The 57,671-nt window shown below is 36.6% G+C and carries 44 protein-coding genes and 1 riboswitch (2 of these 45 cut by a window edge); of the genes, 30 read left to right on the top strand and 14 right to left on the bottom strand.

The window, feature by feature from the left end; translation table 11 throughout:
- From IV87_RS02850 to IV87_RS02820, 7 genes are all read right to left on the bottom strand, one after another.
- On the bottom strand, window positions 1-246 hold the beginning of the coding sequence (locus IV87_RS02850; protein ID WP_057805395.1) for an aldo/keto reductase family protein. Its footprint begins 594 nt before the window's first position; only the first 246 of its 840 coding nucleotides appear in the window; its start codon is at window positions 244-246; its stop codon lies off the left edge, out of view.
- Between the two features lie 137 nt (window positions 247-383).
- The gene (locus IV87_RS02845) at window positions 384-3,113 is read right to left on the bottom strand and encodes a cation-translocating P-type ATPase (RefSeq protein WP_057805404.1); all 2,730 of its coding nucleotides are present in this window, start codon (window positions 3,111-3,113) and stop codon (window positions 384-386) included.
- A 237-nt stretch (window positions 3,114-3,350) separates the two neighbouring features.
- Entirely contained in the window at window positions 3,351-4,199 is an 849-nt protein-coding gene (locus IV87_RS02840; protein WP_082623500.1) for an alpha/beta hydrolase, read from the bottom strand.
- The gene (locus IV87_RS02835; protein ID WP_057805393.1) at window positions 4,192-5,460 is read right to left on the bottom strand and encodes a PTS transporter subunit EIIC; all 1,269 of its coding nucleotides are present in this window, start codon (window positions 5,458-5,460) and stop codon (window positions 4,192-4,194) included. Before IV87_RS02835 ends, IV87_RS02840 begins: the two co-directional genes overlap by 8 nt.
- A 307-nt stretch (window positions 5,461-5,767) precedes the next feature.
- Window positions 5,768-7,348, bottom strand: coding sequence for a BCCT family transporter (locus tag IV87_RS02830; RefSeq protein ID WP_057805403.1), 1,581 nt, complete (start codon window positions 7,346-7,348; stop codon window positions 5,768-5,770).
- An 871-nt stretch (window positions 7,349-8,219) separates the two neighbouring features.
- Complete coding sequence (locus IV87_RS02825; RefSeq protein WP_057805392.1) at window positions 8,220-8,798, bottom strand: sugar O-acetyltransferase; 579 nt, start codon at window positions 8,796-8,798, stop codon at window positions 8,220-8,222.
- Window positions 8,799-8,826: 28 nt separating this feature from the next.
- Window positions 8,827-9,897, bottom strand: coding sequence for an Mbeg1-like protein (locus IV87_RS02820; RefSeq protein WP_057805391.1), 1,071 nt, complete (start codon window positions 9,895-9,897; stop codon window positions 8,827-8,829).
- A gap of 150 nt (window positions 9,898-10,047) precedes the next feature.
- On the opposite strand from IV87_RS02820, the gene IV87_RS02815 reads away from it, so the two are divergent.
- The 10 genes from IV87_RS02815 to IV87_RS02770 all read left to right on the top strand — a co-directional run bounded on the left by IV87_RS02815 (window position 10,048) and on the right by IV87_RS02770 (window position 22,238).
- Window positions 10,048-10,746 (top strand): VIT1/CCC1 transporter family protein, encoded by a 699-nt coding sequence (locus IV87_RS02815; RefSeq protein ID WP_057805390.1) that lies wholly within the window; start codon window positions 10,048-10,050, stop codon window positions 10,744-10,746.
- Between the two features lie 45 nt (window positions 10,747-10,791).
- A complete protein-coding gene (locus IV87_RS02810) occupies window positions 10,792-11,454 on the top strand; it encodes a VIT1/CCC1 transporter family protein (RefSeq protein WP_057805402.1) in 663 nt (220 codons plus the stop codon).
- A 151-nt stretch (window positions 11,455-11,605) separates the two neighbouring features.
- Window positions 11,606-12,973 carry an Nramp family divalent metal transporter gene (locus tag IV87_RS02805; RefSeq protein WP_057805389.1) on the top strand — a complete coding sequence of 456 codons (1,368 nt, stop codon included), beginning with the start codon at window positions 11,606-11,608 and terminating at the stop codon, window positions 12,971-12,973.
- A 12-nt stretch (window positions 12,974-12,985) separates the two neighbouring features.
- On the top strand, window positions 12,986-13,420 hold the full coding sequence (locus IV87_RS02800; RefSeq protein WP_057805388.1) for a universal stress protein: 435 nt from the start codon (window positions 12,986-12,988) through the stop codon (window positions 13,418-13,420).
- A 188-nt stretch (window positions 13,421-13,608) separates the two neighbouring features.
- On the top strand, window positions 13,609-15,351 hold the full coding sequence (locus IV87_RS02795) for a thiamine pyrophosphate-dependent enzyme (protein WP_057805387.1): 1,743 nt from the start codon (window positions 13,609-13,611) through the stop codon (window positions 15,349-15,351).
- A gap of 151 nt (window positions 15,352-15,502) precedes the next feature.
- Window positions 15,503-16,261 carry an exodeoxyribonuclease III gene (locus IV87_RS02790; protein WP_057805386.1) on the top strand — a complete coding sequence of 253 codons (759 nt, stop codon included), beginning with the start codon at window positions 15,503-15,505 and terminating at the stop codon, window positions 16,259-16,261.
- 21 nt (window positions 16,262-16,282) lie between these two features.
- Window positions 16,283-18,304 (top strand): NAD-dependent DNA ligase LigA, encoded by a 2,022-nt coding sequence (ligA, locus tag IV87_RS02785; protein ID WP_057805385.1) that lies wholly within the window; start codon window positions 16,283-16,285, stop codon window positions 18,302-18,304.
- Between the two features lie 137 nt (window positions 18,305-18,441).
- Window positions 18,442-19,257, top strand: a complete 816-nt coding sequence (locus IV87_RS02780; protein ID WP_057805384.1) for an ABC transporter permease — start codon at window positions 18,442-18,444, stop codon at window positions 19,255-19,257.
- A 20-nt stretch (window positions 19,258-19,277) separates the two neighbouring features.
- A complete protein-coding gene (locus tag IV87_RS02775) occupies window positions 19,278-20,366 on the top strand; it encodes an ABC transporter ATP-binding protein (RefSeq protein ID WP_057805383.1) in 1,089 nt (362 codons plus the stop codon).
- Window positions 20,367-20,597: 231 nt separating this feature from the next.
- Window positions 20,598-22,238, top strand: a complete 1,641-nt coding sequence (locus IV87_RS02770; protein WP_057805382.1) for a hypothetical protein — start codon at window positions 20,598-20,600, stop codon at window positions 22,236-22,238.
- Between the two features lie 367 nt (window positions 22,239-22,605).
- Here the strand turns inward: IV87_RS02770 and IV87_RS02765 are convergent, their stop codons facing one another.
- On the bottom strand, window positions 22,606-24,126 hold the full coding sequence (locus IV87_RS02765) for a DUF6056 family protein (RefSeq protein WP_057805381.1): 1,521 nt from the start codon (window positions 24,124-24,126) through the stop codon (window positions 22,606-22,608).
- Window positions 24,127-24,305: 179 nt separating this feature from the next.
- Here IV87_RS02765 and IV87_RS02760 point away from each other — a divergent pair, with 179 nt between their 5' ends.
- The 3 genes from IV87_RS02760 (at window position 24,306) to IV87_RS02750 (ending at window position 31,898) form a co-directional block, all read left to right on the top strand.
- The gene (locus IV87_RS02760; protein WP_236698959.1) at window positions 24,306-25,532 is read left to right on the top strand and encodes a CDP-glycerol glycerophosphotransferase family protein; all 1,227 of its coding nucleotides are present in this window, start codon (window positions 24,306-24,308) and stop codon (window positions 25,530-25,532) included.
- 139 nt (window positions 25,533-25,671) lie between these two features.
- Window positions 25,672-28,932 carry a CDP-glycerol glycerophosphotransferase family protein gene (locus IV87_RS02755; RefSeq protein WP_057805380.1) on the top strand — a complete coding sequence of 1,087 codons (3,261 nt, stop codon included), beginning with the start codon at window positions 25,672-25,674 and terminating at the stop codon, window positions 28,930-28,932.
- A gap of 119 nt (window positions 28,933-29,051) precedes the next feature.
- Window positions 29,052-31,898: a sulfatase-like hydrolase/transferase gene (locus tag IV87_RS02750; RefSeq protein WP_057805379.1), complete on the top strand. Its 2,847-nt coding sequence runs from the start codon at window positions 29,052-29,054 to the stop codon at window positions 31,896-31,898.
- Window positions 31,899-32,160: 262 nt separating this feature from the next.
- Here the strand turns inward: IV87_RS02750 and IV87_RS02745 are convergent, their stop codons facing one another.
- Complete coding sequence (locus IV87_RS02745; protein WP_057805378.1) at window positions 32,161-32,904, bottom strand: DUF4811 domain-containing protein; 744 nt, start codon at window positions 32,902-32,904, stop codon at window positions 32,161-32,163.
- Entirely contained in the window at window positions 32,904-34,382 is a 1,479-nt protein-coding gene (locus IV87_RS02740) for an MDR family MFS transporter (protein ID WP_057805377.1), read from the bottom strand. The genes IV87_RS02745 and IV87_RS02740 overlap by 1 nt, the downstream gene beginning before the upstream one ends.
- A 187-nt stretch (window positions 34,383-34,569) precedes the next feature.
- Between IV87_RS02740 and IV87_RS02735 the strand changes: the two genes are divergently transcribed.
- From IV87_RS02735 to IV87_RS02725, 3 genes are all read left to right on the top strand, one after another.
- Window positions 34,570-35,025 carry a MerR family transcriptional regulator gene (locus IV87_RS02735; protein ID WP_236698958.1) on the top strand — a complete coding sequence of 152 codons (456 nt, stop codon included), beginning with the start codon at window positions 34,570-34,572 and terminating at the stop codon, window positions 35,023-35,025.
- Between the two features lie 86 nt (window positions 35,026-35,111).
- Window positions 35,112-36,281 (top strand): hypothetical protein, encoded by a 1,170-nt coding sequence (locus IV87_RS02730; protein ID WP_057805375.1) that lies wholly within the window; start codon window positions 35,112-35,114, stop codon window positions 36,279-36,281.
- Window positions 36,282-36,341: 60 nt separating this feature from the next.
- Window positions 36,342-36,466: riboswitch (FMN riboswitch) on the top strand.
- Between the two features lie 115 nt (window positions 36,467-36,581).
- On the top strand, window positions 36,582-37,178 hold the full coding sequence (locus IV87_RS02725; RefSeq protein WP_057805374.1) for an ECF transporter S component: 597 nt from the start codon (window positions 36,582-36,584) through the stop codon (window positions 37,176-37,178).
- A 74-nt stretch (window positions 37,179-37,252) separates the two neighbouring features.
- Here IV87_RS02725 and IV87_RS02720 read toward each other — a convergent pair whose 3' ends face one another.
- A complete protein-coding gene (locus IV87_RS02720) occupies window positions 37,253-38,329 on the bottom strand; it encodes a M24 family metallopeptidase (RefSeq protein WP_057805373.1) in 1,077 nt (358 codons plus the stop codon).
- A 153-nt stretch (window positions 38,330-38,482) separates the two neighbouring features.
- Here IV87_RS02720 and IV87_RS02715 point away from each other — a divergent pair, with 153 nt between their 5' ends.
- Window positions 38,483-39,037 (top strand): GNAT family N-acetyltransferase, encoded by a 555-nt coding sequence (locus IV87_RS02715; RefSeq protein WP_057805372.1) that lies wholly within the window; start codon window positions 38,483-38,485, stop codon window positions 39,035-39,037.
- 723 nt (window positions 39,038-39,760) lie between these two features.
- Here the strand turns inward: IV87_RS02715 and IV87_RS02710 are convergent.
- On the bottom strand, window positions 39,761-40,123 hold the full coding sequence (locus tag IV87_RS02710) for a DUF1304 domain-containing protein (protein ID WP_057805371.1): 363 nt from the start codon (window positions 40,121-40,123) through the stop codon (window positions 39,761-39,763).
- 225 nt (window positions 40,124-40,348) lie between these two features.
- Here IV87_RS02710 and IV87_RS02705 point away from each other — a divergent pair, with 225 nt between their 5' ends.
- Complete coding sequence (locus tag IV87_RS02705) at window positions 40,349-41,599, top strand: CPBP family intramembrane glutamic endopeptidase (RefSeq protein ID WP_057805370.1); 1,251 nt, start codon at window positions 40,349-40,351, stop codon at window positions 41,597-41,599.
- 63 nt (window positions 41,600-41,662) lie between these two features.
- On the opposite strand, the gene IV87_RS02700 is transcribed toward IV87_RS02705, so the two are convergent.
- Window positions 41,663-42,265, bottom strand: a complete 603-nt coding sequence (locus IV87_RS02700) for a nitroreductase family protein (RefSeq protein WP_057805369.1) — start codon at window positions 42,263-42,265, stop codon at window positions 41,663-41,665.
- Between the two features lie 171 nt (window positions 42,266-42,436).
- On the opposite strand from IV87_RS02700, the gene IV87_RS02695 reads away from it, so the two are divergent.
- From IV87_RS02695 to IV87_RS02670, 6 genes are all read left to right on the top strand, one after another.
- On the top strand, window positions 42,437-44,149 hold the full coding sequence (locus IV87_RS02695; protein ID WP_057805368.1) for an SH3-like domain-containing protein: 1,713 nt from the start codon (window positions 42,437-42,439) through the stop codon (window positions 44,147-44,149).
- Window positions 44,150-44,187: 38 nt separating this feature from the next.
- Window positions 44,188-44,655 carry a VOC family protein gene (locus IV87_RS02690; RefSeq protein WP_057805367.1) on the top strand — a complete coding sequence of 156 codons (468 nt, stop codon included), beginning with the start codon at window positions 44,188-44,190 and terminating at the stop codon, window positions 44,653-44,655.
- A gap of 74 nt (window positions 44,656-44,729) precedes the next feature.
- Window positions 44,730-45,053: a hypothetical protein gene (locus IV87_RS02685; RefSeq protein ID WP_057805366.1), complete on the top strand. Its 324-nt coding sequence runs from the start codon at window positions 44,730-44,732 to the stop codon at window positions 45,051-45,053.
- A 151-nt stretch (window positions 45,054-45,204) separates the two neighbouring features.
- Window positions 45,205-46,038 (top strand): YitT family protein, encoded by an 834-nt coding sequence (locus IV87_RS02680; protein ID WP_057805365.1) that lies wholly within the window; start codon window positions 45,205-45,207, stop codon window positions 46,036-46,038.
- Between the two features lie 70 nt (window positions 46,039-46,108).
- Window positions 46,109-46,723, top strand: coding sequence for a histidine phosphatase family protein (locus IV87_RS02675; protein WP_057805364.1), 615 nt, complete (start codon window positions 46,109-46,111; stop codon window positions 46,721-46,723).
- Between the two features lie 99 nt (window positions 46,724-46,822).
- On the top strand, window positions 46,823-47,338 hold the full coding sequence (locus tag IV87_RS02670; RefSeq protein ID WP_057805363.1) for a hypothetical protein: 516 nt from the start codon (window positions 46,823-46,825) through the stop codon (window positions 47,336-47,338).
- A 480-nt stretch (window positions 47,339-47,818) separates the two neighbouring features.
- On the opposite strand, the gene IV87_RS02665 is transcribed toward IV87_RS02670, so the two are convergent.
- Window positions 47,819-49,675, bottom strand: coding sequence for an FAD/NAD(P)-binding protein (locus IV87_RS02665; RefSeq protein WP_057805362.1), 1,857 nt, complete (start codon window positions 49,673-49,675; stop codon window positions 47,819-47,821).
- A gap of 162 nt (window positions 49,676-49,837) precedes the next feature.
- On the opposite strand from IV87_RS02665, the gene IV87_RS02660 reads away from it, so the two are divergent.
- The 6 genes from IV87_RS02660 to IV87_RS02635 form a co-directional block, all read left to right on the top strand.
- Window positions 49,838-51,289: a glycoside hydrolase family 1 protein gene (locus IV87_RS02660; protein WP_057805361.1), complete on the top strand. Its 1,452-nt coding sequence runs from the start codon at window positions 49,838-49,840 to the stop codon at window positions 51,287-51,289.
- A 275-nt stretch (window positions 51,290-51,564) separates the two neighbouring features.
- The gene (locus IV87_RS02655; protein ID WP_057805360.1) at window positions 51,565-51,852 is read left to right on the top strand and encodes an AbrB/MazE/SpoVT family DNA-binding domain-containing protein; all 288 of its coding nucleotides are present in this window, start codon (window positions 51,565-51,567) and stop codon (window positions 51,850-51,852) included.
- On the top strand, window positions 51,836-52,201 hold the full coding sequence (locus IV87_RS02650; protein WP_236698957.1) for a type II toxin-antitoxin system PemK/MazF family toxin: 366 nt from the start codon (window positions 51,836-51,838) through the stop codon (window positions 52,199-52,201). Before IV87_RS02655 ends, IV87_RS02650 begins: the two co-directional genes overlap by 17 nt.
- A 505-nt stretch (window positions 52,202-52,706) precedes the next feature.
- Window positions 52,707-54,359, top strand: coding sequence for a peptide ABC transporter substrate-binding protein (locus tag IV87_RS02645; protein WP_057805359.1), 1,653 nt, complete (start codon window positions 52,707-52,709; stop codon window positions 54,357-54,359).
- A 592-nt stretch (window positions 54,360-54,951) separates the two neighbouring features.
- Window positions 54,952-55,671 carry a gamma-glutamyl-gamma-aminobutyrate hydrolase family protein gene (locus tag IV87_RS02640; RefSeq protein ID WP_057805358.1) on the top strand — a complete coding sequence of 240 codons (720 nt, stop codon included), beginning with the start codon at window positions 54,952-54,954 and terminating at the stop codon, window positions 55,669-55,671.
- 283 nt (window positions 55,672-55,954) lie between these two features.
- Window positions 55,955-57,671 carry the 5' portion of a YhgE/Pip family protein gene (locus tag IV87_RS02635; protein WP_057805357.1) on the top strand. Its footprint extends 1,496 nt past the window's final position, so the window shows 1,717 of its 3,213 coding nt (coding positions 1-1,717); it begins with the start codon at window positions 55,955-55,957; the stop codon falls past the right edge of the window.

Raw genomic sequence — 57,671 nt, 5'->3', positions numbered from 1 at the left:
TTTAGCTGGTAATTTAGTGGTCACAAAAATTTGATCACGAGGAATTTTTGAATCACGAATAGCTTTACCCACACTTGCTTCATTTCCATACTGCCAAGCGGTATCAATGTGACGATACCCAGCAGCCAATGCGTTTTTGACAGAACTGTAAGTAACTTCACCATCAGGAATTTGCCAGGTTCCAAAGCCAACTTTAGGAATCTTAACACCATTACGGAGCTCAAAAGTTTCAGTTAAAGCGCTCATCAAACATCTCTCCATTTCAATTAACAATTTTTGATACCTTATGATACCACGGTTTTTGATTTCAAAAATTAATTTTGTGTATAAAAATAAAGTCAGAAATTTTCCTGACTTTATTTTTGAATTTAAAAGTTTGTTAGTTATGCTCGAATCCGTTTTCGCATAAAGAGTTTACGTCCTTCTTCAATTAAAACAAGTGGAATTGGAATACAGAAAAGTAAGAGCCAATCATGCCAGTCGATTGGAGCTGTATTAAACAGCCCTTGTAGAAATGGCACGTAAATCAAAAGGGTTAGCAAGATAACTTCAAAGATAATACCACCCCAAATACGACGGTTACTAAATAACCCAATGCTGAAAACGGACGAGTCTTTCGTTCGACAGTTAATAGCTGCCGCAATTTGACAAAAGACGATAGCTGCCAATGTCATGGTTGTGGCTTCTTGATAAACAGAACCAGATGCTGCTAGAGCCACATTTGGCCAGCCATGTTGACTGTTGACAAAGAAGTAACCAATGGTTGAAATGACTGAAGCCACCATACCATACCAAGCAAAGGCTTTAAGAATAATGCCACGATTAAGCAGATGAGCAGTTCGTAAGCGTGGTGGTTGTTTCATAATTCCGGGTTCGCTTTGTTCAGCACCAAGGCCAAGCGCTGGGAGCATATCAGTACCTAAATCAACTGTTAAGATCTGCATAACGGTCAATGGTAACGGAATTAAACCACGTGAAAACAGGAATAAAATCGAAGGAGCAGCTTCTGGCATATTACTATTTAAAATATATAGAAGGAACTTCTGCAGGTTACTATAAACAGTGCGGCCTTCTTCGATTGCGGCTACAATTGAAGCAAAGTTATCATCGGTTAAAATCATGTCCGCAGCATCCTTGGCAACATCGGTTCCCGTAACACCCATGGCAACCCCAATGTCAGCTTTTTTGAGGGCAGGTGCATCATTGACACCATCGCCAGTGGAAGCCACAATTTCGCCGTTACTTTGGAGAGTAGTGACGATACGATACTTTTGTTCAGGTGCAACACGGGCAAAAATAACTTCGCCTTTTAAGGCTTCTTTAAGGTCCGCAGTGTGCATTTCTGCTAGTTCATCACCGGTAATCACTCGTGCTTTATCAGTATTAATTCCGATTTTTACGGCAATACTTTTAGCTGTTAAAGAACTATCACCGGTTACCATGATAATTCGAATGCTTGCTTCGTGGCACTTATGAACGGCCTCAAAAATTTCTGGACGAGGAGGATCCGCCATAATCGTTAAACCAACGAAAGTTAGATGTTGTTCAGTTTCTTCAATTGTCCAATCTTTAGGATCATCTGGCAAATTAGCATCGGAAGCATCTCGATAAGCAATTGCCAAGGAACGTAACCCTTGAGCTGCGTATTTTTTATCTGCTTGATTGATTTGTTCCTTATCAGCATCTGTAATTGGCCGAATTTTGCCGTTGTCTAGGATGGTTTTACTGATTGGCAAAATACCATCTAATGACCCTTTGACACAAATAGTAGTTTTATCAGCCACTTTATGGAAAGTGGACATGCGTTTTCGATCTGAATCAAAAGGTAAGGCACCAATTCGAGGGAACTTTTTGGTTTCTTCTTCCAAATTGATTCCGGCTTTTTCCGACAAAATGATTAGTGCAGCTTCAGTAGGGGTTCCAATAATCTTAGGGTTATCACCGTCAGTTTTTGGAGCTTCTACCTTAGTGTCGTTGTTAAGGGTGGCAACTCTTAACAAAATTTGTAAATCTGGTTGTTTGCAGATATCAATATCTTTTCCATCTAGTTGAATATGACCGTTGTTGACATAGCCTTCACCGTTGACGGTATATTCATGACTAGCCAACCAAAGATGATTAATGGTCATTTGATTTTGCGTTAAGGTTCCAGTTTTATCTGAACAGATAACCGTTGTCTCACCAAGGGTTTCAACGCTGTTTAAATCTTTAACCAAGGCGTGTTTTTTTGCCATGCGAGTGACCCCTTGTGCTAATGAAAGGGTTACAGTTGGTAATAAGCCTTCTGGAATAAAGGCCACGATCATTCCCAAAGCAAAAATAAACGATTTGGCAATTGGATAATGAACAAAAAAGATTGCGGCAACGAAGAAAATCGCACCGATTAAAATAGCAATTAACGATAATTGACGGGTTAAGTGATTCAATTCAACTTCTAGTGGACTTGCGTGGTGTTTTTGACTCTGAGTTAGTTTGGCGATTTTACCAAATTCTGAGTGCATACCAGTGGCGACCGCCACAGCAGTTGCAGTTCCGCTACCAGCAACAGTTCCCGCAAATACTAAGTTTGATTCGGCAAAACGCCCGACACCATGTGAGTACTTGACTTGTTTGCTGACCAAAACAGATTCACCAGTAAGTGCCGATTCGTCAACCTGAAGTGAGGTGGACTGAATGATGCGGGCATCCGCTGAAATACTATTACCAGCCTGAATGATGAAAACATCACCAGGAACCAAATCTTCTGAGTTAATTTGTTTTGGTTTACCATCCCGCAGAACCTGGGCATAGGTCGGCAACATTTTTAAGAGCGAATTTGTCGCTTTTTGAGCCTGATGCTCCTGCCAATAACTGAAAATACCATTGATTACATTGACGGCCCAAATGGCAATTCCTAATTCAACCATTTGTGCGAAAATCGCAATGAAACCACTAATCCAAAGTAAAATGGCCATTAAACTTGTGAAGTTTTTTAAAAAGGCTTTAACCTGGGATTGTTTTTTGTTCCGCTGGATCGTGTTCGGTCCAAATTTTTTTAGTAATCCAGCTGCTTGTTCTGAAGATAAACCTGATTCTTTAGTATCAAAGTACTTATAGACATCTTTTATATCCATAGACGCATAACGCGTTGTACTTTTTTGGTTTACTTTATCCAAAATACTGGCCTCTTTCTATCCAATTTTAAGTGCAATTCCTTGCACCGTATTAGTATAACGCCATTTGATGAAAAGCAGTTATTTTTTTAGTTATTACACTATGATTCTATCAAAATAGTACATATAACTCATTTTTAAAGTCCAACTTTTTTAGGGCAGAATTAAGTTAAAGCTGTAATCTAATATTCAACTTTGCTAATGACGAACATTAACATCTGGTCGCTGTTTAGTATCAGAAATATGCAGGACATACTGTTGAATTAAACTAACGATTTCGCCATTTTGTGGTAAGTCATGGTGAGTAGTATCTTCGCCAGTAACTGTGATTTGAGTATAGTTTTTGGCTTGTTTTTGAAAAATGTACTTGCCAGCTTCAACACTCGCAAACGGTACTGTTCCATCGTTGTTGTAATTTTCGGTGCCGGCAACAGAATACATAACCAAATTACTAGGAATCTTTTTGTTATCATGAATCAAATCAGTCAACATTTGAGTCCGTTTATCAATGTTGGTTTCCGAGAAATTATACGGTGAAGCAATTGTCATCAAAGTATTAATACGCATTTTTTGCTGATTAAAATATTTTTCCAGATAACGTGTTAAAACTAACCCACCATTGGAATGACCAATAGCTGAAAAATGATTAAAGTGATATCTTGTACTCAAGATAGTCATGGCATGATTGAACCAAGCCGCTTGTTTTTTGATGTTTGAATAGCCGTCGTCATTATTTTCAAAAGCAATCACAATGTACGGGTGACTACGCCCGGGTTCGAAGGTACCACTATAGGAAAGATGGTTATCGGTGTGCACGGTTACTTTGAGAAGACTGCTGGTTGTTTTAGTTTTGTTGTTTAACTCATTTACCATAGCGTCAAAGCGCTCTTGGGTGGCGCTACTGCCGGGTACCAAAATAATGGGTGATACCCGTGAGTTTGCGGAAGGGATTGCATTACGCATATTTTGTTGGGTCCAGCGAAGACCAAAAATGCCAAGCAGACCAATTAATAAAAGTAGTACTAAGGGGCGTAACCATTTAAGCATGGGGGTCATCCTCCTTTTTAGCTGTCAGTTGATCAATTAATGAGACGAATGGATAGTAAATTAATCCGGAAATCACCAGGCTGAGCAAACTGATAAAAAGGGCGCCAAAGTTCCCGTTAGTGCCTAAAAATGCACGTAAAATACTAGGTGTTGCATAAGGAATTACGTATGCCGAAGCCGGGACCAGATGGACAACAATGGCTAAATAGCCAATGCTCATACTGACAATAGGTGCTACGAGAAAGGGGATGAGAAACAAAGGGTTAAACAAAATTGGAATGCCAATCATGAGTGCTTCCCCCTGATCAAATAAAGTTTGGGTAAAGGATAATCCGGCCACTAAGCGAGCACGCTGGTTTTTGACACGCATAAGAATGGTTCCCGCCAAAGCTAGCAACATGCCGTTGCCGCCGAGTGCACCATATGAATCATATAAAGAATGTAATGTAATTGGGTACGGGATTTTCCAAAGATTATGATGATCAGCTAGATAGGCTAAATTAACTGTTCCAGAGGAAAAATGATTGCCAATCGTTGTAGTAAAGTCGTTAATCACGCCAAAAAAGTGACCAATATTACTCAGAAAAGTTGCTAAAATAATTTTCCAAAATGAAGGACGATTACCAACTTGAATTAAGTTTTGAAGTTGTTGAGAAAGATAATTAGGGAATAGTTGCGTTTGATAAACGATGAAACTAATTGCGCCAATCAAAACAATCAAGAGGCTAAAAATGATAATTAGGCGATTGGTTGCCCAATAACTGACTGTTAGTTTGATATGTGAATTCTTTGCTAAAAGACTATAACCGTAACCGGTCAGCAAACCAATGACAATCGGGATGAGAAGATTGCCAGCGACCTCTGTAATTTGAGGGAAATCAAGACTAGGAGCAGTTTCAACGATGAGGAGAAAGTAGATAAAAAGACTGGTAATACCAGCTAAGTGTTCATGGGATAGTTTTGAACGCAATTCAAATAGATTTTCAGCCGTAAAAAAGGCTAATAACAGTGAAATTGTGATAAAGGTTAAGTCATTTGTTGATTTTAGAAGGTAGGAAATAACGTAAAAACCAGGTAGGTTAGTATGAAGATTCAAGATAACCTCTAAAATGCCATTTCGATGAAAACAAATTTCATAAATAATATGAAAAGTGACGGCAACAAATTCTAGCGGAAAAATTAACCATAATGCCGAAAGAATTGCCTGATAGAAGTTCTGCTTATACAGTTTTTTTGTGATTTTTATTAATTGACTTGTCATTGAACATACTCCCCCATGAACTTTCCTTGATTATACAACATCCATGTCTATTCTGGTCAATTACGAAGATAAATAGTGATTTTTGGGGTTTAAAAAAGATCGAGGTTGGTTTGCCTCGATCTTGATATTTATTTTGGCTTTTGTTTTTGTTTAATAATTGGGATCGCTACATATCATTTATATCCGAAACGTGCAAAAAAGAGCAGCTTCCTCCGCCTAACTACGAAACTCCAACGATTCCTAAACCGAAGCATTGGAGCTTCTAGGCTATGCTCGGAAGCTAAACGCCTCCCCTTAGCACTCTTTTTTAATCGCTCAAATAACTCTCCAACGTCACCTGCACGTGCTTTCGCTTTCGAATAATTTCCGGTGAAACATGCGGCAAGAACAACACTGTTTCCTTCTTTGCCTGCGTCACCCTTTGATCCTTATGAATCATCTGCCAAATTGACAACAACAGCAGCGCACAAACCGCAATCAATGGGAACCCAGCAATCGAACTGATCGCCTGCACCGTTTTAAATCCGCCAACAAACACAATACCAAACGAAAAAATAATGAACACAATCACCCAAATCAATCGGTTAAACTGACTCGGCTGTTCACCTGGTTCCAAGTGCTTACTAGTAAACGACGAAACAATGAAAGCCGACGACGAAATTGTCGTTGCCAAGAAAATAAAACAAGAAATACTATAAATAACTAACATTAACATTTTTAACGGCAACGTACTTATGACCGCAGCAATTGCAGCCGCCTGTCCTTGAGTATTTAAAATGTGAACTAAATTAATCACACCAGTTTGTTGTAAGTAAAGTGAATAGCCACCCAAAATAGCATAGAAACTCATGCAGCCAAGTGCCCCATAAGTTAACATACCCACAACAACCTGACGAATAGTTCGTCCACGCGAAATCCGCGCAATAAACAATCCCATAACAGGCATATATGACAACCACCATCCCCAATAGAAGATGGTTTCTTGTTGGGCCACGCCGGGCTTACCATTAGTTGTAGTGCTGGCACTCATGGTAATGAATTTCTCTACCATTAAACGTAAACTGTTACCTTCGTCACGGAAAATAGTCAGAGTTGGACCGACAAACAAAACAATCAGTAAGAACCCAATGGCTGTCCAAATATGCGCAGCACTAAGTTTGTCGATACCGCCTTTAATACCGTGAAAAACGGTCACAGCAAAAATTAAAAAGAGAATTAAAAACATAAACAGTTTTAAAAATAAGTTATCAGGAATTCCAGTTAATTGATTAATAATTTTTGAAAGCACAGGGATTTCCATACCAACTGATGAACCGATGCCACCCATAATGCCGAAAACAACTAGAAAGTCGATAATTTGGCGCACGACTTTTTTATAATGTTCGGGACCTTTTAGAAATGAAATGGCGGAACTAATTCGCATAACATGAACGTTACGTACATACATTACGTAGGCAATGGCAATGGTTGCAGAGGCAAACATCATCCAAGCCATGGGTCCCCAATTGAATTGCCCCAACATGTGGGCGTCACCATAAGCGGCGGCAGAATAGGGTTTATCACCAAAAACGGGACTTTGGACATAACGTAAGGGATCAACCATGCTGAGCATGAGAATGCTGGCGTCAATGGCGGTTGCAAAGACCATGCTGCCCCATTGAAAGCTGCTGTATTCGGGTTTGTCATTGGCGTGACCAAGTTTGATTTTGCCAAAATGACTGAAGGCAAGGTAGATAAAGAATATGAAATTAATGATGTAGATGCCAAGGTAAGCCCAAGACATGTGGGCGGTGATGCCGTTCATGACGTTGCTGAGAACGACACGAAGGTTGGAACCTCCAAGAATGAGCCCAAGTGAGACAAGGGCGAAGAGACTAACGGTAGGTATGAAGACGGTGCGGTCGATATTTCTATGGTGTAAAATAATGATCCTCCTAATAGTATAAGTGAGTGTAGGGGAGCGACTATGTGTTGAGAAATAGGGGCGCTGTAGGCGGAATTGTATTCCGCAGTAGGCGCGCCTATTTCTCAACACATGCTCCCAGGAACTGTCCTAAAAAAAGTGAGTGTAGGGAGGTGTCTAGTTTTGAGTACCTAAACGCACCGTCAGCGGGATGGAATCCTGCGTTAGGTGTGTTTAGGTACTCAAAACTGCCTCCAGAAACTGTCCTAAAAAAGTGAGTGTAGGGAGGCGTCTAGTTTTGAGTACCTAAGCGCACCGTCAGCGGGATGAAGTCCCGCGCTAGGTGTGTTTAGGTACTCAAAACTGCCTCCAGAAGCTGTCCTAAAAAGTGAGTGCAGAGAAGCGATAAGTTCATATTACCTAAGCGCACCGTCAGCGGGATGAAGTCCCGCGCTAGGTGTGTTTAGGTGTTCAAAGCTGCCTCCAGAAACTGTCCTAAAAAAGTGAGTGCAGAGAAGCGATAAGTTCATATTGGCTAAGCGCACCGTCAGCGGAATGAAATCCTGTGCTAGGTGTGTTTAGCTAATGTGAACTGCTTCTAGAAACTGTCTTAAAACAAAAAAATGGAAAAAATACAAAGAACTGAACAAAAAGACATTGAAAGAATAGCGAACTAAAATCAAACGGACGGAAAAGCGAGGAAAATAAAATCTGAAAATTCATGAAAATATAAGGCGGATCTTTCATGAATACAAACAAAAAAACGCTAAATACAATTATCCCATCAGGATATCTGCACAGCGTTTTAGACTTATACAAATACTAATGAATTCGCTCGCTTTTTCGTTGATTGAATTTAGTTTTTGATCACATTACCATCTTGATCTAAATGATGAATAATGCGGGCTGGATTACCAACAATAACCACATCATCTGGAAACGATTTGGTTACCACGGAACCAGCACCTACGACGACGCGATTACCAATGGTAACACCTGGTAAAACGGTCACGCGACCGCCCATCCAAACGCTATCGCCGATGGTAATTGGCGCTCCCATCTCGACATCGGCATTTCGGCTTTTGGCATCAAGTGGATGCACGGGCGTGTATAAACCAACATTGGGACCGAAGTAGCAGTGTTCACCAATGGTAATAGGACAAGTATCTAACATGGTAATGTCATAGTTGCCATAAAAGTGATCACCAATGTGAATATTAAACCCGTAATCGAATTTAAATTCACTTTCAACAAAGAAATTGGCGCCTGTTTTAGCAAGCAAACTTTGAAAACGGTGGTTACGATTATCATTATCAGTAATCTGGTTAATCTCTTGAAGTTGTTGCCGAATAAACTTGCGTCTTGCAATTAGTTCGGTATCAAATTCTTGGTAAGATTCGCCAGCGGTCATTTTTTCTCTTTCAGTTTTCATAATACAAGCGTACCACGTTTACCGAGATTTGTTAAAAGTGCGCAAAAGTCACAATGATTTGAAATGCCGATTGCAAGGCTTTTTGTCCCATTTGACGTGCCATTGGATCCCAAGAGTTGCTCTGGATGCGGAAGGCTTTTGTCACTTGTTGCCAATGTTTTAATAAATCGTTTATTGAAACAGCTTCACTTTTATCTAGAATTGTCCAAAAAGTGTCAATAAATAATTGCGCACGGTCATGTTTTTGCTGACGTAACCATGGTCGTAATTCATGTGTCAAAAAGTTATCCGTGGTACTAGCCCTTCCTAATTCAACGGGGATGGCATCATGTAGTTGCCAACTGTATAAATCATGTTGCCAAATACCAGTAGCTGTACTGTTTACGATGATGGGTGGATTAGTGAATTCAGATCCAATCCCAAAAAAAGGCAGTTGCGGTAGATAAGTTTGAAAACGACTTTTGACTGGTTCAGTTTGCGTTGGTTTAGAAGCCACTTGTGGTCCATCGAAATTGACCACTTGCTTAACACGTTTTTGAATGTCTGAACTAGCATGACTGGCCGCGTAAATGGCCATACTGCCACCCTTAGAAAATCCGATTACTTGTAAAGTATCGAAAGGTAAGATGCCCACTTGTTTTAAATAGTCGACTGCAAAATCCTGCCAGGTAGTAGAATCCGCATCGTAGATAATTCGTAAATCTGATTTCCATCCTAAAGTAGTGCCATCCGCACCACGAAAGACAATAATTTTTGTGTGTGAATCAATACTTACAGTAATTGCAGCGCATTGTTTATCTAAATTTTCTGGAGCTTGGATTTTAAAACCTGAAAGTTTTACTTTTTCGTAACGGAATGAGGTTTGTAATTTTTGAATGAGAATACGATCGTTGGGCAGTAACACGTATTCTGAAGTATGAACCAACTGCTGTTCCAACTGTTTTAAAGCATCTCGCAGAGGAACTTCATCTGAAAAATTTTTAGAAACAATAGCTTGCCAAGGCAAAAAAGGTAAACGGGTCAGAATCATCTGATCCGCTACGTTCAAACTTGCAGTAAGTGGGCGATTGTAATTATCTAAGTATTTTAGTAAATCAGGCATGATCATTTCTCCAAAAGTTACAGATTTCGATTGTTTTCTTGTTTAGAAAATAACATTGAAACGCCAGCGAGTCAATTTGCAAAAAGTTAAAGAACTAGTATGATAAAAGTGAATTTGTTAGAACCATTCTAAACGAGAGGAAGTTTTAATATGGTTATAAACAAAAAACAACGACGATTTTCGCCGTCATTAGCCCAAAAAATCAATGTGATGCGAGCAAGCGTGATGGGTGCAAATGACGGTATTTTATCGGTTGCTGGAATTGTCATTGGGGTTGCTGGAGCAACAACCAATAGTTTTTCAATTTTTATTTCCGGAATTGCTGGTATGATTGCCGGAACAGTTTCAATGGCAATGGGGGAGTATGTTTCTGTTAATACGCAAAAAGATGCGCAACAGCATACTGTTCAATTAGAAAAAGAGGCTTTAAAAAAAGATTACGACAAAGAGTTTGCCGCAGTTAAACAAAAATTCTTAGATTCTGGTATTTCTGAGAAGTTGGCTGAAAAAGCAACGAATGAAATGATGACCCAGGGAAGTTTAACGACAGTTGTCCGTGAAAAATTTGGCATTAATATTCATGACTATACGAATCCTTATTTTGCAGCGTTGGCGTCCATGATTGCTTTTCCAACTGGTTCACTCTTGCCATTACTAGCCATTACGTTTATTTCACCTGAATATAAAATTCCTTTAACAATCGCTGCCGTAGCGGTTGCTTTGGCACTGACGGGATATTTGGCGGCCGTACTTGGTAAGGCCATTCGCTATAAAGGGGTTGTCCGAAATGTTATTTCTGGACTGATTACAATGCTGGTAACCTATCTCATCGGTAGTTTATTTGCGTAATAGGAGGCAAAAATTTTGTTTAAAAAATTAAGTAATCACAAGAATATGGATAACTGGTTGAACACTTTACGAGCAGGAGTCTTAGGAGCCAATGATGGGATTTTAACGGTCGTCGGTGTTTTGTTCAGTGTGGCAGCTGCAACGACGAATTCCTTCACAATTTTTATAGCTGGATTATCCGATTTGCTGGCGTGTGCATTTTCAATGTCGGCAGGGGAGTTTGCATCAGTTAGTTCGCAAAGAGATACAGAAAAGTCAGTTGTTGGACAAGAAAGTTTGTTGTTAAATACACAATTTGAAGATGAAAAAGAACGCGTGGTTCGTTTTTACGAAGAAAAGGGCGTTCATCATGATACGGCTCAATCAATAGCCAACGAACTGCTAAGTCAAAAGGATCGAGCACTTGCCACAATTGTTAATATCAAATACGGAATGAATTTAAATAATTATTTGAATCCATGGCAAGCAGCAGTATCTTCATTGTTTTCAGCATCTTCGGGCGGTGTTTTTCCACTTGTGGCAATGACTTTTGCTCCTGCTGGTTATCAATTAATAGCAACGATTATGGCTGTTTTAGTTGCAGTCACACTGACTGGATATTTGAGTGCTCGTCTCGGTAATGGCATTCCTAAAAGGGCCATTATAAGAAATATTGTTGTTGGAATTATTACAATGTTTATTCATTACTACGTTGGAAAATTATTTTAAACTGAAAATTGTTTAGCTTGGTGTTTGCAATTTACATGCAAACACTTTTTTGTTATATTATCGTTATTTTATTTTAGGGAAACCAAAAAAAGTGTTTACAATATCTGAGTTTAATCTATAATGAAGTTGAAAAAAGGAGGAGATTGTTGATATGTTAGAGGATTTTGGTAATGGGAAAAAGCACGGATTGTTGTATTATGCGAACGGTCCTAGTCTTGAAGAAATCAATAGTACTGTACCAGTGCCCAAGGAAGGCGGCTTTTTCAAAAAGTTAATGGCTTTTTCCGGTCCTGGTGCATTAGTAGCTGTTGGTTATATGGATCCAGGTAACTGGGTAACGTCCATTGGTGGTGGTGCACAATTTGGCTATTTACTGATGTCTGTGATCTTGCTTTCGAGTTTAATCGCCATGTTATTGCAATATATGGCGTCTAAACTGGGAATTGTGACGCAGATGGATCTAGCCCAGGCTACCCGTGCTCATACCGGGAAAGTTTTAGGAATTATTTTATGGCTGACAACTGAAGCTGCAATTTGTGCCACTGATATTGCGGAAGTTATCGGTGGTGCCATTGCTTTGGAATTATTGTTTAGAATCCCGTTAGTTTTAGGTGTTACATTAACCGTATTTGATGTTTTGCTCTTATTATTATTAACCAAATTGGGATTTCGAAAAATTGAGGCCATTGTGGTGACTTTAATTGTCGTGATTTTAGCCGTATTTGCTTATGAAGTTGGTGTTTCTAATCCTAACTGGGCAGCCATGTTTGGTGGCTTTGTACCAAAACCACAAATCTTGCATCCTGGTGAGTTAACCATGGCTTTAGGAATTGTGGGTGCAACGGTTATGCCACACAATTTATACTTACATTCATCAATTTCGCAAACGCGTAAGATTGATCACAATGATGAAGATGCGGTCGCTGAAGCAGTTAAGTTTTCAACTTGGGATTCCAACATTCAGTTAACGGGTGCATTTGTTATTAACTGTCTGTTATTGGTTCTTGGTGCGGCATTGTTCTTTGGTCATGGCGAAGGTTTAGGAACATTTACTTCCTTATTCGATGCCCTTCAAAACAATCAATTAGCAGGAGCCGTTGCTAGTCCAGTGTTAAGTATCTTGTTTGCGGTAGCTTTATTGGCTTCTGGTCAAAATTCAACAATTACGGGAACTTTAACCGGTCAAATCGTTATGGAAGGTTTTATTCATATGAAGATGCCTTTATGGGCCCGTCGTTTGATCACACGTTTAATTTCTGTAATTCCAGTTTTAATTTGTACAATTGCTTATGGTGGCAAAGAAAGTGCTTTAGACAGTCTGTTAGTTAATTCACAGGTTTTCTTATCTATTGCTCTCCCAATTTCCATGATTCCATTAACCATATTTACTTCATCTAAGAAGATTATGGGTGAACGCTTTGCAAATAAAATGTGGATCAATGTTTTAGCGTGGGTATGTACAGTTGCTTTAACTATCTTAAATTTACAAATTGTTTGGCAATCATTATCGTCGTTATAAAGGGGAGATTTTATGAATCCAAAAGAGTTTAAAAAAATTTTAGTTGGTGTTGACGATTCGCCGGATGCACAACTCGCCTTTCGATATGCGATGAATCGTGCTAAGAATGACCGTGCAGGATTGGTCATTGTTTCCGTTTCAGAGAATGATGATATGAATGTTTACCAAGCTTTGAGTAAGGATTATGTCAGTGAAAAACGGAAGCAATTAATGCAGCATGTTGCGAAATATCAACAAGTGGCACAGAGATTCGGTGTTGAAGATGTGTCGACAGTTGTAGCAGAAGGTAATCCCGGTAAAGTGATTGTTGATGAGGTTATTAAGGATGTGAAACCAGATTTGTTGGTGATTGGTGCACAGGCTAAGTCTGGGATAGAAAAACATTTTGGCAGCCAGGCAGCATATATGGCTAAGTATTCGCCGATATCCGTGCTGGTTGTTAGGTAATTAATATGGAAGAAAGTTGTGTAATTTGAACTTTCTTCTATTTTTTATGTTCATATTTTTGGTGATTTAGAAAGTTACGTTTAAAAATAAAAAAGCTTGCTTCTTTTTTTAATAGTCTGTACAATGAATTTAGTTACTTACGAAAAGTAAGTATAAAAACAAATACTAATAAAAAAGAGGCATTTAACATGGCAAAAATGAAAGCAGGACAAGCATTAGCAAAGGTTTTAGAAAGTTGGCAAGTAGATCATATTTACGGAATTACTGCGGATTCTATCAATAATACGGTTGATGGGCTGTATCAGGAAAAAGATAAAATTAAATACATTCAGGTTCGTCATGAAGAGGTGGGTTCTTTAGCCGCTTCAGCTGATGCTAAATTAACTGGCAAGATTGGTGTTAGTTTTGGCTCAGCTGGCCCCGGTGCTACTCATCTATTTAATGGTTTGTATGATGCCAAAATGGATCATGCGCCCGTTCTAGCAATTGTGGGTCAATCAGCAACTGGCGTCATGAACACATCCTTTTTTCAGGAAATGAATCAGGATCCCATGTTTGTTGATGTTTCTGTCTTTCATGAACAAGTGGTCAGTGCTCAACAAATTCCATACGTCGTGGATCAAGCGATTCGTGCCGCATACGCGCATAAGGGTCCGGCCGTTGTTATTATTCCAGACGATTTATCTGGCCAAGAAATTGAGTTTACCGAATTCAAAACAGCCCCTATTTATAAGGAAGAAATGCATACAAAATTTGATGCTGCCACAATTGATCAGGTTGTTTCTGCCATTCAAAAAGCTAAACATCCAATTATTTGGGCCGGTGTTGGGCTGAAAGGTGCTACAAAAGAATTAGTGGCTGTATCTGAGAAATTTAGTTTACCTGTGCTTTCAACAGTGCCTGCGACTGGGGTAATGCCAACTGATCACCCTAATTTCATGGGATCTCGTGGGCGTTTAGGAACCAAACCTGGTTTTGAAGTTTCACAAATGGCTGATTTAGTGCTTTCTGTTGGGACCAATTATCCATTCTTACGCTTTTTACCAGAGGGCGTTAAAATCATTCAGGTCAACAATAATGCGGCTGATATTGGTAAACAACGTGACGTTGATTTAGCTATTCTTGGGGATGGGAAAGACTTTTTGCAAGAGTTATTAAAACGTGATGTCACAATTGAACCAACTAAGTTCTTAAAAGCGGCACGATTAGATAAACAAAACTGGGATAGGTGGATAGATACGTTAGCCAGCGATGATTCAGAAGGTTTACCTGCAGAAGCTGTAATGAAAACAGTCAAGGCTCACGCGAAAGATGACACTGTTTTTGGTGCTGATGTCGGTAATAATACTGAGTGGGCAATTCGTCAATTGCCACTTAACAAAAATCAGAAGTTCACTTTGTCTTCTTGGTTTGCCACAATGGGCTATGGATTACCATCTGGAATAGCTGGTAAGTTAAGTTTTCCAGACCGACAAGTGGTTACAATCTCTGGTGATGGCGGCTATGCAATGGTGATGCAGGACTTATTGACTGAAGTTAAGTATCAACTTCCGGTTGTTAATGTGGTGCTCGAAAATAAAGTGTTTGGTTTTATTCAACATGAAAAAATTGCTGCCAAACAAGCACCATATGGCATTGATTTATTAGGTGCTAACTGGGCTGGTGTTGCTAAAGACATGGGTGCAATTGGGTTTACGGTTACGGATCAAAAATCACTGGATACTGCTTTTGATAAGATTGATGAATTACAAAAGGCAGGCAATACAAAACCAATTGTTGTCGATGCTAAAATTAAAAATGTGGATCCAATTGATACATCATTTATTCCAATGGATCCTGAACAGTTTGATCAAGAAACAATCAATAATTATAAGAAGACTTACAATGTGTTTGGACAACCAGCATTGTCTGAAATTTTGAAAAATATGTAAAAAATTAGGTAATTAAATAAAATCCCGCGAATGAAATTTATCGCGGGATTTTTAATTATGGTAAAGCTCGATGGATTAATTTTAGAAGCAGGTTTTTGAATGGTATAATTCTTACCATGGAGACTTATTCAGTAAAGAGGTAATTAAAATTATGAAATTAATTTCTTGGAACGTAAATGGCATTAGAGCTGCGGTTACTCATGATTTTGTGGCGTCGTTTAATACTTTAGATGCTGATATTTTTTGTATACAAGAAACCAAAATGCAAGCGGGTCAATTGGATTTGGATTTGCCTGGCTATTATCAGTACTGGAACTATGCGGATCGTAAGGGCTATTCAGGAACAGCAATTTTTACAAAAATTAAACCGCTCAGTGTAAAGTACGGCATGGGTGTAGATATTCATGATCATGAAGGTCGGTTAATTACTTTAGAGTTTAAAAACTTTTATATGATGACAAGTTACACGCCCAATTCACAAGCTAAACTAAAACGGTTGAATTATCGCATGACGTGGGATGATGATTTTCGCCATTATGTTGATGAGTTAGCCAAAACCAAACCGGTTATTTTTTGTGGTGATTTGAATGTCGCACATGAACCAATTGATATTAAAAATGATAAGACAAATCATCACAATGCTGGGTTTACGGATGAAGAACGAGGTAAATTCACTGAGTTGTTGGCAAGTGGGTTTACAGATACCTTCCGTTATTTTTATCCGGATAAAGAAGGCATCTATTCGTGGTGGAGTTATCGATTCCACGCCCGTGATCATAATGCCGGCTGGCGAATTGATTACTTCGTGGCTTCCAATAGTTTACAGGACAAATTACAGGATGCTAAAATTCATAATGAAATTTTTGGCTCGGACCATTGTCCCGTCGAACTCGATATCGATTTGAATTAGCTTTAATATGGAGGAATTAAAATGGCGTTACCAAAACCAATTTCAAAATATTCTGAACAAGAAGCAAGTGATACTGCTCAGAAATTAAGAAAAACGTTAAATCAATGGGGAAAAGACTACTACACAAAGGATAATCCTGAAGTGGAAGATAGTGTTTATGATGCGAAGTATCGTGACCTACAAGAATTGGAAGCAGCGTTTCCTTCAATTGTGACCCCGGACTCAATCACGCAACGGGTCGGTGGTGAGGTGCTTAGTGGATTTACTAAAGTACGTCATGAAATTCCCATGTTATCAATGGGGGATGTGTTTTCAAAAGAAGAACTAGTAGAGTTTGATGATCGTATTCAAAAAAATGTGGGCTACCCGGTTGATTATAATGTTGAGTTAAAAATTGATGGTTTGGCAATTTCTTTAGTTTATGAAGATGGCAAACTAGTGCGAGGCTCTACACGTGGTGATGGAAATATTGGCGAAGACATCACTAAAAATTTACAGACCATTTCCTCAATTCCACAAACTTTAACCAAACCTGTGTCGATTGAAGTTCGTGGTGAATGCTATATGCCAAAACAGGCTTTTGCCGATCTAAATAAACAACAAGAAGAACGTGGTGAGGCTGTTTTTGCTAATCCGCGGAATGCAGCTGCAGGAAGTTTGCGCCAGCTTGATACACGAGTGACAAGAGCACGAAAACTAGATACGTTCATTTACACGATTAGCACGTTCGATGATCTGCAGGTTGCTACCCAACATGAAGCCATTGAAATGCTGGAGGAATTAGGATTTAATACGAATCCGACGCAACGTGTTTGTCATAACTTAGATGAAGTTTGGCAATATATTGATGAGTACCAAGCGCAACGAGATCAGTTAGCTTATGGAATTGATGGTATTGTGCTTAAAGTTAACGATTTAGACTTGCAAGGACAACTGGGCCATACTGTGAAGGTGCCACGCTGGGAGATTGCCTATAAGTTCCCACCAGAAGAGGCGTTAACGGTTATTCGTGAAATTGAATGGACGGTTGGTCGAACGGGTGTGGTGACCCCAACTGCTATTATGGATCCTGTTCAGCTAGCAGGTTCAACCGTTGCCCGAGCTACACTTAATAATGTGGATCAAATCGCGGCGAAGGGTGTACGGCTAGGGGATACTGTCAAATTACATAAGGCTGGTGATATTATTCCAGAAATTACGGAAGTTATTCTGGATAAACGAGCGGCCGATAGTAAAGAATTACAGATCCCAACCAATTGTCCGTCATGTGATCGCGAACTGGTTCATTTAAATGGAGAGGTCGCTTTGCGTTGTATTAATCCAGATTGTCCTGCACAAATGGTGGCTCGTCTAGAGCATTTTGGTTCGCGGAATGCCATGAATATTAACGGATTGGGTCCCCGTTTAATTCAAGTTTTCTTTGACCATAAACTAGTCCGTAGTTTTTCGGATTTGTATTCCTTAGATCCTGATGACTTAGCAAAGCTGGATAATTTTAAAGAGAAAAGAATTAATGGGTTATTGGATTCCATTAATAACAGCCGACAAAACTCTTTGGAGCGGCTGGTGAATGGTATCGGAATTCCTGGTGTGGGAACTAAAATGGCGCGTATTTTAGCTGAAAACTTTTTGACAATGGACAAATTGGCAAAGGCTAGTGAAGAAGAATTAACCGCCATTGATGCAGTTGGCGACATTTTAGCTGCTAATATCGTGACTTTCTTTCAAAGTGAAGCCGCCCAAGATACGATTGAGGAGTTAGTTGCAGCAGGTGTCAATATGACTTATGACGGACCAACGACAACCCAGGTAGAAGATAATTATTTTAATGGTAAAAAAGTTGTCTTAACAGGGAAATTGGAAAACTATACCCGCAATGAGTTAAAAGAAAAACTTGAAGATCTAGGGGCCGATGTTACTGGCTCGGTTTCTAAAAAGACCGATTTACTGATTGCAGGAACTGATGCTGGAAGTAAGTTGACAAAGGCACAAACCCTTGGTGTTGAAGTGATGAGTGAAGCGGAAATGGAAGCACACTTTTAGCTTATGGACTTATATGAAATATAATCAAATATAAGGAATATCGTTTATCTATCAAGCTTTCATTGACGTAACAAATTTAATCGACTATACTATCAAAATGTGAATTATCAAATGTCTAAATACGAGAGGTTAAGGAAATGCATACAATGTATCAGATAATCTCTGAACAATTTCAAAACTTTAAAATTATTCGGAGAATGGCAAAGTTTGGTGACAGGGCTACGTACCAAAGTCATTATTTGGGACTAGCTTGGGAAGTTTTAAACCCTCTCATCCAGATTGGAATTTACTATTTGGTGTTTGGCGTTGCGTTAAAACGTGGCGATCCGATGCCGGGTGTGCCGTATTTACCTTGGATGGTGGTTGGAATTACACCATGGCTATTTATGAATAGAAGTGTTCTTGACGCATCAAAAAGTGTTTATCAAGAGGTTGGCTTGGCTTCTAAAATGAAGTTTCCAGTTAGTATTTTGCCATCTATAAAAATTGTGGGAAATTTAACAAGTTTTTGGACAATGTTAGGATTCTCTGTCTTTTTGATGTTAGTTAATCATATTTTTCCAACAATTTCATGGATTCAGTTTATTTATTATTTCATTTGTATGATGGCATTATTATATGCACTCGGAATTTTTAACTCTACGGTAACGGTGCTGATTCGAGATTGGCAAATTACTTTACAATCTATTTTAAGAATGTTGTTTTATATGAGTGGTGTACTGTTTAATTTTGCAACATCTAATTTCCCAGTTATTTTAATTCGAATCTTGGAATTAAATCCATTTTACTATGTGATTAATGGAATGCGTGAATCGCTTCTAAATAAGGGATGGGTTTGGCAAGAGCCTAATCTAACGATTACTATTGTTTTTTGGATGTTTGTTTTCATTGTGATGATAGTTGGCACTTTCTTGCATAATAAATTCCGTGCTAATTTCGTTGATTTGATTTAGAAAATGGAGAATATGTAATTATGGCTGAAGAGTACAAGATCAAATTAAAAAATGTGACTAAAGAATATGATCTTTATAGAACGAAGAATGAAAAATTAAAATCTTTCTTTAATCTATCAAAAAATAGTGATGTTCCTCATTTTTGGTCACTTAAAGGCATTAGTTTAACGATTCATAAAGGTGAGTCAGTTGGAATTATTGGGGTTAATGGTTCTGGAAAGTCTACTATGTCTAATATTATTTCTGGAATTATTCCACAAACAACCGGATTTGTGGATGTTCGTGGTGACACCTCAATTGTAGCTATCAGTGCAGGATTAAAGAGAAGTCTGACAGGACTAGAAAACATCAGATTAAAAGGACTTATGCAGGGCTTAACGTTTGAAGAAATCGACGCTGTCCGCGATGATATCATCGAATTTGCAGATATTGGTGATTTTATTGATCAACCCGTAAAGGACTATTCGTCTGGTATGCGTTCACGACTTGGATTTGCAATTGCAGTGCACATTAATCCAGATATTTTAATCATTGATGAAGCTTTGTCAGTTGGTGATGATACCTTCTATCAAAAATGTTTGGATAAGATTAATGAATTTAAAACGGAAGGTAAAACAATTCTTTTTGTAAGTCATTCTTTAAAACAGGTTGAGATGCTTTGTGACCGCACGGCATGGATTCATTTTGGTGATTTACGTATGATCGGGAACACAGAAGAAGTAGTGAATGCGTATCGACAATTCTCGGCTGACTTTAAGAAAAAGACAAAGGCAGAACGTTCAAATTATCAAAAAACCAAGAAGCAACTACAGTTAAATTTTGATATTAAGGGTTATGAACAAAAGGTTGCTAAGGAAGTAGGCCAAGCAGAAGGGCTAGAAGAACATGAAGCTCAAAAGGCTACACATAAACTTTTTTATGGCGAAGTTCTTCCGAGCAAAATGACTACGGCAAGTAAATGGATTATACTGGCAGCTTTAATAGTTATGGTTTTCTTTGCTTTTGTGTCAGTTTCTGGACATTCGGTTACAAAGAGTATCACAGATCCTACAGTACTTTTGCATCCAGTTTATCCAAAGACAACTGGAACTGGCCAGCAATTTAAATAAAAAATACTAAAATTATTAATTTCAGTCAAATTCGCAAATTTTTAAAAGCTAAAATATCTAAAACAGTATTGAAAATTAGGAGTCTCTTTCAATGCTGTTTTTTTGTGCTTATTTTGTATAGCAATTAGGTTTGTAAAAAGTTGTGAGATGATTGATAGAGCTAAAACATACTATCCTTCGGTAGCCTTACTGTGATACAATTTAACATGTTTGTTAATGGGGGGAGTAATAATGATTTTCAAAAAGCATAAAAACAAAGTTTATTTAACTGTCACAATTGTACTATTTATTTTATACATGATTATTTTGTTCTATAAATTATCAATAGTTCCGACTTTATTTGTAGATGAGGCCAATTATGCGAATGAGGTAATAAGTTTTACGCATTTCGGTACCGATATACATGGCTTTCATCATCCAGTCTATTTTTCCTCTGTATGGGGACAAGGACAATCAATTTTATATAGCTTGATTGTTCGGCCAATTGTTAAATTCTTTGGCTTTAGCTTTTTTACTTTTCGATTTCCTATGACTTTCTTATCGTTACTATTGATTGGCTTGTTGTGTGGTTATATTTTTTATATAAGTAGAAACTATTTAGCAACTTTTTTAATGATGCTTGCTTTTGTTACATCACCTGGTTGGTATGTAATGAGCCGGTGGGTACTTGACGCAAATATTGCACCATTATTTGTAAGCTTTTCTATTTTGGCGTTACTATTCTTTTTTCAAAGAAAAAAGTCAAGTTCAAAATTTATTTGGTTCATAATTTCAGCTACATTAATAAGTTTTTCAGCATACGGATATGTTGCAACATGGCTCTATTTACCAATATTTCTTACGATATTATTTTGTTATTTGTATTGGAAAAATTTACTTCCTTTCAAACCAATTATCCTGTATTTTTCTGTTATTACTGTGTTGGTTTTACCATTAGTTTATTTTGCGTATAATATTTTTGTCAAGCACATTACTCAACCAACTAAGTTTCTTTGGTTCAATATTTCACCCTTACCTCAGAGCAGGACTTCCTCATTGATTAATTTTTCTGGAAATGTCGTAAATACGATGTTCCATAATATTGTGACTGGTTTTGGTATGTATGTAACTGGTAGTGACGGACTTAGTCGAAATACTATGCCACCATTTGGTATGATTTTTCCATGGATTTTGATTATTTTTGCAATAGTTGGTATTTTATATGGTAAACGAGTTTTACCAGAAAAACTAAATTTGATAAAAACAATATGTATAATTGCATTAATTTCTTTTCTACCAATGACTTTCATCGTGGTTCCTAATTATACCCACTGGAATTTGATTCATGTTCCACTCATTATTTTGTGTGGATTTGGTATGTATATTGTAGCCCAAAAAGAAAAAAATCAATTTGGCATATTATTGATTCTTATATTAACTATATTGCCAATGATTTTTTTCGTATTTCAATATTTTCAAGAATCATCACCCTACCGGACAGGAAATATTCGTCAATTTTCAATGAAAAATACAAAAGCAATCAATCAGTTCATGGAAAGAAAAAGAAAAAGTTATTTGTTTACCAGTCCAGTTTCAAGAAATTTTACTTATTTTAGAACTTATCAAAAACCAATTGATCATAGGCAGTATTTAAAGTTACAAGAGGTAAAACCAGAATTTAAAAATAGAATGGGACCGATTCGAAAGTATGGTTATTTAAGAGATATGTGTGAATTTAAAACTAAGTATCGTGGGCACCGTGATTATGTTTTGGCTATAAGTAAGGTTAATGCAAAACAAATTGAGACACATAACTATATTCGGTTAAAGCCTGTTAAGAAGTTTAAGGATGGCAAACTAATTTACACGTTGAATAAGGCGACTCAAAAATAAATTGATAGTAATAGAATCTTAAAATGAACTGTTTTAATAATAAAAAAATTTCTTGACTGTCAAATCAAGTGCAACACCTTTAAACGATATCAAAAATTGGTTTAGAAAACTGCACTTAGTATTTTTCTAAATGTTTGATCTTTGAATAAGGAAGGGTCTTACGTGATTTACCATTGAACCGATTGTAGTTATTTTTGCATATTTCATATGACTAGAATTTCAAAAAATTGTAACGTTCAATCAATAAAAATACCACTTTTTCATTTCCATATGAAAAGTGGTATTTTTATTGATTTATAATGGTCTTTGTAAATGTACGATGATTATCAACAAATGTGAGTTTACAAGAAAGGCATGCTAACTAAACTTAGAATTTTGAATTGCGATCTTTAAATGGAACAAAAACAAGTTTGTGATTGGTTATAGAGATATGCATGCGTTTCATGTACATATTGTGTTGAAAACGTGTAATATTTGGTGAGGTATCCCAGTTATACTGTTGAAATGGTAATCGTGATACATAGATTACTTTTTGATTTTTAGCCAACTGTGTATTAATTTTTTTTGCTCGTTCTTGATTGATATAACCATTTGTCGACATAATAATAAGTATAAAAAGCATAGAAAAGCAGCCAAAAACAAGGCTTAATGATCTAGAGATATTTATTAGTTCGGACGAAAAACTGGTTACATAATTAAATAGTTTCAAAGCAGCTAAAATCATAAAGCAAATTGTTGCAAACGCACACCGTGGTCCATATGGTGAAATAACAGCAAATGGAGCCGATAAAATGAGAGCTGATAATATATAAAAAAGTAAATGCCAACGAATGGTAGTATTACCAATGTAGATTAAGGACAGACAGAGAGCTACGATGAACAAAATACTAAAGCTAGCCAGTAAATAAGAAACCATCATTTGATCGAAGTTGGTAATTGGTAGCAAATTACGAATGAATGCTGAAAAAAAAGCATAGCTGATTAAAATCAAGCTCAATATGGCCTTGAAAATAGAATTTAAGACATTAGATGTTTTTCTCCATAAACAAATAATTAGGCAAATACTTATGATCAGAATGATTAATCCATTTTCTTGAAATACATATTTATACATGGCAGAAGTGTAAATTTGTGAGACCTTTGTCCACATAGCGGCACCAAAAGCTACGTGACGAAAATTACTGTTACCAGTAAGCTCTGTCTTGTAAATTGGGTTACTAAACATGATGATGGCTCCAATTAAAGTTCCAATTGTGTAAGCGTATATGCCTAGTAACTGTGATTTATTTTTTTTAAAAAAGTAGATAATTGCGGTGATAGCCAGTAAAATTGAATAAATTGTCACATTCTCGATAATCAAACTGGAAGTTACACCAACAAGTAGAAGTATTACGGAGTTGTAAATAGATACTTTTTGGTGATTATTTTTGTGTTCAATATTCCACAAGATAAAATAGAATATTGGTAACATTCCCAAAATGTAATTTATAAATCCCGCAAACCATCCGAAAGTTTGTGAATATACCTCTGTTGATAGTGTTAAGTACAGACCAGTAGTTAAGAAATAGGGCCAAATATGAATCGTTGATTTATAAAGTGCAATTTTGGTTGTGAGATATACTAATCCAGTACTTAATGAAGCGTAAAGGAAAACACGTATAAAGATATTTCTGGTAATAATGATTTCAAGAACATTACTGATAATGCGACCGTTGTAGCCAATAAAACCAGTTGATAATCTATGAAGTCCAATGCTTGAAGCCCAGGTCCAGTCATCGCCACTTAATGGTGTAGCAACTCCTAATAACAAAAAGAAGATAAAAATTATTCCCAAAGTCCAGAATAAATTGTTTTTTTGAAATGCTGTTTGGGTATTTTTTTTTGGCATATTTAGTTTGTCCTTTTTTTTAATTCATTCAGTTTAATATTTACTAATTAAGAGAAGCACAATATAATTGTATTGTTCGTCTATCAATGAACGCAAGCATCAAAGAACTTTTCAAAATCACTAACAGTCTAAATATACAGGTTACATATAAATTTGTAAATAATTAGGAGAGTATAAATATGGTAGTAGTTAACTCTTTAATGAATCATGCTAAATCGTTTATCATTCGTGTTCGTACAATCTTTATAAGAAATTTGATGAAGATCAATTTTAGACCATACAAAAAGCCAACGATTGTTTTTGAAAGTTTTGGAGGGCGACAAGTAAGTGACTCTCCATATGCAATTTATGAAGATATGAAGATCAATTCCAATGTAAATTGTGTTTGGTCAATCAAGCAGAGTCAACAGGCTTATTGTGAAGCCCATCATATTGACTATGCTATAAGGCGAAGTTTAAAATGGGCAGTTTTGATGGAAAGAGCTCAAGTATGGGTGGTCAATGCACGAATACCAAAGTGGGTACGTAAGCCTGCACATGTTTACTATGTTCAAACATGGCATGGGACACCTTTAAAAAAGTTAGGACTTGATATTTTACATGTAACGATGCCCAGTACAACAACAGATGCATATCATCGAAATTTTGTTAGTGAAACAAAACGTTGGGATACGTTGATATCGGCAAATTCGTATTCAACTGAAATTTTTCGAAGAGCTTTTGATTTTCACAATAATATTGCGGAAATTGGTTATCCAAGAAATGATAAATTAATTAATACAACTTCAACTGAAATTTCAAGAATCAAACAACGACTAAATATTCCTATGGATAAAAAAGTAATTATGTACGCCCCGACATATCGAGATAATGCTTTTGCCGCAAAGGGACAGTATCTATTTAAAATGCCTTTTTCAATTGACAAATTACTTGAAGCACTGGATAAAGACACAATTTTAATATTACGTATGCATTATTTAATTGTTGGTCAATTGGATCTTAAAGCGTACCATGGAAGAGTTCTTGATTTTTCACAGTATCATGATATATCAGATCTATATTTAGTTTCTGATTTATTAATTACAGATTACTCATCCGTTTTTTTCGACTACGCATATCTTAGGCGACCAATCATTTTTTATCCGTATGACTATCATGAATATAAGGATCAGTTGCGTGGCTTTTACTTGAACTATGAAAAAGATCTTCCTGGCGAAATTGCTTGGAATGAAAATGACTTGTTGATGCTGACTCATAAAGCACTTCAAATACTTGGAGAAGACACTTCTATAAAAATGGATAATTTTTATCAAAAGTTTTGTCAGCAACATTCCGGTAGAAGTTCTACTGAAATCACAAAAAACATATTAAAAAAAATTAAAACTAAGAATAAAACTAAAATCTAAAGTATAATAATTAATGTGTAAAACATTGATTGATGTTTTGTTGTTCAAGGTTAGAATAGTTATATTTTTAAGGATGATTCTTGTAACACATGTAATTCAATTTTAAGGATAATCCTTGTAAAAGAGAAAGGAACATTTGATGACTAATAATTCTGATATTTCGCTTGTTCAAACGGAAAGCAAATTAAGAATAACTATTTCTTCACCAGAAATGCAGATTACAAAAATGTATGTGTCGGCTGTTTATTCAGATGAAATGATTATGACATTAAGCCCAGATCAACAAAATACATTTATAATTGATCTTACTGAACTGAGCAAAATTCTAAAAAAAGACAATATTAATAGTAATAAACTCAATGTTCAAGTTTTGGATGAATTTATTTCTAAAAATGACTTAGAAACCAAAAGTGAGGAGAAAATTGATAAGTCGGAAGATCCGGAACCAAAATCATTTAACTTAAAGTCTCACCAATTGAAAGTTGAAAATTTTCATACGTATAAGTTTGAAGAGAATACTTTGACACCATACATTACACGCAATGGTTTTCTTTCATTTGCTCGTAATGTTGATCTTCCAACCAATACCTATATTCGGCAAGAAACTATCTCCAAGCTTTCAATTAGTGACGAAGAGATTAATGTTGAAGGTACATTTACAAGTAACTATCTAAAGACTGATCAAATTTTTATTGATTTTTATCTACGTAGTTTTGATAATAATCTACGTTTACCTGGGAAGCTAACTTATGAAGGTTCCAATGCTAATTTAAGCCGTCACCGTTATAACTTTTCTTTTCATATTTTTCAAAAAAATGTTCAAAATGTAGTGAATAAAATTGACTATATTCGAGATGTCTTAGACTTTGATATATATGTGAAAGTCGCTGGATACACAGAAACTTTAAAACATCGCTTAGGTAACCCGCGTGCTCGAGTTAAACAAGAATTGCGGGGAAATATGATATTAAAAAGTGGTGATAATAATATTGAATTAACACCATATTTTACTTTAAAAGGTAATAATCTAGCGATGTATTGTAATGTTTTTGATGATGCTGCAATCGACATGTATCACAAGGTTTTAGCTAAACAGGTAAGAAAAGAAGAAAATGTTTGGCTAATCGGCGAAAAGAGTAATAAGGCTCAGGATAATGGTTTCTTTTTCTTTAAATATTTACGTGAAAATCATCCGGAAATTAATGCTTACTATGTGATAGATAATGAATCTTTAGATATACGTAATTTATCTTCGCTAGATCATGTGGTGAGATTTAATTCTGCTGAGCATTTTCGTGTTGCTTATTTAGCACAAGTGATCTGTGGAACTCATGATTATAAAGTTTTATTGCCTACAATTAATCATGATTTTTTGGCTATGATTAAGGCAAAAATCGTTTTTTTGCAACATGGTGTCTTAGGAACAAAAAATCTGATCGATATTAATGGGCGAAGATTTGATACGTTCTATGCAGATGTTTTTGTAACAAGTTCGGAACGCGAGAAAAAGATTGTGACAAATGATCTACAATATCCTGCAAAAAGTGTCATTGTTTCAGGCTTACCACGTTTCGATCGTTTGTTTGCTTCGGGAACTACAGCAAAAAGGCAAATTCTTATCATACCTACTTGGCGAGACTGGCTACGTGATGATGATGCTTTTAAGAAAAGTAACTATTTGGCCGTTTACAATAGTTTAATTAATCATTCGCATTTTAAAAAACTGGCGGATGAAGGTTATAAGATCCTGTTCTGCTTACATCCCAATGCACAGAAATTCTTGCATCACTTTAATATTCCTGATTACATCACACCCATTAGTCAAGGGGAAGCAATGGTGCAAGATCTGATTAAGGAATCTTGTTTGATGATTACAGACTATTCTAGTGTGGGTATAGATTTTTCATTTCTGGATAAATCAGTCATTTACTACGAATTTGATCAAGTCCGTTTTCTTGGAAAAAAAGGATCACATCTTAATCTTGAACGTGATTTACCGGGAGATGTGGTTTATACCGAGAATCAAGTTATTGAGAGTATGGAAGCCGCAGGTACGCGAAATTTTGCAATCTCGGATACTAATAAGGTTAAATCGAGTAAGTTTATCCTTAAAAAGGATCAAAATAATTCTTCACGGGTATTTGAAGGTATTCAACATACGGGAAAAGAGACAAAGTTTGAACGCTTTAAATATGGCTTCTTTTTCAATAAACTATTTAATCGTTTTCGCAAGTCAAAACATTATTTTTCGTCAATGCGATTGATTTACTGGTTTATGCGTCATTGTCTACCAACGAATCAAAAACAAATTATTTTTGAAAGTGGTATTGGAAAACAGTATTCAGATAGTCCAAAACAGATTTATCAACACATGTTGAAAGATCCATATTTTAAGAATTATAAATTTATTTGGATTTATAATGGTTATGATATTGAGAAGGATAAGCGACTAATCATTATTAAACGATTTAGTTGGCAGTATTTTCACTATCTGGCCACTTCAAAATTTTGGGTTAATAATCAGAATTTTCCACATTACATTCGAAAACCGCGACATACAATTTTCTTACAAACTTGGCATGGAACACCATTAAAAAAAATGATGAACGATGTGGACAGCTTTGAAGGTAAAAATGATAATTATGTTCCTATGATGAATAAGGTTAATTCACAATGGGATTATCTTGTTTCACCCAGTCGTTATGCCACTGAACGATTTAAATCAGCATTTCATCCACGAGCTCAGATTCTGGAAACTGGGTATCCTCGAAATGATATCTTTTTTGTAAATGAAGAACAAAAAAAACAGATTCTACGCCAATTACGCAATATGTGGGGGATTGGGAATAAAAAAGTTATATTGTATGCACCGACTTTTAGAGATGACGAACGTACTTCAACAGGAAAACAAGATTTTAAATTACAACTCAACATCGAGAAAATGTATAATGCGTTGCATGAAGATTATGTGATACTTTTTAGGCAGCATGCAATTGTAAAAACTAAGATGTACATTCCTGAATATTTCAAGGACTTCTTTATTGATGTTTCTAAATTTTCAGATGTACAACAGTTGTATTTATTAGCCGATATTTGTGTAACTGACTATTCATCAGTCATGTTTGATTACGCAATTACGAAAAAACCACTGTTGTTCTACACATATGATTATGAGGCATATAAGGATAATCTTCGAGGCTTCTATATTGATTTTAAATTCGAAGCACCGGGTCCTTTGTTATATAATACGCATCAACTAGTTGATGCAATTCAAAATATTCAATTAACTGTAAAAAATTATAAAGAAAAATATGCAAAGTTTTATAAAAAATATGGTTATATTGAAAATGGAACATCTACTAAAAAAGTAATTAAGGCAGTTTGGGAAAAAGACCGATAAGAATGTTTATTGACGTATTTTGTTAACGGCGTAATAATGGTTGATAATGACCAATTATCACGTCGTTTTTTATGGTCGTTAATGGAATATGTAACATAAATACAGGGGAGAAACGAAATATGATATTTTCAAAAATGACAAAAAAGATTTTTGTAATGGGAACTATTTCTCTAATTTTTTTATGTCTTGCACTTGTTAGTAGTTTACTTTTAAATATGCAGTTTGTTACAAAAACAATTAATTTAGAGATTTTTTTAAAAGTTGGATCACTGTTTAAAAATATTGGTATTATAGGAATTATTGGTACCTTAGGGGCAACAATTGAATATTCTAAACTTTCGTTAAGCAGTTTAGCAAAACTTTTTTTAGAAATTTTGGCGTATACAATTTCTATTTCGACATTTGTATTAGCAGTTAATGTTACAAGCATTACTAAATTTGCCTTAATACAAAGCATTTTGCCGTTTATTAATAAAAGTTACTGGATTATTGGTGTTATTTTGTTTGGTTTGATTCTTTTGACCGGATTAAAGTATTTAAAGAGTAGCATCACTCCAAAATTAATTATTTCTGGAATTTTTATAATTGCAGCTTTCTTGTTTATTTTTTCTCTTGTTTTTTCAAACCGTAATCTGTTATTAATGATTGCATGGAGTCTATTTGTTTTTTTGGTTTCCAGCTATTTGACTAACCAGAATCTAATCACGCGAGTAGCTTATGTATTAGTGCCGTTTTTTGTAGCTGTATTGGGAATAATTTTAACTTTGATTGTTCGAACACCTTCATTACAGATAGAACATGCACTGTTAATTGATTGTGTTTCTTTTCTAAGTTTGAGTTTGTTAGTCTCACCAAATGGAAATGAAAAATTGCATCTTTTTTCAACACTTGTTATTTCACGAGTGTTTTTAGGGCTTATGTTATTACTTTTGAATCCATTGGTAATTGGCACATTAACAAAATATACAATGTTGCAAGTTGCTAGATCTTCAACAATTTATGTGTTGCTAAGATTTTACATGTGTACATTTATAATTGCTTTGGGATTAATTATTGTGGAATCTTTTGGAGTTGCTCGACGGTATTTAGGAGTTCGCAATATGCAAATCACAATTCCAGTAGTTGTATGCATGGTAAGTAGTACTTACCTTATTTATAATGGTCTTCAATTTCTAAGCTCTGGAATTATTTCTTTAAAAAATCTTCAAGGAAATGCGCTTTATCTGGAATTGTTTAATCTTGTCATTATTTTATTGTTATATTTATTTATTCAGGGTGTATTAAATCGTTTTTGGTACTCAAATTTTTTGTTTGTGATGTTAATGCTAATTTTGAGTTATGCTAATTATGCAAAACTGCAGGCTAGAGATGAGCCAATTATTCGACCTGATTTTGGAATGATTAACTCTTTACCAGAAATTGTTAAAATGGTAAATATGAACGTTGTATATGGGCTAATTGCCGGACTAATAGGATTGACAATCTTAGCAGTAATTCTACAACGTTTTTTTATGAAGGGTCCAATTTTTCATTGGCCACTAAGAGTCTTGGTGGTTTTGGGATCTGCGTTATTATTGTATAATTTTGCACAAACCGAAAATCAGATGAATCTAATTGCTTGGAAAGATAAAAAAGTTACTGACAGTAGCTTTTTAATGGCATCATTAACTAACGCTGGCTTTAGTGCTCATCCAGGTGCACTAGAAATGTCGTCAACGCATTATGGTCCAGCAGTTACATTTATGAGTACGGTTATTATAAAAACCATGGATAAACCAAATGGTTATTCGCAGGCACGTATCAATCAAATTGTCGAAAAATATAAAAGAATTTCCAGAAAAATAAATAAAACACGTAAAAATCGTTCTTTAAATAAGCAAACCGTTGTATATGTGCTTAGTGAAAGTTATGCAGATCCACGAATGATGCCAACTGTAAAGTTGTCGTCTAATCCGATTCCATTTGAACAGTCACTTGCAAAGCATAATACTTCTGGATTGATGGACAGTCCTAGTTATGGAGGAGGAACAGCCAATATTGAGTTTGAATCATTAACTGGTTTGTCAATGAATAACTTTGATCCCTCAATGGTTACGCCATATGTTTTCTTGGTTCCAAAAGTCAATAATTTACCAGTTATCACAGATTACTTTAAAACAAAAAATGCGATTCATCCATATTCTGGTGTTACCTATAACCGAACAAATGTGTTTAAAAAGTTTGGTTTTCAACATTTTTACAGTTTTACTGGAGATAAACTGACCTTTGCAAAGCGACTTGATAAATCTCCGTATGTATCGGATGATTCTGCCTATCGTCAGTTGTTAAAACAAATTAATTCAACTAATAAGGGTCAATTCATCCAATTATCCACGATGCAAAATCATATGCCGTATCATCTTGGTACTTATACTGAAAATAATTATAAGGCAACAGGAAATTTGACGAAGGCTAGTCTTGACTCAGTGGAATCTTACTCTCAAGGTTTACACTATACTGATCAGGATTTGAAAATGCTTATAAAAAAAGTTTCAAAAATGAAAAAACATGTGACAATAGTCTGGTATGGGGATCATTTACCCGGTCTTTATGAAGGAAATTTGGTTAGTGGTAAAAACTTGGTCAAATATGATAATAAGTTACATCAAACAAATTATTTCATTTATAGTAACTTTAAACATGCAAAGATTAAACATACAAAAGTAGTGTCACCAAACATGTTTACGCCAATAATGTTCAAGCAAACAGATACAAAGGTTTCAGCTTATGTGGCGTTGTTGACTGAAATTAATAATTACGTGCCAGCGGCGGAACGTGATAAGTTCATGGCACAAAATGGTAAGTATATTACTTATAAACGATTATCAACAAAAGCCAAAACAATTATCAACGACTATAAACTAATTCAGTATGATATTACGGCTGGAAAGCAATATTCTATTAAGCAAGGCAACTTTATCAAATAGAATTTTTTTAAGATAACAGTACGGAGCCCTGCAAGGGGAACCGCTGTTGTCTTGTTTTTTATCAATAGAATTGAACGGTTTAAATAAACGAAAACTAAGTTATAAATATCAAGAAATCGATTCAATGATCATACAAATTTTGTGCAATTATCCTTAGGTGTATATCTAAAATTAGCCATAGAAAAAACTTCATGGTGATTAGATGAATTTATGTTATTTCATCTAATCACCATGAAGGGATTATTGTATATAGATCAATATTCTATTTTTTAGCTTCTGCCACCATCTTTGCCATTGCCTGCTTTTGATAAGCAGCAGTAGCTTTTTTAGTTGCAGCAGCTGTCAGAGCTTTTTGTTTGGCAGCTGACATAGTCGGGTCTTTCTTCATAGCTGCTGTAACTGACTTCTTAACGGCAGCCATGACATAGGCCTTTGCTTTTTTTTTCATGCTTGCTGAATTTTGTTTAACAAGTTTTTGAAGCTTTTTGGCTTGAGCAGAACTTAAGGTTAACCAGTCTTTATTAATTTCAAGCGTATTACGATGCTTGATTAATTTATGGTTATTTCCAGCAATTCCGAACCAGAGTTTGTAACTTGAGTTCTTATATACCCATCGCGTCGTCTTTGTCACAACGCGTGGTGTTCCAGAAACAACTTTAACTTTGTTGGAAGTGTTGGTTGGATCTGGATTTGTTGTGGTAGGGTTCTTTTGTGTCTTATGTTCTTTATAGATATAGACACGTTCTTTGCCAGAAGTTCCTACATCTTGATATAACAACATTTTCATTTGACTTGAAGGTGAAACAGAAATCAAGTCGGTTGTCGTGGTGGTCGTTACTTTCTTCATACCAAAGTGGTCGCGGTCATTAGCCACCATTAAAGCCATGGAGACAATAATTAAGGCGGCAATGATTAAGCTACATAGCATACGCCAAAAGGTTTTGGGGATGCTAACCATACAGATGAACAATAGAATCGCGAGGATAATTAAAGAAAAAATAATCATTAATCTTCACCTCCATCTAAGGCATCGCTTTTGATTGAGTGTGGGCTTCGACCACTAACGAAGAAGGCTACAACCAAACCAAGCACACAGAAACCAATAGCTGCCCAAAATGTTGCGTGATAACCGCTTAAAGTGGCGTTTAAGGCACTGTTCTTATAAGCAAGTGGTGCAGACTTCAACAATGATTTGCTAGGCATATCATTGGATGTCACGTTTGATAAAATACTTACCAAAACAGCTGTGCTGACAGATGAAGCAACCTGACGAAGCGTGTTATTAACAGCGGTTCCGTTACTCATCATGCTAAATGGCAAGGCATTCATACCGGATGTTGTAACTGGCATCATCGTCATCGCAATTCCGGCCATTCGAATGGCATAAAGGACCACAATGTAAGCCACCGGAGTTGTACGAGTGATGAAGGCAAACGGAATTGTTCCAGCAGTTAACAAGAACATTCCAGTAATTGCTAATCGTTTTGCACCAATTCGATCAAAGATTCGACCTGTAATGGGACTCAAAACTCCCATCATTAAAGCTCCAGGTAACAAAGTTAGACCGGATTTGAAGGCTGAGTCACCACGAAGAATCTGTAAGTAAAGGGGCAAAACCATTTCAACGCCAACCATCGCCATCATTGAAACGGAACTTAGAAGAGCAGCAATTGAAAACTCTGGATTCTTTAAAACACGTAATTCCAAGAATGGCTTTTCAACAGTAAGTTGACGCCATCCAAATAAAATAATAAAAATCACACCTACGATTAAGCCAGTAATGACAATTGAACTACCCCAACCTTTTTCACCAACTTCGGAGAAACCATAAAGTAAGGATCCAAAGCCAAGTGTTGAAAGAGCAGCAGAAATCCAATCAAGATTAGACTTCTTTGTTGGCAAGACACTCTTCATTAACCAAGGACCAGCAATGATTACAATGCTGACAATGGGAATGATCATTCCAAACAAAGTTCGCCACTGATAGTTGTCAATGACCCAGCCAGAAAGTGTAGGGCCGATGGCTGGTGCCACTCCAATAACTAGTCCAGCTAATCCCATGGCAGCTCCACGGCTGTTAGCAGGGAAAATAGATAACATTAGGGTTTGAAGAAGAGGCATTGTCACACCAACTCCTAAGGCCTGAACTAAACGACCTGTTAATAAAACTTGAAAATTTGGTGCCATGTAACAGGTAATGGTTCCAATCAGAAAAATAAACATGGCACTCTCATATAAAATTTTTGAGTTAACTCGTGAAGTTAACCACGCACTAATCGGAATCATAATTCCGTTTACCATCATAAAACCAGTAGTTAACCATTGAACAGTTGATGTGTTGATGTTAAAACTCTTCATTAAAGTTGGAAAGGCGGTTGTTAAAATTGTTTGATTCAACACCGTACAGAAAGTTCCGACTAAGAGGAGTGCAACAAGTAAGGAACGGTTATATGGTTTTCCATTTGTATCGATTGCTTTTCCCAAGATGATGCTTCCTTTCGTAAAAAAATGTTCAAGAACTAATATAGGCCATTTACTTTTTATTGTCAACTAATTTGACAATAATGTAAGAATATATATAATTAGTGTTAGTTATTCTAACGAATACGTTTTCTTTTCTGACAAATAAATTATAAATAATAAATTAAAAAGAAATGGAATGAAGGTAAACATGAATAGTGATTTTACTCAAAGAGTAAGGACGATTATGAAGGCACATGATTTCCTATTGGGAATTGGTGATATTGCTAGTGCAACAAAGGTGTCACAACGTCAGCTTAGATATTGGGAGAAAAAGGGATATATTCATCCCGCAAAGTCGTCTGAAGAACGACGACACCGTAAATATTCTTATCATACGTTGATGAAAGTAGCTATGATTCAGTCCTATGTTGATTCTGGGTATACGCTTAGTGTCGCAGTAGAGAAAGCTTCTCAACATGAAGAAATGTCTAACGCTTTGAAACATTTAATTGGTGATCGTTTACGCGATTTTAATATCCTTGAAGATGGCTATGAATTAGATTTCGGCATGGTTGAAGGTGTTTCTCAAGATAAGAGTTTGATCGCAATCATGCGCAAGGATCGACCAACCGAATTTGTTTTACGAAATAATAGTAATGACTAATCTCTGCTATGAAAATTTTGAGGCTCTTCTGTATGATTTAGTGCTACACTTAGTGGTGTTAAATACATAGCAGGGGAGCTATTTTTATGCAAAAAAAATCAAAGTGGGTATCTCGACTGATTTGTGGATTAGCTGTAGGGTTGATGACCTTAAGTGTGGGTGATTTTGCGTTTGCTGCAACTTATACCCAAAAAGGAAACGCACTGTCATCATACAGTGCTAGTAAGTTTAAGTATGTGAGCAACAGTAATTACTATTTAACTGGTAATTTTACTACCAAGAAACAATATTCCTATGCTGCTGGTTATAAAACATCGACCTTTCAAACTAAACCTGATTCAGTTAACTATAAAAAGGGAAATAAGAAGGTTAGTTTTAAATCAAATTATTTTTTACCAGTAACAAAATGGAAAAATTTGAGTTGGGGAAATCCACAAAGCTTTGCAATGACAAGTGCTGATACGGCCTATGTGTTCTGTACCAGTGGTTCTTACGGTTGGATTACAAAATATAATTTGAAGGCGTTACGAGCGCTTGGGGCAACTAAATCTGGAAAAATGGATATGATTCGACGAGCCACTTTTTACAACGCAAATAGTAAAAGATATCCAACTCAGAATCAAAACGCCACCTATAAAAAGGTATTGAAGGCAATCAAAGTTGGTCCTAAGTTCAAAAACTTCGGTCATGGCCAATCACTAGCATATAATCCTAAGGATAGTTCACATTTGTGGTTTGTGGGTACGGGCTTAGCGTCAGGCAACCATGTATCGACAAAGGCAAATGTACAACGTGTTAAAATTAGTACATTGAAGCCTGATAAAAAAATCAACTTTCGCTTTAAGAGTAAGAGTGGATATATTGCAGGTGGGCTAAACTTGGCGTTTGATAAATCGGGTAATGCTTACTTAGATTCAAAAACTGGTAGTCGGAGTTTGAAGCTTTTTAAAGGAAAAATTTATACTAAATCAGTTAAGTTCAGTTTGGTTATGCAAGGAATTAAGTATGCACCGGGTCCACGAACACAGTCACTTGCTTATAATAAAAAGCGTAATCGTTTATATATGATTGCAGATGACAGCGTGATTTCCGTACCTGTTTCTAAATTAGGTAAGTTGAAGAAGTCTGATGTGCAAGCAACTCAATTTAGTGCTAAACGTGAATTTGAAGGTATGCAGTTCACTAGTGATGGTAGTTCTTACCTACTAACGAATAAGGGTGCTGAAATTATGAAAGGTAGTACGAAATCTTTCTAAAACAAATGGCTAGTCATTTGTTGAAAATTAGTGTAATATAGTTTTTGAAAATTAAATAAGGTTCGTCTTCAGGGGCAGGGTGAAATTCCCGACCGGTGGTTGTAAAGTCCACGACCCATCCTTGTGATGGTTGAATCGGTGAAATGCCGATACCGATAGTTAAAGTCTAGATAAAGAAGATTGGGTTATTTGGCTTACAAAAAATTCAACTGATCTTTTATGCTCTGTTTTTGCATAAAAGGTCATTTTTTTGAGAAAAATAATCCACCTGGGATGAGTCCTTCAAGGAGGATGTCTCACATGGGTAACAAAAGAGTTACACGTTTGGTGGTCATTGCTATGATGGCTGCAATTTCTTATGTTTTATTGTTGTTCGGTTTTCCAATTTTACCAGGATTTTCATTTTTGAAAATCGATTTTGCCAATGTTCCTATCTTGCTTACAATGCTCATTTATGGGCCAGGCGCAGGCGCAATTACAACGGCAGTGGCTGGCTTGCTTGATATCGTAACTAAGGATAGCAGTATGGTCGGAATAATTGGAATTGTGGCTAATTTCTTGGCTACAATGTGCTTTGCACTTCCTATCTATTATGCGTTGAAGAAGCATATGGATCAGGGAATAAAACAGCAGGCACGGTACTTAGTTCAGGGAATTGTTTTCGGTACCGTTCTAATGGCAATTTTCATGAGTTTAGTTAATCTTTTTATTTTATTGCCAATTTACTTCAAATTAGTAAGTTTTCAAGTCAGTGTGTCGACTCTTAATATGGTTCTATATGGAGTTTTACCTTTCAATCTTATTAAAGGGGTCATTGTGGGAATTGCGACGGGTATCATTTACGCACGGATGATTCCGTGGCTGCAAAGTCGCTTTCAGACTGTTAAACATTCATAAAAAATAATGGTTGTTTGGATAAAATTATCAATGCGATAATTCAGTCTAAACAACCATTTTCTATTTTTGGCGCATTAATTCAAAATAATTAATTCGCGAGTAATATCCGAGAGTCGTTGGCAGCCGGTTTTAGTGACTAGAACGTCATCTTCAATGCGAATACCACCAAGATTTGCAACGTAAATACCGGGTTCATCCGTTAAAATTTCATTTTGAGAAACTTTAAAATTCGGCATAGCACCATAACTTTGAGGATATTCGTGAATATCTAAGCCAATGCCATGACCAATACCATGATTAAACTCTTTACCATAGCCTTGTTCCGTAATGAAATCACGACCTATTTTATCTAAAGTAGTACCAAGAACACCGGGTTTAATGGCATCCATTACTTTTTGTTGAGCTTCTTTCACAATTTCGTAAATTTGTTTTAGTTTGGGATCAGGTTCGCCTAGTGCAATGGTTCGCGTAATATCTGAGGTGTAGCCGTCTACATAATACCCGAAGTCAATGGTAACCATTTCACCTTTATTCAGGATTTTTGTGGTAGCGTCTCCGTGGGGCATTGCCGCTCGTGGACCGCTGGCTACGATTGTATCAAAAGAAGCACCTGAGGAACCATGGCCTTTCATCCAGTTATCTAGTTTGTTGACAACTTGAATTTCAGTCATACCGGGATGGATTTGAGTGAGAAGGTATTTAAAGCCCTGTGATGAAAGAGTGATTGCTTTTTCTGTGGCTTCAACTTCTTCTGGCCTTTTCACTGCGCGTAACTGATCAATAACTTGAGAAGTAGCTGTTAAAGTGAGATTTGGTAGCTTAGTGAGTTGAAAATAATCTGAATAAACAATGGTATCCTCAAATCCCAAGTGCTCAATGTGCCGATCAGCTACTATATTAGTGATGATTTTCATGTAATCGCGTGTAATGGCAAGATTGATGTGTTTTTCAAGACGTTCGTGAAGGTCTTCTTCGTAACGAGCATCAGTGATCAAAGTTGCGTTGGTAGTGGTAATAAGTAGACGACCATCACCTTCGAGACCATCAAAACCGGTTAAATAAAGGAGATTGAACCGACTCTCAACTAGAAGGGCATCTATTTTTAAATCGTCTAATTTAGTTTGTAATGTATGAATTCGTTGAATGTACATAAAAAAGCCTCTTTTTTTTAAAGTGTCATAAATTTAGTTTAACCTAATTTTAATGAAAAACAACCTGATTCAGTGAAATGTCAAAAATATTCAAATTGACTTTTAATGTTTATTGGCTTATATTTATTGGCAATTTAACGAGGAGGTTGAAGGATGACAATTGAGGAAAAACTATTACTTAATAATCATTTAGAAACGCAACGGTTGTTATTAAGACCAGTTACGGTTGAAGATGCGGAGGATATGTACGAGTATGCGAGCGATTCGGAAACTGTAAAGTATATTTATGCGCGTCATAAAAGTCTTGATGACACAAGAACTCAGATTCTCAATTATTTTGTGAAGGATCCTGAAGGCAAGTGGGGGATAGAATTAAAAAGTAGTCATAAATTGATCGGCAGTATTGATTTTCGTTTAGATGCTAAAGATTTAAAGGCTGAAATTGGGTATGCAATCGGTCGTAATTATTGGGGGAACGGTTTTGCCCCAGAAGCGGCTAAACGACTTTTGAAAATGGGTTTTAATGATTTAGGATTGAAACGGATTGATGCTTTGCATTGTTCAGAAAATCTGAAGTCGGGGCGTGTGATGCAGAAAATTGGCATGCAAAAAGAGGGACTTTTGAAAAATAACACGCAGCTTAAAGGTCGAACTGTTGATGATGTTTTGTATGCTATTACGGATGATCAGTGGCAAAATCAGCAATAATTTTCTGCGAGCATTTTAATTGTAACCGATTGCAGGACGTGATATTATAATGGTGAGGAAGGGATAGGATCCCAACCGTAAAGTTCTTCTCAGAAAGATCGCTAACTGGTTAAATTTGAATCAGTCCAGTAAACGAATGTTTTAAAAACATCATCTACAGACGTGATGTCAAAAAAGAGTCTGGGATTGAGTTAGAGATAGACAGTTAACGAGGGAACACCTTAGTTTGTTGGAGGATTTTCAACATCGATAAGATAAACTGTATGAACGATCGAAGTGTTCGCTAAAGCTTGAGGCAGTGTGGAATCAGTAGGAGACTACTTGAATCGCACCGGTAGATAGAAAAATGAAAAATTCAAGTGGGCTAGAACGAAGATCGATAAGGCACAATTAGTGAGAATAGCGAATGTTAGCAAGTTGTGATGTTGCGCAAGGTCTTACGAAACAAAAAAGTTAGTTGTGAAGGTGTAAGATTATTTCAAAAAGCACAGTATTAATAGGTTGGGAAGCTTCCTCATAAGGGAATCCAAGAAATGAGAAGATCTTGGGTTCTTTTTTTGTGCCATGTGTGAAATAAAACGATAATGAAAAAAATAGACGCGTTAGAGGTGGAAAATTTCCACGAGAGACGTGTCTATTCCTATTTACTACTTTAGTAAGCCATTTAAAAAAGGCTGAGAAATGAAATCGAATTACAGGCAAGATTTATCATGCTTAAGTTTTTTACAAAAATAACAAAACAAACACAACTGTAGCAGGTAAAAGTTGCAACGTAAAAATCTTCTTAGTTGCAGTTAATCCTCCATAAGTACCAACGATCATAACAAAAAACATTAATAAACGCATGATTGTCAATAATGTGGATCCACTGAAAAAGAATAGGACACTAATAATTAATAGTCCAAGGGCACCATTATAAATACCTTGATTACTCAATGCAGTTTGAGAGTGTTCTTGGTTAACAAATGTGAACGGCATATCAAAAGCCTTTGCCTGCGTTTTTGGACCTGCAAACATTTCTAGAAACATAATTCCTAAATGTTCAAGTCCCACTAACGCGGCTAAAAAAAGTGCGAATGTTGTCATAATTTCCTCCTAATTGATATTAGTTTCTATTGTAGAGCATTTATACTTTCGTGCCAATAGATAGTATCAGTGCTAATAAACTTTCAAAAAATGATTTTTATAGTGATAACTAATAGTAATTTTGTGCTATTTGCAATTATACCCGTTAGGAATTACGATTATGTTTAGTTGTAGAATTTTATAGATTTGAAGAAATCTCAAAATGAAATTATCGGGGGAGTAAATATGATTCATAAATTATCAAAAAAACAAGTTAATATATTAAAGCAGTGGTATATTTGGCAGTTGACGATCGGTTTTGTGACCTATATTGGTGTACTTGTCTCAAGAGCTTTGTCAAAACAACATGCACCGTTATCGAGTAGGCAACTTGTGGTGATTATTATTAGTTTTGTAGTGATGGGGCTGGCAATTAAGATTCCATTTGAAAAAGCATTAGAACCTAGTCAAAAAATTAGATGGATTTTGCGAAAATGCAATTATTATTTTCAAACTATAGGACAAGCACTCCTGTTGCCACTTAGTTTCTCATTTGTGATGCTATTGATACATCAAGTTACGCATATTAATTTTTTTGTTTTGGCAATAATATTTTTAATATATCTGTTGTTTATGTATATTCCAATGACGTATTTTGTTTATGCCAAGATTGAATCCTTGGTAGGTCGTATAATTTTATTGTGTGAACTTATTGCTCAAGGAATTTTTGCTGGATCGCAGTTAATTTTGGAATTTACCAAACCGGCACAGATTGGACATGTAATTCAAACAATTGATAATACTCAGGTTGCCGATGTGATTAGCGTTTTAATTAGTGTGGCATTTTTGATGTATTTATGGGGATTTAAATTACCTAATTTTACTTTTTCTAAAAAAGCTAGTTGGATTGTAATAAGCTTTTTAATTGTTTTCTCAGTTTGGTATGTAATCTGGAATGGCTTTGGTGATGGTGGTAAAGTTTCTGACGTTCTATTCAAATACGATATTACAATGGATAAAATTAACTTAAAAATGGTATTGACATCACTGGAAACGGTCATGGAAGAGTGGCTTTTTCGTTTTGCAATTCTTTCTTTGTTATTAAGGGCCCTTCAAAAACATGCACATCAAATCGAATGGGCTGTAATCATTAATGGTGTTTTATTTGGGTTGTGGCATTTCAGCAATGGTTTTTCTGGACAAGCTTGGTCAGCTACTTTTGAACAAATGCTTTCCGCTGGAGCAGCCGGAATGCTGTTTGCTGCTATATATTTGTACACACAGAATTTGGCCTTTCCAATCATTTTTCATTTTTTGAATGACTTTTTAGGTCTATCAAGTTCAGCGGATATGACCATGTCAGCACCTGCATCACTTGATTGGATCACGACACTTGGACAAGTAATTATTTTTATATTGATCGTGGCTTTTTTAATTACTGGGAAACGCAAGAAAGTAATCCAAGAAACACTTGATTATCAGTATACTACGGCATAAAATTGCCTCTAAATAGCTGTCTTTTACGACGCTGTTTAGAGGTATTTATTTAAATAAAATATTTTATTTTAAAACTTTAAATCGATCACTATCTGCCACGTACGTTTTTGCAGCCGCCGCCTTTTCAATAGAGCCAAAAGGCATTTGACCACGTAATTCCCAATCCATTGGAATATCAAAAGCCAGACGAACTTCACCATCAATTAATGGATTGTAATGCTGTAAATTAGCACCAATATGGTTGTCCGCTAGAGCCGTCCAAACATTTTGTTGCGCACCACCAATGCCTTGTTCTGCCCACGGTGCAATGTTTACCGCATACAATGGAACTTGCTTTTCATAGTCGGCCACAACACTGAGGTCGGTAAAATACAAAATTGTGCCATATGCAGCTTTGAAACTGGCAACTTTTTGTTTGGTGTTAGCATACACTTGTTCGTTAGGAACTTCGGACTTTAAGCGATTAGCAACAATATCCCAAAGTTGATCATGTTTTTCACCATAAAGGATTACGGCACGTGTTGTTTGGGCATTAAATGAAGTTGGTGATTCTCGAACCGCCGTTTCTACTAACTGATTAATGTCGGATTCTGGCAAAGTCACATTTTTACCTAAATTATAGATGGAGCGACGTTCTTTTAGGATATCAAGATATCTAGTATTCATTTTCTAATCTTCCTCTCAATATTATTCCTAATTTATCGTATCACTTATATTTCGTAAGTAAAGTGATTGATAAATGTTGCAATCTAGTTACCATTAAGCAAATGATAAATTTTCAAAATTAGTAATGGTAGAATTAGATGGAAGAGTTAAGTAAAAGGGGTAAGAATCATTATGAATATTCATGTAAAAAAAGAAATTAAACGGGCACTGTTGGCCGGGACGGCGATGCTAATGTTGACAACGCCGGCATTTGCTAGCACTCAACATACGGTGACTGGAAATAAAGCAGTCAGTCATACTGCGAAGGTCGTGATTCGTCAGTATCGAGCTAAATCAAATAAAAAAAGAATCTACACACTGAAGTCAGCTGGTCACAGTAAATATACGTTAAAAGCTAAATATTACGTACATAGTTTTACTAAGTTCACATTAGAGAGAACCGCAAAGGTCAGTGGTAAAACGTATTACGAGGTAAAGAGTCCCGCTGGATACACTGGCTGGATCTGGTCGGGTTATCTTGGCAATCCGACAACGTACTATAGTAAGCTTTCAGCCAAAACACTTCGGATTAAATCAAATGCGACAAATGATTTCTATAACCATGTTCCTGGCGGTGATTATGGGAATGGTAAACTTACGCACTATGGTAAAAACTACCGTGGTAAAACAGTTACTGTTACTGGTGAAGCTAAAAAAGTTTACAAAATTCACTATTTTCGTGTGTCTTATAATGGGAAAAGCTTTGGCTGGATTTACGGTGGTGCCCTACAAAAAATTCCTGCAGTTACCAAGAAAATAGTTAATGGTATGCCGGTTTATACCCAATCAGCAGTGGCTTTGAAGGCTTTCAGTACGAGCAAATACTCATACGTAAATAATCCAAATTACTTTTTAAATGCACCTAGTTCATATGGTGAGGCACCTGGATATTCTAAATTATTTAATACAGTTGCAAACACAATTAAACGAAAAAAAGGGACTGGTAAAACAGACTTCACAACGGATCTTTATTTGCCAGGTACAGTCAAAAAGAGTGGTGATTTGGCTAATGCACAAAGTGTTGTTATTGATGGAGATACTGCTTATGTGATGAATGAAAGTAAAAGTAAAACTAACGATCAAGGCTTTGTAGTTAAATATAATTTGCCAAAATTAAGAAAACTTGCGAGTGATTCCAAAGATTTATCTGTCTTAAGACGAGCTGCTAATCGTAAAATGAAGGGTGAGACGTTAACGGATGACGAAAAAGCTGCGTTAACATGCATGACGATTGGACCAACATTCACTACAGGTCATGGACAAACAATGGCACTTAATCCAAAAACACACCAAATTTGGTTTATTGGTAAAAGTGGAACAAGTACGGAAACAAGTAATATTCAAGAATTAAACAAAAGCACGTTACGTTCCGATAAAGAAATTGACTTTAAAATGGGTCAAAATCAAACAACACCAAGTACACTAACTTTTGATAGCAATGGTAACTTCTACGCATATGTTAAAAACGCAGCGGCTTGGGCACCTACTAATAGTTTGAAACTTTATAAGGGCGTTATTAATTCAAATAATACGGTCCAAATTAGTTTAGTCATGCAAGGGTTGAAGTATGCACCTGGAACGCATTCACAATCAATGGGATTTAATGCAGTTAATCAACGATTGTACTTTGTTTCAGATGGGAGTATTCTATCTGTGCCAGTTGCTAAATTAGGAAAACTGTCTGTTAAGGATGTACGTTCTGAACAATTTCAAACTTTTGATATTGATAACAAGAAAATCAATACTCGTGAATTTGAAGGTCTAACTTTTGATCAAACAGGGACTGGTTATCTATTAACTATTCGTGGCGTTGAATTAATGCGGGCAACTAGTTCAAACTTTTAGCAAATAACTCAATCAGACTTTTTCGGGAGGAATTAAATATGACGGCTCATAGTGCAATTTATCCTTATCTAACTTTTTCCAATACAAAAGAAGCGCTTGACTACTACAAAACAGTTTTTAATGCCCAGGACATTGTTCGATTACCAGTAACTAAAGAAGCTGCAACGGCTATGCATGTTCCTAATGACGTGAATTTTTCACAAATGACTATGCATGCAGTTTTTACAGTGTTGGGCGTGTGGTTGTACGCATCAGATAATTTTGAACAAAATCAGAACTTAACTAATAGTACGCGGTTACTAATTGATATCGATAGTGATAACGAAAAAGTGTTAACGGCAGCGCAAACGTTATATCAACAATTAACGCAAGAACCATCAGTTAAGATTAATATGCCATTGGCCGATCAAGGCTGGGGCGCTAAACTAGCAATGTTGACGGATAAATTTGGTGTTCAGTGGATGCTACAAATTCGTTCTTGGTCAAAAACGCAGAATCAGAATTAAAGTCGTTCATCTTGTTTTGGCAGCAACTTTTGAGATATAATGCAAGTTATAATATGCAGAAGTGAGGTTGAACAATGATATCGGTATTTGATGTAGTGCGAATTAGTCGGATTGATCATACTGTGGTGAATAGTCGTCAGTTAGTCATTACCGATGAAAATGGGAAACCGAATGGTCTATTAACAGATTTGCTGCGCGATGTTGTCGAAAAAATAAATATTTTTATGACAATTTCTTTAAGTACCACGGTAGATGATGTGTTAGTTTCGTTAAGCAACAACACACCGTTGCCAGCTGATGCCTTGGTAGAATACGAAAAAATTCTAACGGAGACGGTTACTAATATTAATTTTGCGCCGCGAAAAAGTGTGATTGAATTGGTTCTGGATCATCATTAAAAAAGAAAAAAATTGGGACATGAGAATTTTTCTCTAGTCTCAATTTTTTTATTCTTAATATTTGATAAAAAATTATACACATCATTAGCTTTTTTTACTGAAATTTGTAATAATTAGGTTAGATATTTAAAACGAAAGAAAAGGTGATGTGATGAAAAAAAGAGAATTTCATTGGTTGACTCAAATGGGCTTAATTATAGTGGCTCTCGAAATTATCGCCATTAGTATAAACATGTTTTACGCACCTCATAACGTTGCTTCAGGAGGAACAACCGGAATTGCAATTCTGTTACACGAAAGCTTCGGTTTCAACATGTCACTTGTTGTCCTGATTTTAAACGTTGCAATGCTGGTATTATCCTATTTTACTTTGGATAAGGCCACAACATTGCGAATTACGTTTGGTAGTCTATTTTTACCGATCTGTTTAGCCCTAACTCCACAGATCAAGTTGGTTGATGATCGATTATTAGCCGTGATCGTGGGTGGTGCCATTTTTGCTGCAGGAGTTGCACTTTTATACCACATCGACGCCTCTAGTGGCGGGACAACGGTACCACCATTGATTTTCAAAAAGTATTTCAATATAAAAACGTCGTTTGGCCTTTTAGCGATTGATGGACTGGTTTGTTTTTTCAACGTGTTTGTTTCTGGTTTTGAGGCCTTCTTTTTAGCAATCCTCTCCTCAATTCTGACCATGTTTATTATGAATTACATTGAAACTGGCCTGGATCGAAAAAAAGTAATTTATATCATGAGTGATGATAATTTGGAAGAGGTTAAACATAGTTTGGTAACCGTGATGGAAAAGGGATTGACCATTTTTGATGTCAAAGGTGGTTATACAGGTGATCAAAAACAAATGTTAATGATTGTTGTCGAAAATGCTGAGTATCAACACATTTTAAATCGAATTCACGCGGTGGCTCCTGATGCGTTTGCGCTTGTGTACAATGTGGCGGAAGTTCGGGGTGGAAATCTGTAAAAGCGTTTTGAATTCTTGCTTAAGAGCTGTAGTATGTAATTAATAACTATAGATAAAGTGGGGATTAAACATGACTAATTTTTACATTGTGCGCCATGGCGAAACACGTGGAAATATTATGGGCTTTAAACAGGGGCAAATCGATGGTGAGCCTTCACAACTTGACGAAAAAGGCATCGAACAGGCCAGAACGTTGCATGACCATTTTGACATCAGCTTTGCGGATCGAATTATGGTTAGTCCGTTGACACGTGCACAGGACACGGCAGATTTATTGAATGAAGGCCGCAATTTGCCGATTGAGGTTGACGATCGTTTACTAGAAATCTCATATGGTGATTGGGATGGTCAGTATGATACGGACTTAAAAGCTAAGTATGGCAAGTATTTTATTCCTGGCAGTAATGCAATCTATCCTGACTATTATGAAGTAGCAAATGGTGAAAAATTTACGGATGTAGAAAATCGAGTCGCGCAGTTTACTGATGAAATTCGTCAGAAGTATGCAAATCAAAATATTATAATTGTGACGCATGGATTTACGGTTCGTAGTTTTGCCCAGAATGCAGTGAAAGCAGCGGATCCATTAGCGTTTAAAGAACCGTTAAATTGCAGTGTGACAAAAATTGAAGTAGCAGAAAATGGGCAACAAGGTTTGTACTACTATGGCAGAGTGTTTGCATAATAGTGAACAGCGCCAATTTGATTTTGGAGAAATAAACTTACAAGAATAAATAAGCGAAAAAATTAAAAACATAATCACTTTTACAAAAAGGAGAATCTCATGAAAAAAACAACTCTATTGCTGCTTTCTTCCACATTCTTTTTACTAGGTGGATGTGCAAATAATTCAAATAATTCGCAATCAAAAAATGATGAAACAAGTTCTTCAGTTTCTAAAACCAGTTCTTCAAAGAAAAGTTCAACTGTAAGTGAGACTTCATCTAGTCAAGTGGTTGATAGTGATAATGAAACAACATTGTTATCAAGTACTTGGCAATTCGACAAATTTACTGTACATCAAATTGAAGCTGAAATTGATGATGGGCAGCTAGAAGTAAAAGTTGAATGGCAACCTAATACAGAGAAACGAGCCGCATTTTCCAATTTTGGCCAAGTTAAAGTTACACAGAATGGTCAAACTTTGAGTTCAGTTGAACAAGATGATGATTTTGATGCGGATGAGGCCATTCGTGATCTTGATCTGACTTACAGATATCAGAATAAAACTAATCCGGTTAAAATTGAAATCAGTTCGGCAGATGGTGGAAAACATGCTGTTAGCTTTAAATTACAGTAGGTGAAGTGTGCTTTACTACTCTATGAACTTTTTATGCTTACTAATAGAACCACATAAATGAACAAAGCTTTTGATGGGAATTTCTCGTGCTCTCGCTTTGCTGTGTTTATGTGGTTCTTTTGTTTTTGCTTCACTCACTAGTTTAGGACAGCTCCGCAAAACAGAGCCAGATAAATAAACAAAGCTCTCAATCAGGCATTCTCCTGACTTTCGCTTCGTCTATTTATGCGACTCTTTCGTTTTTGCTTCACTCGCTGATTTTAGGACAGCTCCTGAAAACAGCCCACAAAATATAAGCACGCCTAACGCAGGATTTCATCCCGCTATCGGCGCGCTTATATTTTGTGGGCTTAACGTTTTCCGTCACTCACTAGTTTTAGGACAGTTCCGCAAAACAGTCTCGTAGCAATAACCAAGGTTCCCAGTCAGGACTTCTCCTGACTTTCACCTCGCTTATTGCTACGAGACTTTCGTTTTGCTTCACTCACTATATGTCATCATCTGGTTCGCTATCGTATCCGCCATTCTCAATCGGACATCATTCACACTTGGAATCGGACTTCCATTTGTCAACCAATGACGGCCCTCCGTCGTAATTCCCCACACATACACATTTGGCACCGGCGTCCCATCATTATCAATCAACTCCGCCGTTTCCGTTGTCACATCCATCGCACCCAACTGCTCAGTACTACCATCCTTAAAATGCAATTCATACGGCCGCGCCATTCCCGTCTTCAACAAATCCTGAATCAGTGGATTCTTACTAATTCGAATATCAATCGATGCCAATCGCGCTTCAATCACGTCCGTCACCGGCACTTTATATTCTGGGAACAACTCGGAATACGTCACAAAATGTGTCTGTTCCGTTGCTAATTGTAATTTTGGTCCTAAAATTTCAACCACTCCAGCCTTAATCAAAGCCAATAGCTGTTCTAATCGTAAAATTGGCGGTCCCACTGCAAGAAAACTATTAAAACTGTTGAAACCACCTAAAATATCCTTTGCATAGTCTTCATCAGAAATTAACTTGTAAGTAATGACTTTTCGAATGTTAGTACGCAACTCACGCAAAGTATCCATTGCACTGGCAAACGGACCTGTCTTATTTCCTCGTTTGGCCTCCGCAATGTCTTGCTCCAGATACGCTAACATGACTTGTTTAAAATCGTCAGCCGTTTTCACATTTCCTTCGGGATGCGCAAGTTGATCCCAATTTAAGCGATCGTCTTTAGCGATTCCATAGCTATCCAAGACGTGATCCGAGAGCGGATCCTTTTGAAAAGCTTGTTCAAATTCATGAAAACTAATTCCCGTATATTTTTGTGCGACTAGTTTGGTGTAATACGTACATGCCACGTCGGAATAAATGTAATTTAAAAACTCTTGACCACTCATTTGTTCCTGATGACGAATCATATGGGCTACCAGTTGGTTCGACAAAAAGTAGAGTGGACGTGTTTCACCCACAACCTTTTGATCAAATCCCCGTGCGTGATAAGGAAAACCGCGACCTGATCCGGCAAAGATCTTGGGTTCTTCACCCGAGGCCTGATAAGTTAAGGTATCATCCGAATTGCGATAAAACCTACCACCGCGATGCTGAGTCAACATAATCATGGCATCCATAAAGTTTAAACCAAGACCGCGCAACAGGATATGACTGTGGGCGGGAATTTTATCAAAATCTTGTTCAGCTGGATAACCAGTTCGCAGATAAGTTAAATGATGCGCATGTGCAAACTGAGTTAAGTCTCTTTCGTGAGTAGAAAGTTGTGACATTCCTTCACCTAACGCCAATGAAACTCCGTCAAAAGTCTCCGCAGCATCATCAAAACGTAACTCATAAGTATGGTGAGTTAAACGTTTGATACCAGTTACGGTAGTTTTATGAAAAACAATATGAACGGTTTTTGAATTTTGTGCATAAAGTTGTTGATAAAACCATTCCTGATAAATTCCAAATAAGCCACGACTGGCATAACTCTCTGGAGTTAAATGGGCAATTTCATTTAAGAGATAGTTGGCTTTTTTATAATTGTTTTCTTTAATAAAAGTTGTGCCAGAACGACGTGCCCATTCAAGCAACGTCGGTCCAGGTATAACAGGGCCTTCCATTTCAATTGTATGATCTGTAAATAAGGTAATTTTTGCTGCTAAGGAATTCATCAAAAGCTCATGAGGTTGATCAGGTCGCCAAACACGACCAGCGATGCCCGCTGGATCAAACAAATGGATTTCAAGATTTGGAGCAGACACTCTTTTATTCCAAGCCAATAGGCGTTCAAGTGCCATTAAATTTCGTGGACCAGCACCAATAAGAGCTAATTTCATGATCAATCACCGCGTTTCTATAATTTCGATTCTTCCTACCATATCGTAGCACAGAATTCTACAAAAAGGCGGGGCAAGCATGATGATGAAAATAAGTTGACACCGCTTTCTAAAAACGGTTACACTAATCTTTGTAAATAAGTGAAAATTAGGAGGAAAACAATGACAACTGAATTTCCAAAGAATTTTTTATGGGGTGGCGCAACTGCTGCTAATCAAATTGAAGGCGCATGGGATGTTGATGGTAAAGGCGTTAGTGTCCAGGACTTGTTGACGGGTGGAACGATTGAAAAACCACGTCACTTCACAGCGACCATTGATCCAGATGCTTATTATCCTTCTCACACAGCTAGTGATTTTTATCATCACTACAAAGAAGACATCAAATTATTAGCGGATATGGGTTTTAAAACGTATCGCTTATCAATTGCATGGACCAGAATTTTTCCAAATGGTGACGATGAAAAGCCTAATCAAGCTGGCATTGATTTCTATCATAAAGTTTTCCAAGAATGTCATAAATATGGTATTGAGCCATTGGTGACAATTTCGCATTACGAAGTTCCGTATCATTTGACTGAAGCTTACGGTGGCTTTTTAAGTCGCAAAGTCATTGACTTCTTTGAAAATTATTGTCGAGTTTTATTTGAATCTTATAAGGATGAAGTTCATCTATGGCTTACGTTCAATGAAATTAACACTGCGTTAATGTTTGGTGGTGGTTACATTCAGGCTGGGGTTCCGGTTAAAGACGGCAGTTCAATTTTTGATGCTGTTTCTAAAGAGGCACGCCAAAATGCATTTCAGGCAGTGCACAATCAGTTGGTTGCAAGTGCTAAAGCAGTTAAATTAGCACATGAAATTAATCCTAAAAATAAAGTGGGTTGCATGATTGCGGGTTCTGAAGTTTATCCCCTGACACCAGATCCAAAAGACGTTATATTAGCGCAACAACAGATGGAAATGAATAATTTCTATTGTGGTGATGTTCATGTCCGCGGCGCTTATCCAGCGTTTGCTAAAAAGTACTGGCGTGATAATGATATTCATTTAAATGTGGATCCAAGCGATGCAGCAACTTTGAAGGCTGGTACGGTCGACTTTTATAGCTTTAGTTACTATTCATCTGGTGCAGTAACTGTTCATCCAGACAAACAAGAAAAAGTAAGTGGCAATATGTCGGCGGGAACCAAGAACCCTTATCTGAAGTATAGTGATTGGGGCTGGAGCATGGACCCAGAAGGTTTACGTATCTATTTGAACCAAGTTTATCAACGCTATCAAATTCCGTTGATGATTGTAGAAAATGGTTTGGGCGCATACGACAAGGTTGAAGCTGATGGTTCTATTAATGACGACTATCGAATTGACTATTTGCGTGGTCATGTGGCAGCGATGAAAGAGGCGTTGGATGATGGCGTTGATCTGATTGGCTATACGCCATGGGGATGTATTGACTTGGCGTCAGCAAGTACAGGTCAGATGTCGAAACGCTATGGTTTTATTTACGTAAATCGTCACGATGATCAAACAGGCGATTACTCCAGAACACCTAAGAAGAGCTTTTATTGGTATAAAAAAGTGATTGAAAGCAATGGGAAAGAAATAGAGTAAAAATATTTAATTTTTGGGGATATTAAATTTTAAAGATAGAAAAGTAAGAGATCGGGAAACACATTTTCGGTCTCTTTTTGAATGCAATTTTTTTGGTAAACATACTCGATTGAGGAGGCATAAGTGAATAATTTCAGTTGTCTGTTTGAAGAAGCGTATTTGCACTATATTTATAAAACATATGTTACAATATTGCTGAAGTAAGACGTCTTACATCTTACTTGATAATCTATAGTGATATTCAACGCAATATTTAATATTGGAGGTTATACTATATGGCTACTATAACTAGCAAATCATCTAAATTATCGAGTCGAGGGCAAGTGGTAATTCCTGCTGATATTCGTAAAAAAATGAATTTAAATTCAGGTGATAAGCTTAATTTTAAAATAGATGATTTTGGTCAACTCACAATTAATAAATTACCAACTGACAATGATTGGCAAAAATTAATTGCTGAAATTCCGGTTGAAAAAGTTGTGAAAGATAAAGATGGTAAAGTAGATGCTAAAAAAAGTCCTGACTTTGCTGCTTGGATGAGTGGCAATGATGACGCCTATTAAACCGATGACATTATTTCTAGTTAATGTCCCTTTTGATGATCAAAATAAAGCCAAATATCGTCCAGCACTTGTTGTTGCCCGTGGAAATAAGGTAATTTTTATCTTTAAGATTACAAGTCAAGACAAAACAAAATCAAAGCTTATTAAAAAGGTTTACTATCCCATAAAACTGTGGCGAAAAGCGGGTTTGCGAAAACAATCTTATATTGATATTCATAAACAATACGCAATTGATTTTAAAGAATTTCAACATCAGAAACCAATTGGCAGTTTGACTGATGAAGACATTTATGGACTGGCTCAATTTATTAAAGTACATCAAGTTGATATTACAAAAATAAACTCGTAAAAAAGATTCACCTCGATCTTTATTCAAATGAATAAAGTTTTTTAAATACGAAAAAGTTGTTAGGTACGGAATTATACTTGGTAAATTCAATTGTCTACAAAATAAATAACAATTAAATTTGATTTTTACTTGACTTACAATAAGTAATTGGATAATCTAGGTATTGGAATAACCAAACGGAAAGGAAGATAATTATGACGAATACACGAATGCAAGTTGAATGTTGTACAGCATGTTGTCAAAACAACATGGTTATTTGTGTAACTGCAGACTGTAATTATCTTTCGCTAAAATGGGCCTAGTTTTTTAACATAGGTCAAAGTGAAACCGGCTAATTGCGTAATGCAGTTGGTCGGTTTTTTTGTTTGGTATTTGAAAGGGCGTGATGCTGGATGTCACCAGGTTGTCCGTGTTGGAATAAAAATGATTCAAAAGTAGGCACAAAGATTCGCGTTATGAAGTATAAAGAAGATTTCTAAAATAATTTTTTGGGGAGTTTAAGCATATGAAGAAAAAATGGACAATTTTAACGACCGTTTCTGCCGCACTATTATTGGTGTTGGCAGGATGCGGTAGTCAGAGCTCAACAGGTGGTTCTGGGAAGTTAGCAACAAAGCAAGTACTTAATTTATCGGCCGATGCACCACTAGATACGATTGATATTGCTAAGGCCACAGGTTACGGGCAGACAGGAAATGTATTTGAAAGTCTTTACCGATTAGGCAATAAAGGTAAACCAATTGCCGGATTAGCATCATCTGGCACAGTTTCAAAAGATGGCAAAACTTGGACGTTTAAAATTCGTAAGAACGCGAAGTTTAGTAATGGTCAAAAAATTACAGCCCAAGATTTTGTTTACTCTTGGCAACGAACATTAAATCCAAATACAAAATCACAGTATGCATACTTATTCTCAGGAATCAAAAATGCTGATAAGATTAATTCAGGTAAGTTGAGTCCTTCAAAATTAGGTGTTTCTGCACCTAACAAACAAACTTTCGTAGTTAAGTTAGATGAACCAATTGCTTACTTTAAGGTTTTAATGACCTACCCATTGTTCTCACCAGTAAGTAAAAAAGTAATTGACAAGTATGGCAGCAAGTATGCCACAACTTCTAAATACATGGTATACACAGGCCCATTCAAGATGACTGGCTGGAAAGGTACCAATGATCACTGGTCATTTGTTAAAAACAACCAGTATTGGGATAAGAGTAAAGTTAAATTAAGTAGAATTAACTATTCTGTTAATGAAAATCCTTCAACAATTTTGAGTTTGTATCAATCTAAGAAATTAGACATGGCACAACTTTCAAGTACCCAAATTAAAAATTACAAGAACAACGCCGATTATCAGACAGTGCCATATAGTATTACGCGTTTCTTAGCTTTTAACTTTAAAGCATCTAACTCAAAAGTACGAAAAGCTATGAACAATAAGCATATCCGTCAGGCAATTTCATTAGCGGTAAATCGTAAACAGTTAATTAATAAGGTTATTGGGGATGCTTCAACGACTCCAAAAGGGTTTGTACCAACTAACTTGGCGAATAATCCTAAAACTGGACAGGACTTTGCCAAAGAAGCTTATCTTAAGGGAACCGTTGATTACGATAGTACTAAGGCTGAAAAGCTTTGGAAACAAGGCTTGAAAGAAATTGGGGCTAAGTCGTTAACTATAACTTTGATGTCTACAAATGATAATGATGATAAAAATATTTCTGAATATTTCCAAGTACAACTACAAAATAAATTACCAGGAATGAAAGTAAATCTGGTTAATATTCCAGATAAGGTGGCTTACTCTCGCGCTTCCAAAGGTGATTTTGATATCTATGTTTCTGGATGGGGTGCAGACTTTACCGACCCAATTTCCCACTTACAGATCTTAACAACTAACAGTGGTTATAACTATGGTAAATGGAGTAATAGTAGCTACGATAAATTGATCGATAAAGCTCAAAACGCAGATGCTAACAATAAGAATAAACGGTGGGCAGACATGATTAAAGCTGATCAATTGGTCGTTAAAGAGGCTGCCATTGCGCCACTCTATCAAACAAATTACTCGTTCTTAATCAATCCAAAGGTTAAGGGAGTTATTCACAACACAGCTGGTACACAGTGGAATTATAAGACGGCGTACATTAACAAATAGTCGACTAATTTACATTTCTTAGGTGGTAAAAAACGACTGTGATTTTTCACCAAACAAAATAATTAAACGAACAAGCATTGTCAAAGACACCGATTTTTTTGCCAAGCGAGCGGCATAGAATTGGTGTTTTTGTCTACATAACTAAAGGTTGAAACTACAAAAACACGTCTCGTTGCCTGATAGAAAAGTGTTCATGGTAACAAGATTAGATTAGAATGCCGTCTTCCAGCAAATTTGGGTTGGAACGTAGTGGGCACGACTTAGAGCCGAAAAACACGTCTCTAAGCTCTGCCTTTATCTAAGCGAAGCCCGCTAAGATAAATGTCACTACTGAGCCCATTTGCTTCCAGACTAAGTCTAATTTTTGCAATCAATACATCGATATAAAAGTTATTATATCAGTGTTGCTGAGCATTATTGAAGCATCAAACGTTCTTAGTCCAGAGGCGATTGGTCTCGTGCCCATCCCGTTCCAGACCAGGCGAGCCGCAGGACGGCAGTTAAACCACTTTTCATGAACTAAACGTTTAACGCCAGTTACTGGAATCGTTTTGGTAGTTTCAATCTTTAACTACATAAGTGAGGTAAAAAAATGAAACCAAGAATTGGCATTGTCGGAAATTTATTTACGAAGGATTCCGAGCTGTTTTATCATAATCGGGCAACATACACTTTTCAGGGAAATATTGAAGCCATTGTACAAGCCGGCGGACTGCCCGTTGTCATCCCAATCCAGACCGAAAGCATGGCGAAAGATTATTTTAGGACGATTGATGGCTTATTTTTACCTGGTGGGCAAGATGTAACGCCAAGTTTGTATGGGCAAGAACCTAATCCATTACTCAAAGAAACTTCCCTAAAACGTGACCAATTTGAATTAGCTTTGTTTAACTTGGCCTGGGATGCGCATAAGCCAATTCTTGGCATTTGTCGGGGAGTTCAGTTAATTAATGTGGCGTTAGGTGGGACGTTGTATCAAGACCAAACCTTAATGACCCGTTCAGTGCTGGTTGAGCATGATCAAGCACCTGAAATTCGTGGTAACGTGGCAACCCATGAAGTTCAAGTTGAAGGTGAGCTACAAAAAATATTAGGAAAAAGAGTTTCGGTAAATTCATTACATCATCAAATGATTGCCAAACTGGCGCAACCTTTGAAAAAAGCCGCCTGGGCAGATGATGGTGTGATTGAAGCAGTTCAGCCAACTGACGCTGATCAGCCCTTATTAGGAATTCAGTGGCATCCGGAAATGATGCTGAAGCGACCAGAAATGCGCGCAATTTTTACCAAATATCTCACTTTTTTCAAGTAAATTGAATAATTTTATGTTTCAAATCAATCGCTTTGTCACTTCTTATCGAAAAATTGCTTAAAACACCCATGAATAGTGAGTTTTATGGTGCTTTTACAAAATATTAACGAATAATTTTAAAAATAGTTTAAGGCCTTATCTAATTAGGGTTTTGAGCTATTTTTTTTGGTTTAAATTATTTTTTTGAAAAAAAGTTGCCTTTGACGGTTTCTTTAGCGAATATTAAAGTTTTTATTTGTAAGTGATTTTTGAATACGTGAATAACACAGGAGATGGCAAAGAGATGATTTTTAAGAATTGGAATCCGCGAACGAAACGATGGAGTTTTTTGATATTAGCCCTTTTAGTTCCAATTTTATTAACTGGTCTTATTTTCAGGTACATTAATTCTTCGCAGGAGGCACATACAACCAATACCAATGTGGCGGTTGTTAACAATGATAAATCGGCCAAGTTTCAAAATACCGATGTTAGTGCTGGAAAGCAAGTAATTCAGAATTTAAGTCATAACGATCAAGTTAAATGGCATTTTGTTTCAGCTGCAAAAGCAAAAAGAGAATTGAAAAATGGCCATTACTTAATGACCATTACGATTCCAAAGAACTTTTCGCAAAATATTACCACGGCTTTGGATAAGACGCCTAAAACCAGTAACTTAAAAATTAAGCTATCTAAACATAATAGTTATGTATCACAGGTAATTAATGAACAAGTTGCGAGTCAGGTAAAAAATGAAGTCGTATCTAGCGTTCAAAAATCATATGACAAAACGTTGCTTTCTTCAATTAACAAACTAGGAACTGGAATAAAAAGTGGTTCAAACGGTGTGAAGAAATTAAAGAACGGAGTGGTACAACTTAAGGATGGTAATGCCAAAGTTGATCGTAATTTGCACGTTTTAGCAACTAGCATGATCACTTTTGAGAGTGGGACCAAGCAATTAAGTGATGGCATTAATACTTATGCGGCAGGTGTGGATACCATGGCATCCGGTAGCAAGGCATTGGCAAGTGGCTTGAGTGAAATGAAATCTAAAACGGCTCCCCTGGCTAGTGGCGTTCAAAAATTAACAACTGGTGCTAGTCAGTTGAATACTGGTGTTCAAAGCTATACTGCGGGCGTGGCAAAGACGCAGTCCGGTGCTACTCAACTTAGCACGGGATTAGCCCAACTTTCTAGTAAAACGGCCGCTTTGCCTTTGGGTGTTTTGCGACTGTTTAATGGTTCTTCACAGGTCACGGCAGGGTTGAAAACTTTATCTGGTAAAACGGGTGAGTTGGCATCTGGTGTTGGTCAACTCAGTACGGGGTCAAAGAGCCTAACAAGTGGTATTAACTCTTATACCGATGGCGTAAGCTCACTAAATGGTGGTTTGAGCACTTTGAGTGCTAGCTCTGACACGCTAAATAATGGATCGACTTCGTTACTTAGCAGTGCAACCCAGTTATCAGCAGGTGTGAGTCAATTAAATTCGGCTGCAGATCAGGCAAATGAGCAGATTGCGGAGATGCAACAATTGTTAGAAACTGATTCAACTGCTATGGAGAGCTTGAAGGATGCGCCAACCACAATTGAAAGTGCACAACAATTACAGACTAAACTCCAGGCGTTGGCACCTGCTTTGAAACAACTTTCGAGTTTGAGCAGTGTGCTATCCGAATTAAGTGATGCACAAAGCAGTTTATCCGATGTTAACAGTGCCTTTTCCAGTTTGGATAGTGCTTCAAGTGCACTAACTGATGCAGCAACCAAAGCCAAAACTTCGGCAACGGATAGTCAAAAGGTAGCAACTCTTTTAAGCGATGTCGATACATCAAAATTGAGTGATACTGATAAAGCCAAGCTTACAGAAGCTAAAAGTTCTGCAGCTGATGGTGCCACAAATGCGGCCGCTTCTGCTAAAGAAATTGCGGCAACTGGCACTAGTTTACAAAGTTTAAGCAGTGCGAAAGAAAAAATTAGTGGATTAGCCACAACGTTAGGCAAGCTCAATATTGACA

Origin of the sequence: Pediococcus ethanolidurans (genome assembly GCF_001437405.1) — a bacterium.
GTDB classification, from domain to species: Bacteria; Bacillota; Bacilli; order Lactobacillales; family Lactobacillaceae; genus Pediococcus; species Pediococcus ethanolidurans.
The sequence above is the reverse complement of the archived record's forward strand: the minus strand, read 5'-3'. Positions and strand labels throughout refer to the sequence as shown.

Bases quoted from the DNA above. Each gene is read 5' to 3' on its own strand.
- IV87_RS02770 (WP_057805382.1), top strand. From the start codon at position 20,598: ATGATTTTCAAAAAGCATAAAAACAAAGTTTATTTAACTGTCACAATT.
- IV87_RS02710 (WP_057805371.1), bottom strand. From the start codon at position 40,123: ATGACAACATTCGCACTTTTTTTAGCCGCGTTAGTGGGACTTGAACAT.
- IV87_RS02720 (WP_057805373.1), bottom strand. From the start codon at position 38,329: ATGTACATTCAACGAATTCATACATTACAAACTAAATTAGACGATTTA.
- IV87_RS02725 (WP_057805374.1), top strand. From the start codon at position 36,582: ATGGGTAACAAAAGAGTTACACGTTTGGTGGTCATTGCTATGATGGCT.
- IV87_RS02705 (WP_057805370.1), top strand. From the start codon at position 40,349: ATGATTCATAAATTATCAAAAAAACAAGTTAATATATTAAAGCAGTGG.
- IV87_RS02835 (WP_057805393.1), bottom strand. From the start codon at position 5,460: ATGACAAGTCAATTAATAAAAATCACAAAAAAACTGTATAAGCAGAAC.
- IV87_RS02640 (WP_057805358.1), top strand. From the start codon at position 54,952: ATGAAACCAAGAATTGGCATTGTCGGAAATTTATTTACGAAGGATTCC.
- IV87_RS02780 (WP_057805384.1), top strand. From the start codon at position 18,442: ATGCATACAATGTATCAGATAATCTCTGAACAATTTCAAAACTTTAAA.
- IV87_RS02655 (WP_057805360.1), top strand. From the start codon at position 51,565: ATGGCTACTATAACTAGCAAATCATCTAAATTATCGAGTCGAGGGCAA.
- IV87_RS02715 (WP_057805372.1), top strand. From the start codon at position 38,483: ATGACAATTGAGGAAAAACTATTACTTAATAATCATTTAGAAACGCAA.
- IV87_RS02775 (WP_057805383.1), top strand. From the start codon at position 19,278: ATGGCTGAAGAGTACAAGATCAAATTAAAAAATGTGACTAAAGAATAT.
- IV87_RS02755 (WP_057805380.1), top strand. From the start codon at position 25,672: ATGACTAATAATTCTGATATTTCGCTTGTTCAAACGGAAAGCAAATTA.
- IV87_RS02750 (WP_057805379.1), top strand. From the start codon at position 29,052: ATGATATTTTCAAAAATGACAAAAAAGATTTTTGTAATGGGAACTATT.
- IV87_RS02805 (WP_057805389.1), top strand. From the start codon at position 11,606: ATGTTAGAGGATTTTGGTAATGGGAAAAAGCACGGATTGTTGTATTAT.
- IV87_RS02735 (WP_236698958.1), top strand. From the start codon at position 34,570: ATGAATAGTGATTTTACTCAAAGAGTAAGGACGATTATGAAGGCACAT.
- IV87_RS02840 (WP_082623500.1), bottom strand. From the start codon at position 4,199: ATGCTTAAATGGTTACGCCCCTTAGTACTACTTTTATTAATTGGTCTG.
- IV87_RS02665 (WP_057805362.1), bottom strand. From the start codon at position 49,675: ATGAAATTAGCTCTTATTGGTGCTGGTCCACGAAATTTAATGGCACTT.
- IV87_RS02790 (WP_057805386.1), top strand. From the start codon at position 15,503: ATGAAATTAATTTCTTGGAACGTAAATGGCATTAGAGCTGCGGTTACT.
- IV87_RS02685 (WP_057805366.1), top strand. From the start codon at position 44,730: ATGATATCGGTATTTGATGTAGTGCGAATTAGTCGGATTGATCATACT.
- IV87_RS02690 (WP_057805367.1), top strand. From the start codon at position 44,188: ATGACGGCTCATAGTGCAATTTATCCTTATCTAACTTTTTCCAATACA.
- IV87_RS02845 (WP_057805404.1), bottom strand. From the start codon at position 3,113: ATGGATATAAAAGATGTCTATAAGTACTTTGATACTAAAGAATCAGGT.
- IV87_RS02695 (WP_057805368.1), top strand. From the start codon at position 42,437: ATGAATATTCATGTAAAAAAAGAAATTAAACGGGCACTGTTGGCCGGG.
- IV87_RS02660 (WP_057805361.1), top strand. From the start codon at position 49,838: ATGACAACTGAATTTCCAAAGAATTTTTTATGGGGTGGCGCAACTGCT.
- IV87_RS02795 (WP_057805387.1), top strand. From the start codon at position 13,609: ATGGCAAAAATGAAAGCAGGACAAGCATTAGCAAAGGTTTTAGAAAGT.
- IV87_RS02760 (WP_236698959.1), top strand. From the start codon at position 24,306: ATGGTAGTAGTTAACTCTTTAATGAATCATGCTAAATCGTTTATCATT.
- IV87_RS02645 (WP_057805359.1), top strand. From the start codon at position 52,707: ATGAAGAAAAAATGGACAATTTTAACGACCGTTTCTGCCGCACTATTA.
- IV87_RS02730 (WP_057805375.1), top strand. From the start codon at position 35,112: ATGCAAAAAAAATCAAAGTGGGTATCTCGACTGATTTGTGGATTAGCT.
- IV87_RS02670 (WP_057805363.1), top strand. From the start codon at position 46,823: ATGAAAAAAACAACTCTATTGCTGCTTTCTTCCACATTCTTTTTACTA.
- IV87_RS02745 (WP_057805378.1), bottom strand. From the start codon at position 32,904: ATGATTATTTTTTCTTTAATTATCCTCGCGATTCTATTGTTCATCTGT.
- IV87_RS02680 (WP_057805365.1), top strand. From the start codon at position 45,205: ATGAAAAAAAGAGAATTTCATTGGTTGACTCAAATGGGCTTAATTATA.
- IV87_RS02810 (WP_057805402.1), top strand. From the start codon at position 10,792: ATGGATAACTGGTTGAACACTTTACGAGCAGGAGTCTTAGGAGCCAAT.
- IV87_RS02675 (WP_057805364.1), top strand. From the start codon at position 46,109: ATGACTAATTTTTACATTGTGCGCCATGGCGAAACACGTGGAAATATT.
- IV87_RS02650 (WP_236698957.1), top strand. From the start codon at position 51,836: ATGATGACGCCTATTAAACCGATGACATTATTTCTAGTTAATGTCCCT.
- ligA (WP_057805385.1), top strand. From the start codon at position 16,283: ATGGCGTTACCAAAACCAATTTCAAAATATTCTGAACAAGAAGCAAGT.
- IV87_RS02815 (WP_057805390.1), top strand. From the start codon at position 10,048: ATGGTTATAAACAAAAAACAACGACGATTTTCGCCGTCATTAGCCCAA.
- IV87_RS02800 (WP_057805388.1), top strand. From the start codon at position 12,986: ATGAATCCAAAAGAGTTTAAAAAAATTTTAGTTGGTGTTGACGATTCG.
- IV87_RS02765 (WP_057805381.1), bottom strand. From the start codon at position 24,126: ATGCCAAAAAAAAATACCCAAACAGCATTTCAAAAAAACAATTTATTC.
- IV87_RS02700 (WP_057805369.1), bottom strand. From the start codon at position 42,265: ATGAATACTAGATATCTTGATATCCTAAAAGAACGTCGCTCCATCTAT.
- IV87_RS02820 (WP_057805391.1), bottom strand. From the start codon at position 9,897: ATGCCTGATTTACTAAAATACTTAGATAATTACAATCGCCCACTTACT.